Origin of the sequence: Streptomyces sp. NPDC002701, from assembly GCF_042889045.1 — a bacterium.
GTDB lineage: Bacteria > Actinomycetota > Actinomycetes > Streptomycetales > Streptomycetaceae > Streptomyces.
In genome coordinates, this window is the sequence record NZ_JBIAQL010000002.1 from 57,672 (window position 1) to 113,167 (window position 55,496).

48 protein-coding genes and 1 pseudogene are annotated in these 55,496 nt (G+C 73.0%); 17 read left to right on the forward strand and 32 right to left on the reverse strand.

Annotated features, from left to right (window positions below):
* Positions 1 to 189 precede the first annotated feature (189 nt).
* The 15 genes from ACFYXC_RS04715 to ACFYXC_RS04785 all read right to left on the reverse strand — a co-directional run bounded on the left by ACFYXC_RS04715 (position 190) and on the right by ACFYXC_RS04785 (position 18,361).
* Entirely contained in the window at positions 190 to 1,545 is a 1,356-nt protein-coding gene (locus ACFYXC_RS04715) for a sulfate adenylyltransferase subunit 1 (protein WP_388907941.1), read from the reverse strand.
* 2 nt (positions 1,546 to 1,547) lie between these two features.
* Entirely contained in the window at positions 1,548 to 2,489 is a 942-nt protein-coding gene (cysD, locus tag ACFYXC_RS04720) for a sulfate adenylyltransferase subunit CysD (RefSeq protein WP_389546920.1), read from the reverse strand.
* On the reverse strand, positions 2,486 to 3,061 hold the full coding sequence (gene cysC, locus ACFYXC_RS04725) for an adenylyl-sulfate kinase (RefSeq protein WP_389546923.1): 576 nt from the start codon (positions 3,059 to 3,061) through the stop codon (positions 2,486 to 2,488). The genes cysD and cysC overlap by 4 nt, the downstream gene beginning before the upstream one ends.
* Before the next feature lie 2 nt (positions 3,062 to 3,063).
* Positions 3,064 to 3,813 carry a phosphoadenylyl-sulfate reductase gene (locus ACFYXC_RS04730; protein ID WP_389546926.1) on the reverse strand — a complete coding sequence of 250 codons (750 nt, stop codon included), beginning with the start codon at positions 3,811 to 3,813 and terminating at the stop codon, positions 3,064 to 3,066.
* Positions 3,810 to 3,989 carry a hypothetical protein gene (locus ACFYXC_RS04735; protein ID WP_388907933.1) on the reverse strand — a complete coding sequence of 60 codons (180 nt, stop codon included), beginning with the start codon at positions 3,987 to 3,989 and terminating at the stop codon, positions 3,810 to 3,812. The genes ACFYXC_RS04730 and ACFYXC_RS04735 overlap by 4 nt, the downstream gene beginning before the upstream one ends.
* Positions 3,986 to 5,683 (reverse strand): nitrite/sulfite reductase, encoded by a 1,698-nt coding sequence (locus ACFYXC_RS04740; RefSeq protein WP_389546929.1) that lies wholly within the window; start codon positions 5,681 to 5,683, stop codon positions 3,986 to 3,988. Before ACFYXC_RS04740 ends, ACFYXC_RS04735 begins: the two co-directional genes overlap by 4 nt.
* 144 nt (positions 5,684 to 5,827) lie before the next feature.
* Positions 5,828 to 5,911: a putative leader peptide gene (locus tag ACFYXC_RS04745; protein ID WP_349817346.1), complete on the reverse strand. Its 84-nt coding sequence runs from the start codon at positions 5,909 to 5,911 to the stop codon at positions 5,828 to 5,830.
* Positions 5,912 to 6,049: 138 nt separating this feature from the next.
* Positions 6,050 to 6,619 carry a GNAT family N-acetyltransferase gene (locus ACFYXC_RS04750; protein WP_388907929.1) on the reverse strand — a complete coding sequence of 190 codons (570 nt, stop codon included), beginning with the start codon at positions 6,617 to 6,619 and terminating at the stop codon, positions 6,050 to 6,052.
* A 61-nt stretch (positions 6,620 to 6,680) separates the two neighbouring features.
* Positions 6,681 to 8,087, reverse strand: coding sequence for a hypothetical protein (locus tag ACFYXC_RS04755; RefSeq protein ID WP_389546933.1), 1,407 nt, complete (start codon positions 8,085 to 8,087; stop codon positions 6,681 to 6,683).
* A gap of 365 nt (positions 8,088 to 8,452) precedes the next feature.
* Positions 8,453 to 10,102: an acyl-CoA dehydrogenase family protein gene (locus tag ACFYXC_RS04760; RefSeq protein WP_389546936.1), complete on the reverse strand. Its 1,650-nt coding sequence runs from the start codon at positions 10,100 to 10,102 to the stop codon at positions 8,453 to 8,455.
* 81 nt (positions 10,103 to 10,183) lie between these two features.
* On the reverse strand, positions 10,184 to 11,170 hold the full coding sequence (gene sbnA, locus ACFYXC_RS04765; protein WP_389546939.1) for a 2,3-diaminopropionate biosynthesis protein SbnA: 987 nt from the start codon (positions 11,168 to 11,170) through the stop codon (positions 10,184 to 10,186).
* Positions 11,171 to 11,240: 70 nt separating this feature from the next.
* Positions 11,241 to 12,323, reverse strand: a complete 1,083-nt coding sequence (gene sbnB, locus ACFYXC_RS04770; protein ID WP_389546942.1) for a 2,3-diaminopropionate biosynthesis protein SbnB — start codon at positions 12,321 to 12,323, stop codon at positions 11,241 to 11,243.
* Positions 12,320 to 13,354 carry a TauD/TfdA family dioxygenase gene (locus tag ACFYXC_RS04775; protein WP_389546945.1) on the reverse strand — a complete coding sequence of 345 codons (1,035 nt, stop codon included), beginning with the start codon at positions 13,352 to 13,354 and terminating at the stop codon, positions 12,320 to 12,322. The genes sbnB and ACFYXC_RS04775 overlap by 4 nt, the downstream gene beginning before the upstream one ends.
* Before the next feature lie 115 nt (positions 13,355 to 13,469).
* The gene (locus tag ACFYXC_RS04780; protein WP_389546948.1) at positions 13,470 to 15,824 is read right to left on the reverse strand and encodes an amino acid adenylation domain-containing protein; all 2,355 of its coding nucleotides are present in this window, start codon (positions 15,822 to 15,824) and stop codon (positions 13,470 to 13,472) included.
* A 41-nt stretch (positions 15,825 to 15,865) separates the two neighbouring features.
* Positions 15,866 to 18,361, reverse strand: a complete 2,496-nt coding sequence (locus ACFYXC_RS04785) for a Pls/PosA family non-ribosomal peptide synthetase (RefSeq protein WP_389546951.1) — start codon at positions 18,359 to 18,361, stop codon at positions 15,866 to 15,868.
* A gap of 823 nt (positions 18,362 to 19,184) precedes the next feature.
* On the opposite strand from ACFYXC_RS04785, the gene ACFYXC_RS04790 reads away from it, so the two are divergent.
* The gene (locus ACFYXC_RS04790; protein ID WP_388907913.1) at positions 19,185 to 20,348 is read left to right on the forward strand and encodes a YihY/virulence factor BrkB family protein; all 1,164 of its coding nucleotides are present in this window, start codon (positions 19,185 to 19,187) and stop codon (positions 20,346 to 20,348) included.
* A gap of 60 nt (positions 20,349 to 20,408) precedes the next feature.
* On the opposite strand, the gene ACFYXC_RS04795 is transcribed toward ACFYXC_RS04790, so the two are convergent.
* The gene (locus tag ACFYXC_RS04795) at positions 20,409 to 21,245 is read right to left on the reverse strand and encodes an NAD(P)H-binding protein (protein WP_389546955.1); all 837 of its coding nucleotides are present in this window, start codon (positions 21,243 to 21,245) and stop codon (positions 20,409 to 20,411) included.
* 80 nt (positions 21,246 to 21,325) lie between these two features.
* Between ACFYXC_RS04795 and ACFYXC_RS04800 the strand changes: the two genes are divergently transcribed.
* Complete coding sequence (locus ACFYXC_RS04800; RefSeq protein WP_389546958.1) at positions 21,326 to 22,285, forward strand: cupin domain-containing protein; 960 nt, start codon at positions 21,326 to 21,328, stop codon at positions 22,283 to 22,285.
* A gap of 2 nt (positions 22,286 to 22,287) precedes the next feature.
* Positions 22,288 to 23,034, forward strand: a complete 747-nt coding sequence (locus ACFYXC_RS04805) for a helix-turn-helix domain-containing protein (protein WP_389546961.1) — start codon at positions 22,288 to 22,290, stop codon at positions 23,032 to 23,034.
* A 54-nt stretch (positions 23,035 to 23,088) separates the two neighbouring features.
* On the opposite strand, the gene ACFYXC_RS04810 is transcribed toward ACFYXC_RS04805, so the two are convergent.
* A complete protein-coding gene (locus ACFYXC_RS04810) occupies positions 23,089 to 23,499 on the reverse strand; it encodes a VOC family protein (RefSeq protein WP_388907905.1) in 411 nt (136 codons plus the stop codon).
* Positions 23,500 to 23,587: 88 nt separating this feature from the next.
* Between ACFYXC_RS04810 and ACFYXC_RS04815 the strand changes: the two genes are divergently transcribed.
* Positions 23,588 to 24,265, forward strand: a complete 678-nt coding sequence (locus ACFYXC_RS04815; RefSeq protein ID WP_389546964.1) for a ThuA domain-containing protein — start codon at positions 23,588 to 23,590, stop codon at positions 24,263 to 24,265.
* On the opposite strand, the gene ACFYXC_RS04820 is transcribed toward ACFYXC_RS04815, so the two are convergent.
* The 3 genes from ACFYXC_RS04820 to thrS form a co-directional block, all read right to left on the reverse strand.
* Positions 24,234 to 25,307 (reverse strand): LacI family DNA-binding transcriptional regulator, encoded by a 1,074-nt coding sequence (locus ACFYXC_RS04820; protein ID WP_388907901.1) that lies wholly within the window; start codon positions 25,305 to 25,307, stop codon positions 24,234 to 24,236. The two genes, ACFYXC_RS04815 and ACFYXC_RS04820, sit on opposite strands and share 32 nt — an antisense overlap.
* A 433-nt stretch (positions 25,308 to 25,740) precedes the next feature.
* On the reverse strand, positions 25,741 to 26,673 hold the full coding sequence (mmuM, locus tag ACFYXC_RS04825; RefSeq protein WP_389546967.1) for a homocysteine S-methyltransferase: 933 nt from the start codon (positions 26,671 to 26,673) through the stop codon (positions 25,741 to 25,743).
* A 28-nt stretch (positions 26,674 to 26,701) separates the two neighbouring features.
* On the reverse strand, positions 26,702 to 28,048 hold the full coding sequence (thrS, locus tag ACFYXC_RS04830; RefSeq protein ID WP_389546971.1) for a threonine--tRNA ligase: 1,347 nt from the start codon (positions 28,046 to 28,048) through the stop codon (positions 26,702 to 26,704).
* A gap of 420 nt (positions 28,049 to 28,468) precedes the next feature.
* Here thrS and ACFYXC_RS04835 point away from each other — a divergent pair, with 420 nt between their 5' ends.
* Together ACFYXC_RS04835 and ACFYXC_RS04840 are read left to right on the forward strand one after the other, a co-directional pair.
* Positions 28,469 to 29,881, forward strand: coding sequence for an RICIN domain-containing protein (locus ACFYXC_RS04835; RefSeq protein ID WP_389546974.1), 1,413 nt, complete (start codon positions 28,469 to 28,471; stop codon positions 29,879 to 29,881).
* A 108-nt stretch (positions 29,882 to 29,989) separates the two neighbouring features.
* Positions 29,990 to 30,406 carry an NUDIX hydrolase gene (locus ACFYXC_RS04840; protein ID WP_389548376.1) on the forward strand — a complete coding sequence of 139 codons (417 nt, stop codon included), beginning with the start codon at positions 29,990 to 29,992 and terminating at the stop codon, positions 30,404 to 30,406.
* On the opposite strand, the gene ACFYXC_RS04845 is transcribed toward ACFYXC_RS04840, so the two are convergent.
* The 4 genes from ACFYXC_RS04845 to ACFYXC_RS04860 all read right to left on the reverse strand — a co-directional run bounded on the left by ACFYXC_RS04845 (position 30,393) and on the right by ACFYXC_RS04860 (position 34,095).
* Entirely contained in the window at positions 30,393 to 31,118 is a 726-nt protein-coding gene (locus ACFYXC_RS04845; protein WP_389546977.1) for a hypothetical protein, read from the reverse strand. The two genes, ACFYXC_RS04840 and ACFYXC_RS04845, sit on opposite strands and share 14 nt — an antisense overlap.
* 16 nt (positions 31,119 to 31,134) lie before the next feature.
* Positions 31,135 to 32,508: a hypothetical protein gene (locus ACFYXC_RS04850; protein WP_389546979.1), complete on the reverse strand. Its 1,374-nt coding sequence runs from the start codon at positions 32,506 to 32,508 to the stop codon at positions 31,135 to 31,137.
* Between the two features lie 108 nt (positions 32,509 to 32,616).
* A complete protein-coding gene (locus tag ACFYXC_RS04855; RefSeq protein WP_389546982.1) occupies positions 32,617 to 33,492 on the reverse strand; it encodes a GNAT family N-acetyltransferase in 876 nt (291 codons plus the stop codon).
* 18 nt (positions 33,493 to 33,510) lie between these two features.
* The gene (locus ACFYXC_RS04860) at positions 33,511 to 34,095 is read right to left on the reverse strand and encodes a TetR-like C-terminal domain-containing protein (RefSeq protein ID WP_388907889.1); all 585 of its coding nucleotides are present in this window, start codon (positions 34,093 to 34,095) and stop codon (positions 33,511 to 33,513) included.
* 311 nt (positions 34,096 to 34,406) lie between these two features.
* On the opposite strand from ACFYXC_RS04860, the gene ACFYXC_RS04865 reads away from it, so the two are divergent.
* Positions 34,407 to 36,137: a PHP domain-containing protein gene (locus ACFYXC_RS04865; protein ID WP_389546985.1), complete on the forward strand. Its 1,731-nt coding sequence runs from the start codon at positions 34,407 to 34,409 to the stop codon at positions 36,135 to 36,137.
* Complete coding sequence (locus ACFYXC_RS04870) at positions 36,134 to 36,652, forward strand: hypothetical protein (RefSeq protein WP_389546988.1); 519 nt, start codon at positions 36,134 to 36,136, stop codon at positions 36,650 to 36,652. The genes ACFYXC_RS04865 and ACFYXC_RS04870 overlap by 4 nt, the downstream gene beginning before the upstream one ends.
* On the opposite strand, the gene ACFYXC_RS04875 is transcribed toward ACFYXC_RS04870, so the two are convergent.
* Both ACFYXC_RS04875 and ACFYXC_RS04880 read right to left on the reverse strand, forming a co-directional pair.
* Positions 36,627 to 36,887, reverse strand: coding sequence for a DUF397 domain-containing protein (locus tag ACFYXC_RS04875; protein ID WP_389546991.1), 261 nt, complete (start codon positions 36,885 to 36,887; stop codon positions 36,627 to 36,629). The two genes, ACFYXC_RS04870 and ACFYXC_RS04875, sit on opposite strands and share 26 nt — an antisense overlap.
* Positions 36,884 to 37,720, reverse strand: coding sequence for a Scr1 family TA system antitoxin-like transcriptional regulator (locus ACFYXC_RS04880; protein WP_389546995.1), 837 nt, complete (start codon positions 37,718 to 37,720; stop codon positions 36,884 to 36,886). The genes ACFYXC_RS04875 and ACFYXC_RS04880 overlap by 4 nt, the downstream gene beginning before the upstream one ends.
* 113 nt (positions 37,721 to 37,833) lie before the next feature.
* On the opposite strand from ACFYXC_RS04880, the gene ACFYXC_RS04885 reads away from it, so the two are divergent.
* Together ACFYXC_RS04885 and ACFYXC_RS04890 are read left to right on the forward strand one after the other, a co-directional pair.
* The gene (locus tag ACFYXC_RS04885) at positions 37,834 to 38,307 is read left to right on the forward strand and encodes an ATP-binding protein (protein ID WP_389546998.1); all 474 of its coding nucleotides are present in this window, start codon (positions 37,834 to 37,836) and stop codon (positions 38,305 to 38,307) included.
* Between the two features lie 10 nt (positions 38,308 to 38,317).
* A complete protein-coding gene (locus tag ACFYXC_RS04890) occupies positions 38,318 to 39,061 on the forward strand; it encodes a VOC family protein (RefSeq protein WP_389547001.1) in 744 nt (247 codons plus the stop codon).
* A 28-nt stretch (positions 39,062 to 39,089) separates the two neighbouring features.
* Here ACFYXC_RS04890 and ACFYXC_RS04895 read toward each other — a convergent pair whose 3' ends face one another.
* The 3 genes from ACFYXC_RS04895 to ACFYXC_RS04905 form a co-directional block, all read right to left on the reverse strand.
* On the reverse strand, positions 39,090 to 40,352 hold the full coding sequence (locus ACFYXC_RS04895; protein ID WP_389547004.1) for an MFS transporter: 1,263 nt from the start codon (positions 40,350 to 40,352) through the stop codon (positions 39,090 to 39,092).
* 57 nt (positions 40,353 to 40,409) lie between these two features.
* The gene (locus ACFYXC_RS04900; protein WP_389547007.1) at positions 40,410 to 43,328 is read right to left on the reverse strand and encodes a glycoside hydrolase family 2 TIM barrel-domain containing protein; all 2,919 of its coding nucleotides are present in this window, start codon (positions 43,326 to 43,328) and stop codon (positions 40,410 to 40,412) included.
* 134 nt (positions 43,329 to 43,462) lie between these two features.
* On the reverse strand, positions 43,463 to 44,704 hold the full coding sequence (locus ACFYXC_RS04905; RefSeq protein ID WP_389547010.1) for an FAD-binding protein: 1,242 nt from the start codon (positions 44,702 to 44,704) through the stop codon (positions 43,463 to 43,465).
* 152 nt (positions 44,705 to 44,856) lie between these two features.
* Between ACFYXC_RS04905 and ACFYXC_RS04910 the strand changes: the two genes are divergently transcribed.
* The 5 genes from ACFYXC_RS04910 to ACFYXC_RS04930 all read left to right on the forward strand — a co-directional run bounded on the left by ACFYXC_RS04910 (position 44,857) and on the right by ACFYXC_RS04930 (position 51,340).
* Positions 44,857 to 46,206 carry a radical SAM protein gene (locus tag ACFYXC_RS04910; RefSeq protein WP_388907869.1) on the forward strand — a complete coding sequence of 450 codons (1,350 nt, stop codon included), beginning with the start codon at positions 44,857 to 44,859 and terminating at the stop codon, positions 46,204 to 46,206.
* A 204-nt stretch (positions 46,207 to 46,410) separates the two neighbouring features.
* Entirely contained in the window at positions 46,411 to 47,925 is a 1,515-nt protein-coding gene (locus ACFYXC_RS04915; RefSeq protein WP_389547013.1) for a cellulose binding domain-containing protein, read from the forward strand.
* Positions 47,926 to 48,182: 257 nt separating this feature from the next.
* Positions 48,183 to 49,334, forward strand: coding sequence for a ribosome small subunit-dependent GTPase A (rsgA, locus tag ACFYXC_RS04920; protein WP_389547016.1), 1,152 nt, complete (start codon positions 48,183 to 48,185; stop codon positions 49,332 to 49,334).
* Between the two features lie 147 nt (positions 49,335 to 49,481).
* On the forward strand, positions 49,482 to 50,864 hold the full coding sequence (locus ACFYXC_RS04925; RefSeq protein ID WP_389548378.1) for a DNA-3-methyladenine glycosylase 2 family protein: 1,383 nt from the start codon (positions 49,482 to 49,484) through the stop codon (positions 50,862 to 50,864).
* Positions 50,861 to 51,340, forward strand: a complete 480-nt coding sequence (locus tag ACFYXC_RS04930) for a methylated-DNA--[protein]-cysteine S-methyltransferase (protein ID WP_389547019.1) — start codon at positions 50,861 to 50,863, stop codon at positions 51,338 to 51,340. Before ACFYXC_RS04925 ends, ACFYXC_RS04930 begins: the two co-directional genes overlap by 4 nt.
* Before the next feature lie 21 nt (positions 51,341 to 51,361).
* Here ACFYXC_RS04930 and ACFYXC_RS04935 read toward each other — a convergent pair whose 3' ends face one another.
* The gene (locus tag ACFYXC_RS04935) at positions 51,362 to 51,730 is read right to left on the reverse strand and encodes a PPOX class F420-dependent oxidoreductase (RefSeq protein ID WP_388907861.1); all 369 of its coding nucleotides are present in this window, start codon (positions 51,728 to 51,730) and stop codon (positions 51,362 to 51,364) included.
* Between the two features lie 100 nt (positions 51,731 to 51,830).
* Here ACFYXC_RS04935 and ACFYXC_RS04940 point away from each other — a divergent pair, with 100 nt between their 5' ends.
* On the forward strand, positions 51,831 to 53,150 hold the full coding sequence (locus ACFYXC_RS04940; protein WP_389547022.1) for an SGNH/GDSL hydrolase family protein: 1,320 nt from the start codon (positions 51,831 to 51,833) through the stop codon (positions 53,148 to 53,150).
* 21 nt (positions 53,151 to 53,171) lie between these two features.
* On the opposite strand, the gene ACFYXC_RS04945 is transcribed toward ACFYXC_RS04940, so the two are convergent.
* Both ACFYXC_RS04945 and ACFYXC_RS04950 read right to left on the reverse strand, forming a co-directional pair.
* On the reverse strand, positions 53,172 to 53,654 hold the full coding sequence (locus tag ACFYXC_RS04945) for a DUF456 domain-containing protein (protein WP_389547025.1): 483 nt from the start codon (positions 53,652 to 53,654) through the stop codon (positions 53,172 to 53,174).
* 36 nt (positions 53,655 to 53,690) lie between these two features.
* Positions 53,691 to 54,698 (reverse strand): helix-turn-helix domain-containing protein, encoded by a 1,008-nt coding sequence (locus ACFYXC_RS04950; RefSeq protein WP_388907855.1) that lies wholly within the window; start codon positions 54,696 to 54,698, stop codon positions 53,691 to 53,693.
* Between the two features lie 449 nt (positions 54,699 to 55,147).
* On the opposite strand from ACFYXC_RS04950, the pseudogene ACFYXC_RS04955 reads away from it, so the two are divergent.
* Positions 55,148 to 55,496: pseudogene (locus tag ACFYXC_RS04955) on the forward strand (hypothetical protein); the annotation flags it as partial.

A 55,496-nucleotide genomic window follows, 5' to 3' on the forward strand; every position in this document is an offset into this window, starting at 1 on the left:
GGTCGTGGCCGGGAGGTCGGCAGGTCTTCGTCGTATCCGCGACGGCGGGCGGGGGGACGGGGCGCGCAGGCGGTGCGCGTACGTCAGCACGCACATCGCGCGACTCCGCCCTGTCCCGCGCCGAGGGCGCCGCTGCCGACGCGGCCGCCCTCCTTCGCGAACGTGGAGTAGAAGTCGGTGGCCGTCATGTCAGAAGTCCCACCCGTCGTCGTCCGCCTCGGACTTCACCGGCTCCGGGGAGGCGAAGGACTCGCCGACCATGCCCGCGGTCAGCGTGGTGCCGTCGGCGGGGTCGATCAGGATGAACGAGCCGGTGCGCCGGGAGTCGGCGTACGAGTCCACCGGCAGCGGCTCGGCGGTACGGATCTTGACGCGGCCGATGTCGTTGGCGACCAGGTGCCCCGGGTGCGGGTGCAGGGACAGGTCGTCGAGGGTCAGCCGCGACGGGATGTCCTTGACGAGCGCCTTGACCGTGCGGGTGCCGTGCTTGAGCAGCACGCGGTGGCCGATGGTCAGCGGCGCGTCGGCGACGTGGCAGACCGTCGCCTCGATGTCCTGCGTGGTCGCGGGCGCGTCCTGGGTCGGCACGATCAGGTCGCCGCGCGAGATGTCGATGTCGTCCTCCAGGAGGACCGTCACCGACTGCGTCGTCCAGGCCACGTCGACCGGCTCGCCCAGCAGGTCGATCCCGGCGATCCGCGACGTACGGCCGGAGGGCAGCACGGTGACCTGCTCGCCGACCCGGAACGCGCCGGCTGCGATCTGGCCCGCGTACCCGCGGTAGTCCGGGTGCTCGGCGGTCTGCGGACGGATCACGTACTGCACGGGCAGCCGCGCGTGGCAGGTCGCGAGGTCGTGGCTGACCGGGAGGGTCTCCAGGTGCTCCAGGAAGGTGGGCCCGCCGTACCAGTCCATGTTCGCGGACGGGTCCACCACGTTGTCCCCGGCGAGCGCGGAGATGGGGATCGTGGTGATCTCCGGGACGCCCAGTTCGGAGGCGTACGCCGTGAACTCCTCGGCGATCGCGGCGAACACCGGTTCCCGGTAGTCGACCAGGTCCATCTTGTTGACGGCGAGCACGACGTGCGGGACGCGCAGCAGCGCGGCGATGGCGGCGTGGCGGCGGGTCTGCTCGACGACTCCGTTGCGGGCGTCGACCAGGACCACCGTCAGCTCGGCCGTCGAGGCGCCGGTGACCATGTTGCGGGTGTACTGCACGTGCCCCGGGGTGTCGGCGAGGATGAACCGCCGTTTCGCCGTGGCGAAGTAGCGGTAGGCCACGTCGATGGTGATGCCCTGTTCGCGTTCGGCGCGCAGGCCGTCGGTGAGCAGGGCCAGGTCGGGAGTGTCCTGGCCACGGTTGCGTGAGGCGTGCTCGACGGCTTCGAGCTGGTCGGTGAGGACCGACTTGGAGTCGTGGAGCAGGCGGCCGACGAGGGTCGACTTGCCGTCGTCGACGGAACCGGCGGTCGCGAACCGGAGCAGCGTCGTGGCGGACAGCTGCTCGACCGACAGGGGCTCGATGGGCTCGATGGTGCTGGTCATGGCTAGAAGTACCCCTCGCGCTTGCGGTCTTCCATCGCGGCCTCGGACATCTTGTCGTCGGCGCGGGTGGCGCCCCGCTCGGTGAGCCGGGAGGCGGCGATCTCGGCGATCACGGTGTCCAGGGTGGTGGCGTCGGAGTCGACGGCGCCGGTGCAGGACATGTCCCCGACGGTGCGGTAGCGCACGAGACGGGTCTCGACGCTCTCCCCGTCCTTGGGGCCGCCCCAGTCGCCCGCCGTGAGCCACATGCCGGCGCGCCGGAAGACGGCACGCTCGTGCGCGAAGTAGATCTCCGGCAGCTCGATGCCCTCGCGGGCGATGTACTGCCACACGTCCAGCTCGGTCCAGTTGGACAGCGGGAAGACGCGGACGTGTTCGCCGGCGGCGTGCCGGCCGTTGTAGAGGTTCCACAGCTCGGGGCGCTGACGGCGCGGGTCCCACTGGGAGAACTCGTCCCGCAGGGAGAAGACGCGCTCCTTGGCGCGGGCCTTCTCCTCGTCGCGCCGGCCACCGCCGAAGACCGCGTCGAACCGCTCGGCCTGGATCTTCTCCGTCAGCGGCACGGTCTGCAGCGGGTTGCGCGTCCCGTCCGGGCGCTCCTTGAGGACGCCGCGGTCGATGTAGTCCTGCACGGAGGCCACGTGCAGCCGCAGGCCGTGCTTCTCGACCGTACGGTCGCGGTACTCCAGGACCTCGGGGAAGTTGTGCCCGGTGTCCACGTGCAGCAGGGAGAAGGGCACCGCGGCGGGGGCGAACGCCTTCAGTGCGAGGTGCAGCATGACGATGGAGTCCTTGCCGCCGGAGAAGAGGATCACCGGCCGCTCGAACTCGCCCGCCACCTCGCGGAAGATGTGCACCGCCTCGGACTCCAGCGCGTCCAGGTGCGAGAGCGCGTACGGGCTGCCGGTCCCGCCCTCGGAGACGTCGGGCACGGTCGTCGTCATGCGAGACCCCTCTCGGCGAGCAGCGCGTACAGCGCCGCGGCGGACTCCTGCACGGACTGGGTGTGCGACTCGATGCGCAGGTCGGGCGACTCGGGCTCCTCGTACGGGTCGTCGACCCCGGTCAGCCCGGAGATCTCGCCCGCCGCCTGCTTGGCGTACAGGCCCTTGACGTCCCGCTCGCTGCACACCTCGACCGGCGTCGCGACATGCACCTCCACATACGCGGTGCCGCTCTTCTGGTGGTGCTCGCGCACCGCCTCGCGGCTGTCCGCGTACGGGGCGATGACCGGTACGAGCGTCTTGACGCCGTTGCGGGAGAGCAGGTCGGCGACGAAGCCGATGCGCTGGACGTTGGTGTGCCGGTCCTCGCGGCTGAAGCCGAGGCCGGCCGTCAGGAACGTACGGATCTCGTCGCCGTCGAGCACCTCGACGCGGTGGCCCTCCTCGCGCAGCCGGGTGGCCAGCTCGTACGCGATGGTGGTCTTGCCGGCGCTCGGCAGACCCGTGAGCCAGACGGTGGCTCCGGTCACTTGGTTCTCCTGGTTCATCGGGGTCGTCGAGGGCGCGGTCATGGTCAGCCGTGCAGTCCGCACTCGGTCTTCGCGCTGCCCGACCAGCGGCCGGCGCGCGCGTCCTCGCCCTCCAGCACGCGGCGGGTGCAGGGGGCGCAGCCGACGGACGGGTAGCCGTCCATGAGGAGCGGGTTGGTGAGCACGCCGTGCTCGCTGACGTACGCGTCCACGTCGTCCTGCGTCCAGCGGGCGATGGGTGAGATCTTGACCTTGCGGCGCTTCTCGTCCCAGCCGACGACCGGGGTGTTCGCGCGGGTCGGCGACTCGTCGCGGCGCAGCCCCGTGGCCCAGGCGCGGTACTCGGTCAGGCCCTGCTCCAGCGGCGCGACCTTGCGCAGCGCGCAGCACAGGTCGGGGTCGCGGTCGTGCAGCTTCGGCCCGTGCTCGGCGTCCTGCTCGGCCACGGTCTGCCGCGGGGTGAGCGTGATGACGTTGACGTCCATCACGGCCTCGACCGCGTCCCGGGTGCCGATGGTCTCGGGGAAGTGGTATCCCGTGTCGAGGAACACGACGTCCACGCCGGGGAGGGCGCGGGAGGCGAGGTGGGCGACCACCGCGTCCTCCATGGAGGAGGTCACGCAGAACCGCTTGCCGAAGGTGTCGGCGGCCCACTGGAGGATCTCCAGGGCGGAGGCGTCCTCCAGGTCCCGGCCGGCCTGCTCGGCGAGTGCCCTGAGCCGGGCGTCCCGGTCGGCCCCGGTCTGCGTACCGGTGTCGGTGTGCGTATCGGTATCGGTCCGAACGGCCGTCATATCTCGTCCCCTCCACCGTCGTTGCGCCGGACCCCCCGGGCCAGCAGCCCGAGGAACTTCAGCTGGAAGGCTCGGTTGCACGCCCCGCATTCCCAGGCGCCGTGCCCCTGCTCGCCGGGCCGCAGGTCCTCGTCGCCGCAGTAGGGGCAGTAGAAGGGCGCCGCACGCTCGCTCATGTCAGCGACTCCTCGGAGGCGCGGGTCGCCCAGGTGGCGAAGCGTTCGCCGTCCTCGCGCTGTTCCTCGAAACGCTTCAGGACGCGCTCGATGTAGTCGGGCAGTTCCTCCGAGGTGACCTTCAGGCCGCGGACCTTGCGGCCGAACCCGGCCTCGAGGCCGAGTGCGCCGCCCAGGTGCACCTGGTAGCCCTCGACCTGCTCGCCCTCGCCGTCCAGCATCAGCTGGCCCTTGAGACCGATGTCCGCGACCTGGATACGGGCGCAGGCGTTCGGGCAGCCGTTGATGTTGATGGTGAGGGGCTCGTCGAACTGCGGGATGCGACGTTCCAATTCGTCGATGAGCGCGGCGCCGCGCGCCTTGGTCTCGACGATGGCGAGCTTGCAGTACTCGATGCCGGTGCAGGCCATCGTGCCGCGCCGGAAGGTGGACGGCCTGACCTTCAGGTCGAGCGTTTCGAGACCCTCGACGAGGGAGTCGATCCGCTCCTGCTCCACGTCGAGCACGATCATCTTCTGCTCGACGGTGGTGCGGATCCGGCCCGAGCCGTGTGCCTCGGCGAGTTCGGCGATCTTCGTGAGCGTGGCACCGTCGACGCGGCCCACGCGGGGTGCGAAGCCCACGTAGTGGCGGCCGTCCTGCTGCCGGTGCACCCCGATGTGGTCGCGCCAGCGCTGCAGGGGCTGCGCCGGCGGCGGGCCGTCGACGAGCCCCCGCTTGAGGTACTCGTCCTCCAGGATTTGGCGGAACTTCTCCGGACCCCAGTCGGCGACCAGGAACTTGAGGCGGGCCCTGGTGCGCAGCCGCCGGTAGCCGTAGTCGCGGAAGATGCCGATCACGCCCGCCCAGACATCGGGCACCTCGTCGAGCGGGACCCAGGCGCCCAGCCGTACGCCGATCTTCGGGTTCGTGGACAGCCCGCCGCCGACCCACAGGTCGAAACCGGGGCCGTGCTCGGGGTGCTCGACCCCGACGAACGCGACGTCGTTGATCTCGTGCGCGACGTCGAGGAGCGGGGACCCGGAGATCGCCGTCTTGAACTTGCGGGGCAGGTTGGAGAATTCCTTGCTGCCGATGTACCGGGTGTGGATCTCGTCGATGGCCGGGGTGCCGTCGATGATCTCGTCCTCGGCGATGCCCGCGACGGGCGAGCCGATGATCACGCGGGGCGTGTCGCCGCACGCCTCGGTCGTGGACAGCCCGACGGCCTCCAGCCGGTTCCAGATCTCCGGGACGTCCTCGATGCGGATCCAGTGCAGCTGGATGTTCTGCCGGTCCGTGATGTCGGCGGTGCCGCGCGCGAACTCCTGGGAGATCTCGCCGATGACGCGGAGCTGCCGGGTGGTGAGGCGTCCGCCGTCGATCCGCACCCGCAGCATGAAGAACTTGTCGTCGAGCTCCTCCGGCTCCAGGACCGCGGTCTTGCCGCCGTCGATCCCGGGCTTGCGCTGGGTGTAGAGCCCCCACCAGCGCATCCGGCCGCGCAGGTCGTTGGGGTCGATCGAGTCGAAGCCGCGCTTGGAGTAGATCGTCTCGATGCGCGTCCGTACGTTGAGACCGTCGTCGTCCTTCTTGAACTGCTCGTTGCCGTTGAGCGGGGTGAAGTGACCCGCGGCCCACTGACCCTCGCCGCGGTGACGGCTCACCTTGCGGCGCGGCGCGGCGGCAGCGGGATTCTGTGGGGTGGCGGCCATGGTTCTACGTCCTTCGGGACCGGCGGATGCGGCTCTGACCTGCGCGTGCGGGCGCGTGCGGGCATACGTGCGCGTCGTTGTGCACGTCGGGGCAGGGGAATGTCGGCGGTGCTGGGCGCGGGGACGAGGCCCTGGCGCCGTGGGTCAGCGGACCGGACAGATGGCGCTGGACATGCGGCCGAGGTCGACGTGCCGCCGACTCACCAAGGCAATTCCAGTTCCAGACATGACGGAAGCGTGTCACGGCGATCTGGACACAGTCCAGCTTCGTCCAGGATGCGGACACCCTTGTCCCGAGGCGTGAGACAAGGGTGCTGTCGGTCACCGGCTGGGCCCCGGCCCCGTGGCGTGGCGGGTCCGGCCAGGTCAGCCGACCCGCGCCCCGGGCCAGGGCCCGGGCGCGGTCACGTCCGGCTCCTCCTCCACCCGGGTGTCGAAGAGCCTGAAGCCGCGGCGCAGGTAGTTGTCCATCGCGTGCTCCCCGTCCTTGCTGCACGTATGCAACCAGACGCGCTTCGTCGGCGTCCGCCCCGGCCAGCGGTCGGCCAGGTCCCAGGCGCGGGCGACACCGTGGGACAGGAGGTGCCCGCCGATGCGCCGGCCGCGGAAGGCCGGGATCAGCCCGAAGTAGACGATCTCCACGACGCCGTCGTCCTGCGCCTGCAGTTGTACGTACCCGGCGGGCGTCCCGCGCTCGTGGGCGACCCAGGTCTCGGTGCCGGGCCGCGCCAGGTCCTCCTGCCACTGGGCGTACGTCCAGCCGAGCCGGTCCGTCCAGCGGATGTCCCCGCCGACCGCGGCGTACAGGAAGCGGCTGAACTCGGGGGAGGGCACCTCGGCGCGGACGACCCGGACGTCGCCGTCGGGGGCGGCGGCGGGCAGCAGGTCGTCCGGGGAGGTCTGCTCGAGGGACCAGGTGGTCACAGCGATGCTCATGCGGCTCAGCGAACCACGGAGGCGGGCCCCCCTCCAAAGCGGGCCCGCCTCGCTCGAACGCCTACTGCACCGAGCCGTCGACCGCCGACAGAGGGACCGCGTACAGCACCCGCTCCGGGACCGCCGGTGGTTCCCACCCGCCGTCCTTGTTCGCCGCCCGCTCGGTGAGAGTCCACAGCTCACCGGTCTCCCGCCAGTACGACAGCGACCGGGTGTGCTGCCCCCAGCAGGCGTACGACGTGCCGCCGGACCCGCACTGCGCGGCCTTGGCGGCGCTCTCGTCCTGGCGCCAGAGCGTGCCGTGTCCGCCGCTGCCGCCCGGGGCGTGGCCGGTGTACCAGTCGGCCTCGTCCGCCCCGCCGGGCCGGTGCGAGAGGACGCCCCGGAGCCCGACGGCCTCGGTCTCGTACGCCTCGTCGGCGTCCACCCGGCCACGGGCGTCGCGGGCGAGCAGGCCCGTGCGGTCGCTCGCGGTGCTGAAGTGGTAGCGCCAGACGCGGGCCGGTTCGGTCCGGCCGGGGCTGAACCACTCGTTCGCGACCAGGCTGTCCGGGGCCGAGGTGCGGTCCAGGGAGATCGACGCGAAACAGGGGCGGGCGTTGTCGTCGCGCGTGCTGCACGCACCGCCGGCGAGGCGGTACGAGCCGATGGCCGGCAGCACGTACTGGTGGCCGCGCGCCGCGTAGCCGCCGTCGACCTTGCCGATCTCCCGGCTGTCGACGCCGGCCCGCAGGATGCGGTTCATGTCGAAGACGAACAGGGCGTCGTCGTGCGCCGCGCCGTTCTTCGCGGTGACGATCAGCTTGTCCTGGTACCAGACCATCCCGCCGATGTGGGAGCGGACGGCTCCGAAGTCCTTGCCGCCGGCGAGCGGGGCGACCAGCAGGACCCAGCGGTACCTGAGGTCGTCCGGGTCGTTCGCGTCGATGAAGGCGACCCGGGCCAGCCCCTTGTCGTCCGCCGGCTCGCCCGCCTTGCGGTCGTTGTGGGTCCAGCCGGCCAGGATCACCCGGTCGGCGCCCCACTCGCCGTCGTTGTCGGCGTCCCCCGAGGTGGTGACGGACCGCGGCAGCCACTTCTGCGTCGTGGCGTCCTCGCTGTCCCAGCAGTACGCGCGGGTGGCGGCCGGTTCGACGGGCAGGGCCGCCGACTCGCCGGCGCGGCAGCCGGCCCTGTCGCGCATCGGACGGTCGGCGCTCCTGAGGACGTCGCGGACGCCCACGGCCCCGCCCATGCCGCTCTGCAGTGTGTCCAGCGTCGACTCGGGGACCAAATTCTCGTGCAGCCGGAGCTTGGCGATCTCGGACGACGAGGTGAGCGGCTTCAGGGGGCCGGGGTTGTCGCTGCCCGCGGCCTGCGAGGTGGTGATGATCGTGGCGGCCGCGGTGAGGGCGAGGGCGGTCCCGGACAGGGCGCCCCGCAGGACACGCCCCTTCTTCCGGCGGCGGTGTCTGCCCCGATACGTCATAGGTCCTCCCGTCGGCGGCCAACTGCCTCCTGCGATCCGACGGTTGGGCCGGAGGAGACGGATGTGGGGGGCCGTGAGAGGGATGGTACGGCAGAGGGTGGCGAGCCAGGTCGAATACCCCGTAATAGGTCGGGAACACCTCCGCGCGCCGCCGTGACGCGGGCGCGGAGCACGCCCGGGGCCGTCGAACGGGGCAGCAGGTCACGGGGGTTCTCGGGAAGGACCGGCCGGACCCCGGACTGCTCGCGGAAACGATACGGCCGGTGCTCAGGAACAGCCCCGGGACACCGGTGTACCCGGGACATCCCGGCCCGTACGGCCACCGTGCGGGCCGGGTCGCCGAACAGGCCGGGGGACCGGGCGGATCAGGAGACCGGGCGGGCCCGTTCCACCACCGCGGCCAGGTCGAGGGTGGGCGGCAGGGTGCCCAGCGACGACCCCCAGTCCCCGCCCAGACGTGACGCGCAGAACGCGTCGGCGACCTCCGGCGGCGCGAACCGGACCAGCAGCGAACCCTGCAGCACCACGGCGATCCGCTCGACCAGCCGCCGGGCCCGCCCCTCGACACCGCCCAGATCGGCGAGTTCGGTCAGCAGATTCTTGATCGCGCCGTCCAGACGGTGATCGGCGCCGCGCGCGAGACCGACCTCCTGGAGATACGCGTTCAGGGCCTCCGGTTCCCGCTGGAGCGCCCGCAGCACGTCGAGGGCCTGGACATTGCCCGCGCCCTCCCAGATGGAGTTGAGCGGCGACTCGCGCAGCAGCCGCGGCATGCCGGACTCCTCCACGTACCCGTTGCCGCCCAGGCACTCCAGCGCCTCCACCACCACCGGTGTGCACCGCTTGGTCACCCAGTACTTCGCCGCCGGCACCGCGAGCCGCAGGAAGGCCCGTTCCTGCTCGCTCCCGTCGTCGTACGCGGCGGCGAGACGCAGCGCAAGGGTCGTCGCCGCCTCGGACTCCAGGGCCAGGTCCGCCAGCACGTTCCGCATCAGCGGCTTGTCGATCAGCCGGCCGCCGAACGCCTCCCGGTACGTGCAGTGGTGCACGGCCTGTGCGACGGCCTGCCGCATCAGCCCCGCCGAACCGAGCACACAGTCCAGCCGGGTCGCCGCCACCATCCCGATGATGGTGCGCACCCCGCGCCCCTCCTCACCGACCCGGCGCGCCCAGGTCCCGTCGAACTCGACCTCGGCGGAGGCGTTCGAGCGGTTGCCCAGCTTGTCCTTCAGGCGCTGGATCCGGAAGACGTTGCGGGTGCCGTCCGCCAGCACGCGCGGCACCAGGAAGCAGGTGGGACCCCCCGGCCCGTCGGCGGGGCCCGTCTGCGCCAGGACCAGGAAGCCGTCCGACATCGGCGCCGAGCAGAACCACTTGTGGCCCGTCAGCTCGTACGTCCCGTCCTCGGCGAGCGGCCGGGCGGCCGTCGTGTTCGCGCGGACGTCGCTGCCGCCCTGCTTCTCCGTCATGCCCATCCCGAAGAGCACGCCGGCCTTCTGGGCGGCCGGCCGCAGGTCCTGGTCGTAGACCGTGGAGGTGAGCCGGGGCTCCCACTCGGCGGCGAGCTCCGGGTCGGCGCGCAGCGCGGGCACCGCCGCGTGCGTCATCGACAGCGGACAGCCGTTGCCCGACTCGACCTGGCTCCAGACCAGGAAACCGGCGGCGCGCCGCACGTGCCCGCCGGGCCGCGACCAGGCCGACGTCAGCCCCGCCGAGACGCCCTTGCCGAGCAGCCGGTGCCAGGACGGATGGAACTCCACCTCGTCGAGGCGCTCGCCGTAGCGGTCGTGGGTGTGCAGTCGCGGCGGGTTCTCGTTGGCCAGTACCCCCCATTTCTGGACCTGCGCGGACCCGGAGGTGCGCCCGAGACCCGACAGTTCGTCGTGTGCCTCGTCGAGCAGTGCGGGATCGAGATGCCGTTCGACGGCCTCCACGAGAGCCCGGTCGGCGGTGAAGAGGTCGTATGCGACCAGCGGCGGAGCCTGGTTGGTCACGGTGTGGGTGCTGGCTGCCATGACTGCGAACCTACCCGCGGTGCGGCGATCGTCACCCACCTCCCGCCGCACCCCCCCGTATGCCGGACCGCCGCCGTCCCGTCAGGCCGGACGGGAGAGCGCGGCCAGGTCCCCGGAGCCGAGCGTGTCCTCACTGCGCGGGCCCGCCGACCAGGCCGGGCTGTGGACGGTGTCGAGGTAGCGCTCGCCGAGGTCGGGGGCGATCGCCACCGACGTGAGGTCCCGCCGCCCGTGCAGGTCCATCCACGCGGACGCCCCGCTGACCACCGTGCCGGTGGAACCGCCGAACAGGAATCCCCGCGCGGCCAGCCGGCGGCAGACACGGACGGTGTCCGCCTCCTCCACGTGCACCACGTCGTCCACGTACGACTCGTCGAGCAGGGGCGGACGTACGCCCATGCCGAGCCCGGGGATCAGCCGGGGGCGGGCGGGCCCGCCGAAGGTCACCGAGCCGACGCTGTCCACCGCGACGATCCGCACCCGGCGCCGCCACTGCCAGAACCAGCGCGCGCAGCCCATCAGGGTGCCGGTCGTGCCGGCCCCCACGAACAGCACGTCCAGGTCCGGGAAGCGGCGGGCGATGGCCGGCGCCGTGGTGCGGTAGTGCGCCCGCCAGTTGCTCTCGTTGGCGTACTGGTTGGGCCAGACGTACCGGTCGTCCGAGGCGCACAGCGCCCGCACGTACGCGATCCGGGCGCCCAGGAAGCCGCCGTGCAGGGCGGGTTCGTCCACGACGTGGACCACGCTGCCCAGTGCCTCCATCATCCGCCGGGTCGCCGGGTTGCAGCGCGCGTCGGTCACGCACAGGAACCCGTAGCCACGGCTCGCGGCGAGCACGCTCAGCGCCACGCCCAGGTTCCCGGACGACGACTCGACCAGGACGGACCCCGGTCGCAGAGCGCCGCTGCGCTCGGCGGCGTCCACCATCTCGGTGGCCGCCTTCATCTTGATCGACCCGGCGAAATTGAACCCCTCGCACTTCAGGAAGAGCGGCAGCCCCAGCGTCGCCCGCAGGTCGACGTAGAGCTCGTCCTCGTTGAACTCCGAAGGATCGGATATGACAGGCATGATGTCCCCCCATTCATGCGGCCTTCGTGCGGCGCCGTGCCCACGTCCCGTGCGGCACGGCGCCCGCCGGTCAGCCGTGCCGGCGCAGTTCGTGGAAGAACCCGTCCACGACGTGCGGCTCGCCCCGCCGGGCCACCTCGTCGTGGACGAACTTGCCGACCGCGAGGTCCAGGACCCCGAGGCCGAAGGGCGAGAAGACCACCGTCCGGTCGGCCGGTGCGGTCACCCGCCCGGACAGCACGTCGTCCAGCGTGCCGTCGATGAAGTCCCGCCCGCCGCTGAGGCGTTCGGCCAGGTGCGCGGAGGTCTCCGCCTTCAGGCAGTGCTCGACGTCGTCCACGAAGTTGGCCGAGGCGAGCAGGATCTCGGGGGCGAGGTCGCGCAGCGAGACGTGCAGTACCAGCGGCGCGTGGCCGAACCAGCCGGCCTCGTGGACGTGCGGCTCGCCCGCGACGGTGGCGAAGACCACCAGGTCGCTGGAGCGGATCAGTGACTCGGCGCTGTCGTGCACCGAGATCCGCCCCTTGGCGCCCGACCGCTCCAGATAGCCGCGGAAACCGGTCGCGCTGTCCGCGGACAGGTCGAACACCCCGGTCTCCTCGAACGACCAGCCGGTGGCGGTCAGATGGGTGTGGATGTAGCGGGCGATCAGTCCGGTGCCGACGAAGCCTACGCGGACCGGCCGGGGGCGGCCGCGGCTGAGCCGGTCGGCGGCGAGCGCCGCGGAGGACGCCGTCCGGGTGGCGCTGATGATGGAGCTCTCCAGGCACGCGAACGGGTAGCCGGTGTCGTGGTCGTTGAGGATCAGCACCGCCGAGGCACGCGGCAGCCCGGCCGCCGTGTTCCCGGGGAAGCTGGAGATCCACTTCAGGCCGTCCACCCGTACGTCCCCGCCGACCGACGCCGGCAGCGCGATGATCCGCGACGACGGGCGGTCCGGGAAGCGCAGGAAGTACGACGGCGGGTTCACCGAGTCGCCCGCCCCGTGCAGCCGGTACACGCTCTCGACGAGGTCCCCGATCTCGGCCTCCCGCCCCTCCAGGACCTGCTGGACCTGGGTGCCGGAGACGACGGTGAACGCGGGAGCGGTGAGCGCCCCGGGTGCGGCCCCGGGTACGGGTGCGGGCTGTGCCGTTGCGTCCGTGCCGGTCATGCGGTCCTCGTTCCGGTTGCTGTCGTCGTCGCTGTCGGTGTCGTCGGCTGCGCAGCCGGGTCGGCCGGCCGGACCGGGTCGGCCAGCGCGGCGAGCACCTCGCGGGGCCCTTCGAAGGGCTCCCGGCTGTGCGCGGTGCGGATGTTGTCGACGAGCATCAGGTCACCGGAGCGCCACGGCTCGCGGAGGGTGTGTGCCTCGTACACCGCGTTGATCTCCCGGACCACGTCCTCGCCGATCGGGTCGCCGTTGCCGTGCCGGGTGTTGAAGGGCAGTCCGTCGGGTCCGTAGACGTCCACCAGGTACTCGCGCACCTCGGGGTCCATCGTCCATTCGTTGAGGAAGGCGATCTGGTTGAACCAGCAGGGCTGCCCCGTGACGGGGTGGCGGACCACCGCGGCGCGGCGCTGGCGGGTGTGCAGGGAGCCGTCGTCCCGCCAGGCGGTCTCGATCGCGTGGGCACGGCAGTAGCGCTCCACGGCGGCGCGGTCCCCGGTCCCGAAGGACTCGGTGAGCGTCGCCCCGATCTCGTCGTTGTACGTCCGGGTGAGCAGCCAGCCCTCCCGCGCGAAGCGCTCGGTGAGGGCGGCCGGCAGGGCGGCGAGCACGGCGGACGCGTCGGCGACCGCGGTGGCGCCGCCCCCGGCCGGCGCGTCCAGGCACGCGAACAGCATGAGAGCGGGGAACTCCAGCGCGTAGCTCAGCTCGTGGTGCATGCACATCTGCTGGTTGGGCGGCCACTTGGAGGAGGAGTACACGCCGTCGGCGTACGTCCGCCGCGGCGCGAAGGACTCCCGGTCGGGCATCAGGCCGTCGGCCAGCCGCCGGAAGACGTGCGCGGTCGTGTCCGGGTCGCTCAGCCCCAGGCCGCGGACCAGGACGCTGCCGTGCGCGGCGACCACGGCGCGCAGCGCGTCACGGTGGGTGGCCGCCCAGCCCGCCGCGTCCCCGACCGCGTCGGCGCGCAGGACCGGCGGGCGCCCGGGGCGCAGGTCGAGGTCGGGCAGCAGTGCCGGAGAGGAGGACGTCATCGTGTGGTTCCTTTCGGTCGTGCGCCGATCGGCTGGTACGCGGGTGTGCGGGCGGCCCCGCGTGGTGTGTCCACGGTCCGCTCCGGTGCCGGGCCGGACCGGCCGCCGGCCCGGTTCACGAGGCTTCCCGGCGGGTGTCGTCGAGCAGTTCCGCCAGGTCCGCGAGGACGGGGCGGCGGGTGACGTCCTTGAGGGTGACCGCCCGGTCGAGGGCGACCGCCAGCTTCACCGCCGCGAGCGAGGTGCCGCCGCGCTCGAAGAAGTGGTCCCGGCGGCCGATCCGGTCCGTGGGGAGGCCCAGCACCTCGGCCCAGGCCGCCGCCAGGCGCCGCTCGCCCGGGGTGGCCGGCGCGTGGCCCTCGGCGGCACCGGCCCCGTCGGCGGCGGTGCCCGCGGAGTCGAGGTCCCCGGCGAGGGCGGTCAGCGTCCTGCGGTCGGTCTTGCCGTTGGCGGTCAGCGGCAGGCCGTCGCGCCAGTGGACGGCCGAGGGGACCATGTAGGCGGGGAGCGAGGCGGCCAGCCGTTCCAGCACGGCCGCGGCGCCGGCCGGCCGGGGGCCGGCGCAGAACGCCACCAGCCGTGTGCCGCCCACGACCACCACGGCGCCGTCGTGCACACCGGGCACCCGCAGCAGGGCGTTCTCGATCTCGCCGATCTCGATGCGGAAGCCGCGGATCTTCACCTGGCTGTCCCGGCGGCCGAGGAACTCCAGCTTCCCGCCGGGCAGCCACCGGCCGTGGTCCCCGCTGCGGTAGAGCCGCTCGCCCGGCCGGTACGGGTCGTCCCGGAACGCCGCCTCCGTGCGCTCGGGGTCGTTGACGTACCCGCGGCCGACGCAGACCCCGGAGAAGACGATCTCGCCGGGCGCCCCCAGGGGTACGGGCGACAGGTGCTCGTCGACGACGTACACGCGGACGTTGGCGACCGGCGGGCCGAGCGGGACGCGGTCCTCGTCCGGGACGCGGGACATGACCTCGTGGTTGGTGTCGTCGGAGGTCTCGGTCAGCCCGTACGCGTTGACCAGCCGGATGTCCGGCTCGGCCGCGAACCAGCGCTGGACGAGTTCCTTCTTCACGGCCTCACCGGTGACCGACACACAGCGCAGGTGCGGCAGTTCGCGCGGCCGCTGCTCCAGCTCGGACAGCACGGCCTCCAGGTACGACGGGACGATCTGGAGCACGTCGACCCGGCCCTCGGCGACCGTGTCCACGAACCGCGGGACGTCCAGGATCACGTCCTGGGGGACCAGCAGGGTCCGGCCGCCGACCAGCAGTGCGGAGACCAGCTGCCACAGCGAGATGTCGAAGCACTGGGGCGCCGTCTGCGCGACGACCTGGCCCTCGCCGATGCCCAGGTCGTCGATCTTGGCGAGGACGTGGTTGAGGAAGCCCGCGTGCTCGCACATCGCGCCCTTGGGCTCGCCGGTGGAGCCGGAGGTGAAGTAGATGTACGCGAGCTGGTCCGCGGCGACCGGGACACCGAGGTCGCCGCCCGGGTGGTCCTCCGCGTAGGCGGTCTCGACGTGCAGGACGCGGGCGCCGGTGCCGGTCAGGTCCGGGGTGCCGGTGCCGCCGTGCTCGGTCAGGACGAGTTCGCATCCCGAGCGCCGCAGCGTCGCCTCGACGCGCCCGGCGGGGAAGTGCGGCTCGACGGGCAGGTACACGCCGCCCGCCTTGAGGACGCCGAGGACGGCGGCCAGCCAGTCCAGGTCGCGTTCCATGACGACGGCGACGACCCCTTCGGGGCGCAGTCCGCGGGCGAGCAGGGCCCGGCCGAGCCGGTTGGCCCGCGCGTTGAGCTCGCCGTACGTCCACTGCCGGTCGCCCCGTACCGCGGCGACGGCGTCCGGATGCGCCGCCGCGCGCTCCTCGAAGAGCTCGTGGACCCGGCGGTCCGGCAGTGCGCGGTGCGGTCCGGCCAGCCCGTCCAGCTGGAACCGGAGTTCGTCGCCGCCCAGCAGGGTGTGCCGGTCGTGCCCGGCGTCCGGATCGGCGGTGAGCAGGGCGAGCGCGGTCAGGTGGTAGCCGGCGATCCGGGCGGCCGCGTCGGCGTCGAGGACGTCGGTGCGGTGGCGCAGGCGCAGCGTGCGGTCCTCGACGCGCACGTGCAGCACGGTGTCCGCGGGGATGTCGCCGCCGTGCGGATCGAGCACGGCCTCGAAGGAGAGCGGTTCGCGGCCCGCCGCCCGCACCGCCGGCGTCCGGGCGGCCTCCCGTACCGCCAGGTCCGCCTGAGCGAGCAGGCCACGCCACGGGCCGGGGCCGACGGTCAGCCGCCGGCGCAGCGGCGCCGCGCCCTTCGCGGGGACATAGCCGGTGACGATCTCGCGCTCGCCGGACAGTGCCGCGAGCACCTTGGCATGGGCGGCCAGGAGCACGGACGGTTCCCCCGTCAGGCCGTCCGGCAGCGGTACCGCGTACTCCGCCGTCCCCGGGACCGGGTCGGGCGCCCACCTCGGAATGGTGTCCACTTCTTGTTCCCCCCTGTGTCTGCGTGTGTGCCGTGGTGCCGTCAGGCGCGCCGTGGTGCGACCGCCGGGTTCCCGCCCCAGTGCGCCCCCGGCGGTACCTCCTCGCCCTTCATGAGGAAGGAGTCGGCGGCGAGTACGGCGGCGTCCCCCATCGACGCGCCGTAGTGGACGAGCGCGCCGACGCCGAGCGTGACGCCGTCGCCGATCACGATGTGGTCGGACTTGAAGGTGCCGTCCTCCTGCGAGTGGGACTGGATCTTGCTCTGCGCGCCGAGGGTGCAGTCGTCCCCGACGGCGGTGAGCGTGCGCTCGGTGATGTAGGCGCCGTCGTCGAAGACCCGGCGGCCGATGCGGACCCCGAGAAGCCGCCAGACCACGTTCTTGAACGGGGTGCCGTTGAAGACGGCGAGGTGCCGGTCGGGGAGCTTCCACAGCCGCTCCTGCCGCCAGAACAGCGGGTCGTAGATCGAGTGCAGCCGGGGCTCCAGTGGACGGAACCGCAGGATGATCCGCTCCACCAGCACGTAGTAGCCGGTGGTGAACAGGAGTCCGGCGATCAGGGACGCCCCGAGCAGCAGGCCGCCGGCGGTGCCGTGCTCCCCGGACAGGTCGAAGGCGGCGAAGCCGAGGACCGTGAGCGCGAACATGTCGAACCACCGGATGAACAGGAACAGGCCCATGGTGCGCAGGTTGTGACGGTTCTTCGCGGCGAGGCGGCGGTGCAGCTCGTCGCCCTCCCGCAGGTGGTCGAAGCGGGTGTCGCGCTCCACGGTCCGCGGTATCTCGAAGGGCGGCGACCCCAGCAGGCCGACCCCTTCGCGGACCTCCCCGTCGAGCGGCACCATGACCTTCGTCGCGAGCAGGACGTTCTCGCCCGTGCGGCCGCCGACCGGGTAGGCGATGTGGTTGCCCAGGAAGCTGTTCGCGCCGATCGTCGCGCGCGAGACGCGGAACGACGTGGCGGAGAACTCGGCGTTCATGATCGAGAGGCCGTCGGCGACCATCGTGCCGCTGCCGACGGAGGCCAGGAACGGCGTCTCGTGCGCGACCGCCGTACCGAAGTTGGAGCCGGTCTGCCGGACGTGCGAGAGGTCGTACCCGAGAGCGCGCAGGTAGTGGACGATGTACGAGCTGTCCCCGCACAGCCAGGTGAAGAAATGGACGTTGGTCAGCCGCGCGACGGTGCGCTGCACCGAGTAGTGGAAGCCGTAGAGCGGGTAGACCCGGTCCGGCTCCAGGAACCGGGCGAGCAGCCGCGGGACGACGGTCACGAAGGCGAGGCCGACCACGACGGAGCCCGCGAAGAGCGCGAGCGACAGACCCAGTGCCTCGGCGTAGAACCGCCCCGACGTGAGGTGCAGCGCGTCCCGGTTCAGCAGCACGTCGAGCGAGGGCGCCACCGTGAGCAGCATGTACGCGCCGCCGACGAGCAGCGGCATGGTGACCAGCAGTGTCTGGAGCACGGTGGCCAGGCCGTAGCCCACCCGGCGCGCGGTGCCGCAGTCCGCCGGGGCGACCCGTAGGTGGTCCACGTCCGTGCGCTGGGCGGGGGAGCCGTGCCGGCGCTGCCCGGCCGGCACCGCGGCGCCGCCGTACAGCGCGGACGCGTGGCCGAGCTGGCTCCCGTCGCCCATGGTGGTGCCGATGTCGAGGACGGTGTTCTCCCCGACGAACACGCCCCGGCCCAGCGTGACCCGGCCGGTACGGATGTGCCCGGCGTGCGCCTGGTAGCACAGGAAGTGCGAGTCCTTGCGGATCACCGTGTCGTCGCCGACGCTGAACAGGTCGGTGCAGACCGGTACCGAGCGGGAGAGGATCGTGACGTTCCTGCCGATCCGCGCGCCGAGCGCCCGCAGGTAGAGCACGTAGAGCGGGTTGCCGGCGAACAGGACCATCGGGTTCACGTGCAGCAGCACCTTGACGGTCCAGAAGCGCAGATAGGCCAGGGTCCAGACCGGGAACTCGGTCTCCTTCCAGCGGCCGACCAGCACCCACTTGGCCACCACCGGCACCGTGCACAGGCCGACGAGGACGGCGCCCCCGAACGCGGCCGACCGCAGGTAGACGTCCACGACGCCGTCCCCGGCCGAGACCCAGCCGTATCCCTGGGCGGTGACGAGCCCGGAGAGCAGGCAGTACAGCGCGAACGTCAGGAACTGGAGCGCCCCGCACAGCACGTACCGTGCGCTGCTGCCGCGCGGGGGAGGCCCGGCCGGTTCCGGCGGTGGCGCGGGCGCCTCGGCCGGGACGCCGGCGAGCGCCGCCGCGAGACCGCGGATCGTCGGGTGTCCGTACACGTCGCGCATCGACACGGCCGGCAGGTCGGGGTGCTTCCTGACCCGGGCGCAGAAGTGCGCCATGACCAGGGAATTGGCGCCGAGGTCGTCGAAGAAATGGCTGTCGACGGGGACCCGCTCGACGCGTACGACCCCGGCGAGCACCTCCGCGAGGACACGTTCGGTCCCGTTCACCGGGTCGCGGGTGGTCGGCGGCAGCGCCGGAGCGACAGCCGTGACCTCACCGGGATTTCCCACCACTTGATCTCCTTGCTGGTGATTACTGCTACTTGTGGACTGTTCGGAGTGTTTGGCACCTCGAAGGGGAATACGAAGGATTCGCGCCCGCAGTTTCAATGTTCACCTGAATTGGTGACGAGCGTGGCGTGGGTGAACAAAGGCGATTCCTGTGTGACTCCGGTGTGCCGGGAGAAATGGTTGTTCCGCCCGGGAGAGCCGTTCCGCAAGGAGTTGTCGTGCAGGGGAAAGGAAGTGCCCATGGAAAGAGGGGGGCAGGAGAGGGAGAGGTGTTCGGGAAGTGTCGGAAGTGGCCGCGTGAAAGGGTGCGGGGCAGCACGGCGTGATCCGCGTGGTTCCCACGCGGATCACGGGTGAAGCGGCTGTGCAGGACCCCTTTTCAGGCCCTTCTGAGTCCCCCGTGTCGTGGTGCGACCGAGCCGTCCCCACGTGCTCGGTGATATGCAGTCCGAATTGTTTCGGGGTGCTCATGAACGGGTCAAGGGCGTTTCGGTCTATGGCGCTTTATCGCCGTTCGATGCTTCAACGGACGCATCCCTGAATGATCTCGTCCGCCCGTACGGCCGGGGAACTCACCCGGGGGCGGTGCATATGTCGTCTCCCCTTCCGCTTCTGCGGGGCACATCATTCGGCCACGGGGTCATGACAAAATACAGGTTCGATTTCCTTTGGCGATTGCCGCGGAATTGCTGCCGCTTTTCCGCGGTATCACGGAACCGGATCGGAGGCGTCCCGCCGCAGGTCCGCCGGCCCCGCCCCCACCGCACCGGCCCGGGCGGTGGCACCGAAGATGAGTGCGACCGGGCACGGCGGATACCTTTAGGGCGTGCAGCCAGCAAGTGAACCCCCTCAGAGGACGTCCGGCCGTCTCCACCGGGCGCGCGCCCTCTACCGGAACGTCTCCAAGCGCAGGACCGCCTGGCTGCTCCTCAAGGACACCGTGAACTCGTGCATCGAGTACCGGATCCTCGGACTCGCGGCGGAGGCCGCGTTCTTCACGCTGCTGTCCGTGCCGCCGCTGCTGCTCAGCATGATCGGCCTGCTCGGCTACGTCGACGACTGGACCGGCGCCGACACCATCGCCAGCCTGGAGCGAAGCCTCCTGGAGGCTTCCCGCACGGTCCTGACCGACAAGGGCGTCGCACAGATCGCCCAGCCGCTCCTGCACGACGTGATGGAGGGCGGGCGGCCCGACGTCATCTCCCTGGGTTTCCTGTTCGCCCTGTGGTCCGGCTCCCGAGCGGTCAACGTCTTCATCGACACCATCACCGTCATGTACGGCCTCGACGGGGTGCGTGGCATCGTCAGGACCCGGCTGATGGCCTTCCTGCTCTTCCTCGTGGCCCTGCTGATCGGCTCGGTCGCGCTGCCGCTGATGGTCGCGGGCCCGGACGCGGTGGTGAACGTCGTGCCGTGGTCGACGACCGTCGTCCAGGTGCTGTACTGGCCCGTCGTCATCATCCTGTCCATCGTCTTCCTGACCACCCTGTACCACGTGTCAGTTCCGGTGCGCTCGCCGTGGATCGAGGACGTGCCCGGCGCCCTCGTGGCGCTCACCATGTGGGTGCTGGGCAGCTTCCTGCTGCGCATCTACCTGACGAACACCGTCGAGGGACCCACGATCTACGGCTCGCTGGCCGCGCCCGTCGCCGTCCTCCTGTGGATCGGCGTCTCCGCCTTCGCCGTGCTGGTGGGCGCCGCCGTCAACGCCGCCATCGACCGCGTCTGGCCGGCCGCCGCCACCGCCGCCGCCCGCGCCGTCAACGAACGGCTGCGCGCCGAGCAGGCCGCCGACCTCGTGGCCCGCGCGGCCGCGGCCCGCGCCGCGCGGGCCGAACTCGACCCCGACGACCCCGACGACCCGGACATGCCCTCCGAGTTCCCCGAGCGCTGGTCCCGCTTCCTGCCCCCCGAGGACGTGACCTCACGGCTGCGCGCGCACGCCAAGAGCACCCCCAAGCACGGCGAGGAGACGCCCCCGCCGCAGTGACCGCGACGGGGGCGCCGGAGGGAACGGGAGCGCCGGACGCGCTCCGGGATCCCGGGTACGTCAGACCTTCCACACCCCGGCCGCCGCGTGCTCCGCGGCGAAGTCCGCGAAGTCGCGCGGCGCCCGCCCGAGAACCTGCCGCACCACGTCGGTGGTCCGCGCGCCCCGCCCGTCCAGCAGCCCGTCGAAGACCTCTTCCATGAACGCGACCTCCTCGGCCGGCAGCCCGAACCCGGCCAGGATCGCCCCGTACTCCTTCGTCGGCACCGGCACGTACCGGATCTCCCGGCCCGCCGCCGCGGAGATCTCCGCCACGGCCTTGCCGAAGGACAGCAGCCGCGCCCCCGTGATCTCCAGCGTCCGCCCCACGTACGAGGCGTCCGTCAGCGCCCGCACCACGACCTCCGCGAGATCCCGCGTGTCGATGAACGCCACCGGCACCTCGCCCGCCGGGAAGACGAACTCGCCGCCGCGCACGCCCTCCAGCAGCAGTCCCTCGCTGAAGTTCTGGAAGAACCAGTCGGCCTGCACCACGGTCCACTCGGCCCCCGACTCCCGCAGCGCCCGCTCGGTGGGCTCCGCCTGCCGCTCCCCGCGCGCCGACAGCAGCACCAGCCGGCGGACGCCGAGCTCCTGGGCCCGCCGGGCGAAGGCGGCGACGTTCCCGGCCGCGCCCGGCGCGCCGATGTCCGGCGCGTACGCCAGATACGCCGCGTCGGCTCCCCGCAGCGCCGCGTCCCACGTCGAGGAGTCGTACCAGTCGAAGCGCACCTCACCACCGCGTGAAGCGGCCCGTACCCGGAAGCCGGCCGCCTTCGCCGCCTCCGCCACCCGACGCCCCGTCTTCCCCGAGGCCCCCGTCACCAACAGCGTCCCGTTCCGCGTGTTCTGCGTCATGCGCCCAGTCAACGGCCGCCGTCCGCACGGGAACATCGCCGAGCCTCTCGTTCCCATAAGAGCGCGTCTACTCTGGGGCCATGGACGCACTCGCCGGACTTCTGGAGGGTCCACGCGCACGCGGCGCCTTCATGATCCGGGCGTGCTTCGAACCGCCCTGGTCCATCCGGATCGAGGACCGCGCCCCCCTCACCGTGATGCTGATGATCCGCGGCGAGTCCTGGCTCACGCCCCACACCGGAGCGCCCGTGCGGCTGCGGGCCGGCGATCTCGCCATCGCGCGCGGCCCCGACCCGTACACCTGCGCCGACGACCCCGCGACACCGCCGGGCGCGGTGATCCTGCCGGGCCAGGTGTGCACGTACCCGGACGGGCGCCCGATGCGGGGCACCATGGACCTCGGGGTCCGCAGCTGGGGACAGCGGCTCGACGGTTCCATGGTGATGCTGATCGGTACGTACCCGGCGCGGGGCGAGGTCGGCGCGCGCCTCCTCGACGCCCTGCCGCCGGTGCTGACACTGACCCCCGAGGTGTGGGAGTGCCCGCTCACCCCGCTGCTCACCGAGGAGATCGTGCGCGACGAGCCCGGCCAGGAGGTCGTCCTCGACCGGCTGCTCGACCTGCTGGTCATCGCCGCGCTGCGGGCCTGGTTCGCCCGCCCGGAGGCCGCGGCCCCCGCCTGGTACCGGGCACTCGCCGACCCCGTCGTCGGCCGTGCGCTGCGGCTCCTCCAGGACGATCCGGCGCACCCCTGGACGGTCGCCTCCCTCGCCGCGAAGACCGGCGTCTCGCGGGCCGCGCTCGCCCGCCGCTTCGCCGCACTCGTCGGCGACCCCCCGATGACGTACCTGACCGGCTGGCGCCTCGCCCTCGCCGCGGACCGCCTGCGCGACACCGGGGACACCCTGGAGGCGATCGCCCGCCAGGTCGGCTACGGCAGCGCGTTCGCCCTGTCCGGCGCCTTCAAGCGGGTCTACGGGGTCAGCCCGCAGGAACACCGGACGGGAGCGGCGCGGCCGTCGGCGGGCGTAGCCTTCTGAGCGTGGCCGAGCCGTACACCGGGACGTCGCCGGCGCCGTACCGGGAACGGGCGTCGCGGCTCACCGGCGCCGTCGTGTGGACCCGCACCGCCGTGCCCGGGGAGACCGCCCCGGTGCTGCCCGACGGGTGCATGGACCTGCTGTGGTCCGAGGGCCGGCTGTTCGTCGCGGGCCCCGACACCCGCGCGTACGTGAGCGACGGCCACGGTGGCTCAGGGCCCGGCCCCGGCGGTGGCCCGGTGCGGTACGCGGGCGTCCGGTTCTTCCCCGGCACCGCCCCCTCCTACCTCGGCGTACCCGCCCAAGAACTGCGCGACCGGCGCGTCGACCTCGCCGACCTGTGGGGCGGGGCCGCGGCACGGCGGCTGACCGAGCGGGTGGACGCGGCGGACGATCCCGCCGCGGCGCTCGAAGCGGTGGCCGTACGGCGGGCCGCCGACGCCGAGCCGCCCGATCCGCGGCTCGGAGCCGTCGTCGCGGCCCTCGGAGCGGGGCGCGCCGTCACCGCCACGGCCGACGAGGTGGGGTGGAGCGCGCGGCAGTTGCACCGGCGGGCGCTGGACGCGTTCGGATACGGACCCAAGACCCTCGCGCGGATTCTCCGGCTCCAGCGGGCGCTGTCACTGGCACGGGACGGCGTGCCCGCGGCCGAGGTGGCCGCGGTGACGGGGTACGCGGACCAGGCGCACCTGGCGCGGGAGGTACGGGAGTTGGCGGGAGCGCCGCTCGGGGTGCTGCTCCACCGCTGAGGGACCCCAGGGGCCTCGGTGAACCGCGCGGGCCCCCCACGACGACCCGCAGCGTCACACGCCGTCGAGGCGGGCGAAGAGGTCGACCCCGTTCCCGTCGGGGTCATGGACCACGGCGTACCGCATGCCCCAGGGCGCGTCGAACGGCTTGAGTTCCCCCTCGTGCCCGGCGGCCAGGAGGCTCTCGTACGTGGCGTCCACCTCGGCGGGGCCGTCGCAGAGGAAGGCCAGGCCGACCCGGCCCCCGCCCGACGGCGGCTGCCAGCCGGGGTGGAACGAACGGACGGTGTCCTCCGTGTCGAGCGCGAGACGCAGTCCGCCGGGCAGTTCCGCCTCGACGTGCGGCGCGCTCTCGGCGTCCGCCGGGAACTCCAGACCGAGCCGACGGTAGAAGGCGAGCGAGGCGGCCATGTCGGAGACGACGAGACCGATGAGATCGAAGCGTGGTGTCTTTCGCGAAGTCATGGGACCACCGTAGGAACGGCGGGGGCGCGGGTCTTGAAGGAATCGGACCCGGGGCGACGGACCGGCCCGCGCACTACAGTCGGGCCCCATGGCAGCTCAGCACCCCGGACCCCGCCTCCTCGTCTACACCCGCACCACGGACTACCGCCACGACTCGATCCCCGACGGCGTCGCCGCCCTCCGGTCCCTCGGTGCCGCGCACGGCTTCACCGTCCACGCGACGGAGGACCCCGGCTGCTTCGACGCCCCCCTCGGCCCGTACGCGGCCGTCGTCTTCCTCTCCACCAGCGGTGACGTCCTCACCCCCGCGGGCCGGGAGCACCTCGCCGCGTACGTCGACGGCGGTGGCGGCTTCGTCGGGGTGCACGCGGCCGCCTGCACGGAGTACGACTGGCCCTACTACGGCGAGCTGCTCGGGGCCCGCTTCGCCCGCCACCCCGCGTACCAGCCGGGCCGGGCGGTGGTGGAGGACAGGGACCATCCGGCCACCCGGCACCTGCCCGCCGTCTGGGAGTTCACGGACGAGTGGTACGACTTCCGCACCAGCCCGCGGGGTTCGGTCCGCGTGCTCGTCTCGGCCGACGAGACCTCGTACGACGGAGGCGGGATGGGCGAGGACCACCCGCTCGTCTGGTGCCACCGACAGGGCGCGGGCCGCGCCTTCTACACCGCCCTGGGCCACGCCCCGGAAGCCTACGAGGACCCCGGCTTCCGCGCCCACCTGCTGGGCGCGATCACCTGGGCGGCCGGCGGCCGGGGGCGTTGACGTCCGGCCGGAGCCGGCACGCCGCGGTACTCGCCCGCACGACCAGCCGCGTCGACAGCTCGGTCCGCGTCCCCTCGGGCTCCTCGCCGGCCATCATCCGCACCAGCAGGCGCAGCGCGACCGCGGCCATCTCGGACAGCGGCTGGCGGACGGTCGTCAGGGCCGGTGAGGCCCAGTGGGCCTCGGGCAGATCGTCGAAGCCGACCAGGCTCACCCCGTCCGGTACGGGCACCCCCCGTTCGGCGAGCGCCCGGTACGCGCCGAGCGCCATCCGGTCCGAGCAGACGAAGACGGCGGTGGGCGGCTCCGGCAGATCGAGCAGCTCCAGCATCCTGCGATGCGCGGAGAGGTCGTCGAAACCAGCGTGGCGCAGGTACTCGGGCCGATGGCGCAGCCCGGCCGCCGCGAGCGCCGAACGGTAGCCGGCGACGCGTGCGTTGCTGCACATCGTGCGGCGGTGGCCCGCGACGACGGCGATGCGTTCGTGGCCGAGCCGGAGCAGGTGCTCGGTGGCGCTCACCCCGCCCTGCCAGTTGGCCGCGCCGACCGACACGGCCCCCGGCGGTGGTTCGAGCACCGGGTCGATCAGCACGAACGGGACGCGGTGCTGCTCCAGCCAGGCGTACTCGGACGCGGTCAGCTCGGCGAGGTGGAACAGCACCCCGGAGGAACCGCGGGTGGAGAGCTTGTCCAGCCAGCCGCGCACCGGGCGGCCGCCGCGGGTCCTGGTCGACCCCGCCGAGACCACCACCTCCAGGCCCGCGTCGTGCGCCGCCTCCGCGACCCCGCGCAGGATCGCGCCCGACCAGGGGCTCTCCAGCGAGTGCACGACGAGATCGACCAGGCCCGGCGGCTTCAGCGCGTCGAAGCGGGGTCTGCGCACGTAGCCCAGCCGGTCGAGGGCCTCCGTGACCCGGCGACGGGTCTCCGGCGCCACGTCCTCGCGGCCGTTGACCACCTTCGACGCCGTCGGCACGGACACTCCCGCCTCGCGGGCGACGACCGCGAGGGTCGGCCCCGCCGCGCTCCCGGTACGCACCATGGAGCCCACCTCTCCGGCCCCGTCCCGAGGGCCCGCGAAAGTTTCGGATAGAAAGCGCTTCCTACAGTAAGGCCGCCCGAACTCGCCGCGGTAGAGCGGGTACGGGGCTGCCGGGCAGGGGGGTTCTGTGATGCGCCGGGAGCGGCCGCTTCCGGCCGCCCGCCCCGCCGGAGCCCTGGGAACGGTGCCGGCCTGCGCTTGTCGTCTGCGGGCCGCTGGTGGCTGGCCGCGCAGTTCCCCGCGCCCCTGAGGGGGCGCACCGTGCCGCGGCGAGCAGGGGGAACGCCCCCTCGGGGGCGCGGAGAACTGCGCGCTCGGCCACGGGCGGCCCGCAGGGTTGCGACGGCGGGGCGCCCTCTCAGGGGCGCGGGGAACTGCGCGACAAGCCACCAGCGGCCCGCGCGGTGGCGACGGCGGTCACCCCCCTCCTCCCTCACCCGCGCGGCGCGCCGCCCAGGGTGGCCGCGATCCGGCTGATGGCCTGCGGCCCCACGCGGCAGCAGCCCCCGATCAGCCGTGCCCCCGCCCCCGCCCAGTCACCGACCTGCTCCGCCGCGAAGGTGGAGCGGCCGCTCCACGCGCGAGCCCCCGCGTCCCAGGTCTCCCCGCTGTTCGGGTAGACGACGACCGGCTTGCCGGTGACCCGCGCGGCGACGGCCACCGCCGCCGTCACGTCCTGCGGCGCACAGCAGTTGACGCCGACCGCGAGGACCTCCTCGGCGTCGGCGGCCACCGCGAAGGCTTCCTCCAGCGGCTGCCCGGCCCGCGTCCGCCCCCCGGCGACGCTGTACGACAGCCACGCCGGTACGCCGAGCCCGCGCACAGCCCTGAGCAGCGCCCGCGCCTCCTCGGCGTCCGGCACGGTCTCTAGGGCCAGGACGTCGGGCCGCGCCGCGGCCAGCACCTCCAGACGGGGCCGGTGGAAGCGCTCCAGCTCGTCCACGCCGAGCCCGTACCGCCCCCGGTACTCGGAGCCGTCCGCGAGCATCGCCCCGTACGGGCCCACCGACGCCGCCACCCACAGCGGCCGCCGCACACCCCCCGCCGCCCGCCGGGCCGCCTCCCGGGCGAGTCCGACGCTCAGCCCGAGGAGCCCGGCCGCACGCTCCGCGGAGAGGCCGCGCCGGCCGAAGCCCTCGAAGGTCGCCTGGTAACTGGCGGTGGTCGCCACGTCCGCCCCGGCCTCGAAGTAGGCGAGGTGCGCCTCGGTGACCGCCTCCGGCTGTTCCACGAGCAGCCGCGCCGACCACAGCTCGTCGCTCAGGTCGTGCCCGGCCGACCTGAGCTGGTTGGACAGACCACCGTCGAGAACGACCGTCCCGGCGGCGAGTGCTCCGGCGAACGAGGTGCTCCTGTCGCTCTTCATGCGACGACGCTAGTCGAAGGGGCGCGCCCTACGACGCGGTGTCCTCCCACAGCGCGGCGCTGTGCGCGTCGGTCAGGGCCGCGATCCGGCCGAGGGCGTCCTCGGCCGGCAGCGGCCCCACCCGGCGTCCGTCGCGCAGTCGCAGGGCGACCAGGTCCCCGGCGGCCTCCCGCCCGCCGATCACCGCCTGGTAGGGGACCAGGCGGGACTCCCGGACACGGGCGCCCAGGGTGCCGCGTTCGGGCCCGGCGACCTCGGCCCGGAGCCGGCGTTCGGCGCAGCGCCGGGCCAGTGCCTCGGCGTTCGGGAGTTCCGCCGCCGAGACCGGCAGGACCATCAGCTGGGTCGGCGCGAGCCAGCCCGGGAAGGCGCCGCCGTGCTGTTCCAGGAGGAGGGCGACGGCCCGCTCGACACTGCCGATGATGCTGCGGTGCACCATGACCGGCCGGTGTCTGGCGCCGTCCGCGCCGACGTAGTGCAGACCGAACCGTTCGGGCTGGTGGAAGTCGATCTGCACGGTGGACAGGGTGGACTCCCGCCCCGCGCCGTCGGCCACCTGCACGTCGATCTTGGGCCCGTAGAACGCGGCTTCGCCCTCCGCCGACTCGTACGGGAGCCCCGAGCGGTCCAGGACCTCGGTCAGGAGGGCGGTGGAGCGTTCCCACAGTTCGGGCGCGGCGACGTACTTGCCGCCCGGGCCCGGCAGCGAGAGCCGGTGGCGGGCCGGGGTGATGCCGAGCGCCTCGTACGCCCGGCGGATCATCTCCAGCGCCGCGCCCGCCTCCCGGGCCACCTGGTCCAGGGTGCAGAAGATGTGCGCGTCGTTCAGCTGGATCGCGCGCACGCGGGTGAGTCCGCCGAGCACACCCGACAGCTCGGAGCGGTACATGCCGCCCAACTCGGCCATCCGCAACGGCAGTTCGCGGTAGCTGCGCGACCGGGAGCGGTAGATCACGGCATGGTGCGGACACAGGCTGGGCCGCAGCACGACCTGTTCCGCGCCGAGGTCCATCGGCGGGAACATGTCCTCGCTGTAGTGCGACCAGTGGCCCGAGATCTCGTAGAGCTCCCGCTTGCCCAGCACGGGCGAGTACACGTGCCGGTAGCCCGCGCGCCGTTCCTCGGCGCGGATGTACTCCTCCAGGGTGTGCCGCACGGTCGCGCCGTCGGGCAGCCAGTACGGCAGCCCCGCACCGATCAGGGGATCGGTGTCGAACAGGCCCAGCTCACGGCCCAGCCTGCGGTGGTCGTGACGGTGACCGGGACCCTCGGCGTGGTCGGCGTGGTCGGCGTGGTCGGCGTGGTCGGCGGTGCGGATGGCGCGTTCGCTGTGACTGTGGCTGTCGTTGTTGCTGTCGATGTCGCTGTTCGGCACGGCGGTCTCCTCGCGGACGGGAAGGGCCGGGCGAGTGACCGCGTACGCCGAAGCCCCGGGACACTCACCCCGGGGCTTCGGACTGGCTCATCGGTCAGCGCGCCGGGACACTCTCCGGCGTCGTCGTCGCATGCGGCTCGGCGCGCTTCATGACGGGGACCGTAGCAACGGGGCCGGAGAGCCCGCACGGGGTTTTCCCGCCCGGCCCGCCCGGCCCGCCCGGCCCGCCCGGCCCGCCCGGCCCGCCCGGCCCGTCCTCGCCGTCCCCGCCGTTCGCACCGGTTCGTTCCCGACCCGTTGACCTGTCCGTGACACGCCCTTACCTTTTCGGCGTTCGGGGTGACAGATGTTGTGCGATATGCCGAACGCTTCTGTTGGCTTTTGTTCCCCCACCCGCGACCCCCAAGGAGCGTGTCCGAGATGAGACGCCTGTACGCGGTGATCCTCGCCCTCTGCCTGGCCCTGGCCGGCGCACTCGCCACCGCGGGTCCGGCCCAGGCCGCGCCCCAGACCGTCACCAACGGCACCCAGTTCACGGCGACCGGCGGCGGCCCGGTGCACGCCCACGGCGGCGGGATCGTCAAGTCCGGCGCGTACTACTACTGGTTCGGCGAGAACCGGAACCCCGACAACACCTTCCGGTCCGTGGACGCCTACCGTTCCACGGACCTGAAGAACTGGGAGTTCCGCAACCACGTCCTGACCGAGGCGAGCCACCCCGAACTGGGCACCGCGAACATCGAGCGGCCCAAGGTCATGTACAACGCGTCCACCGGCACGTTCGTGATGTGGATGCACAAGGAGAACGGCGTCGACTACGGCGAGGCCCGCGCCGCGGTCGCCGTGTCCGACACCGTGGACGGCGACTACACCTGGCAGGGCAGCTTCCGGCCGCTGGGCACGCACATGTCCCGCGACATCACGGTGTTCGTCGACACGGACGGCGCCGGGTACATGGTCTCGGCCGCCCGCGAGAACTACGACCTGCACATCTACCGCCTGACGGCCGACTACACCGGTGTCGCCGGCCTGGTCGCCGACCCCTGGCACGGCGGTCACCGCGAGGCACCGGCGCTCTTCAAGCGGGGCGGTGTCTACTTCATGCTGACGTCGGGCGCGACCGGCTGGAACCCCAACCAGCAGCAGTACGCCACGGCGACGTCCGTCGCGGGCCCCTGGACGGCGATGAAGAACGTCGGCGACGCGACGGCGTACGGCTCGCAGACCGCCTACGTCCTGCCCGTGCAGGGGAGTTCGGGCACCTCCTACCTCTACCTGGGCGACCGCTGGGGCAACTCCTTCGGCGGCACGGTCAACGACTCCCGTTACGTCTGGCTGCCGCTGACCTTCCCGACCTCGACCACGCTGTCCATGACCTGGTCACCGGAGGCCACCGTCGACACGGCCGCCGGGACCGTCTCCGGGACGAGCGCCACCTACAACTCGCTGATCGCCCGCCACTCCTCCAAGTGCGCCGACGTGACCGGTCAGTCGCTGTGGGCCGGTGCCCAGATCAAGCAGTACACCTGCAACGGTGGTGCCAACCAGAAGTACTGGTTCAAGCCGCTCGGCGGCGGCTACCACCAACTGGCGGTCCGCGGCAGCTCCCTGTGCCTGCGGGAGAACGCCGACACCGTCACCCAGGAGAACTGCGACGCCTCGGCGACCGCCCAGCAGTGGTCGCTCACCACGACCGGCTCCTACGTGACCCTGAAGTCCCGCGCGAGCGGCGAATGCCTGGACGTGAACGGCGCGTCCACCGCCGACTCGGCCGCGGTCATCACGTACGCCTGCAACGGCGCGGCCAACCAGCAGTGGACGAGATCCGCCTGAGCCGCACGACGCCACCCGCTCCCCCCACGGGGGGCGGGCTGGTAGCGTTGATGCTTTCGTGGGTATGAGGCTCCGTGTACTCTCCGACCGGTGAGGGACCCAGGAATCATGGACATCCCCGGCAGCAAGCGACTGGCCGCGGCCGTCGTGCTCAGCAAGGGCCGCGTCCTGCTGGTGCGCCGCAGTGAGACGGAGCGGTTCCTGCCCCGGGTGTGGGGCGTGCCCTGCGGGAAGCTGGAGCCCGGCGAACAGCCCGAGGACGGCGTGCTGCGGGAGCTCAAGGAGGAGACCGGGCTTCTCGGCGAGGTCGTCCGCAAGGTCGGCGAATCGTCGTTCATGAGTGAGTACCACGGACGCGAGATCACGAACTGGCAGGAGAACTTCCTGGTCAGGCCGCTCTCCCGGCACATCACCCTTCCCGAGCCGGACCAGGCCCACCGCTGGCTGCGTCCGGCCGAACTGCACACCGTCGACATCGACGAGTACAACCTGGACATCGTGCGCCAGGCCCTCACGAACGTCTGAGCAGCTCCGCCAGCGCGTCGAGTTCGCTCAAGTAGTCCTCCACCCCGAGCGGCACCTTCGGTACGGCCCCCGGGTGGGGCCCCGCCCCCGTGAACACGTCGGTGTGCCGCCGCCGTCCGTTCCCCGTCTCCAGGAAGAGCGTCACCGTCGGCTCCGCCGTGTCGCACCACGCCCGGTGCAGGGTGCGCGCGGGCAGGGCGTAGGTGCTGCCCGCCGCGTACTCCGCGACCTGGGTGAGATGCAGCCGGGCGGGTCCCGTCGGTTCGAGCAGCCAGTCGGCCGAACCGTCCGCCAGGGACTCCTGGTACCGGTCCGCCTCGATACCGCCGTCACCGCGGGGCGCGTACAGCTCCATCGCCAGCCGCCCCCGTACCACGCAGGACGCGAGGGGGGAGCGGTGGTTGTGGATGTCCTCCTTGCCGGCCGCGCCCCGCCCCGGATGCCACAGGTGGGCGCGCAGCATGTGGTGCGGGCCGCCGTCGACGAGGAGGAGCTTGTCGAAGCCGAGGACATGCCGGTACGAGAGCCGGGCGCAGCCCTCCGGATCCCCCTCACCGGAGGCGAGTTCGGCTATCAGCTCCAACAGGCGCTCGGGGGCGCCCAGTTCGGCCACGACCGAGCGGGCCGCCGACAGCTGTTCGTGCTCGGGCCGTACGCCGTCCAGTGTCTCGGCCAGTAACCGCCGTGCCGCCGGCACCTGTCGGCCACCCATGCGTGTTCCTCCCGGCTCAGCCACTCGGTTGCCGCAACGACGGCTGGTACATCCATACGGCATGCGCCCGCAGCGCCGAAAGACCCTGATAGGTCATCCACATGGGGCGGCGCAGCTCACTGGTGTCGTCCCGCATCCAGGTCCATATGCCGTCCGTCTGCCCGGCCCACACGGCGCTCGCCGCGCCGTCCAGCAGTTCGTGCCAGGTCTCCTCCACGCCGTCCTCGCGTGCGAGGTCGCGGGCGCCGGGGGTGAGGAGGGCGCGGACGATCCAGGACGCCGTGAAGTGCCGGACGTTCAGCACCTCGTGGCGGGACGGGTCGTCGGTGCGCGGCCTGCGGACCTCCTCGCGGAGGTTGGCCAGGTCGAGACAGGTGTCGTGCGGGGCGTCCGGGCAGGCCAGCAGCCAGCGCACACCGTCCTCGCGGGCCGCACGCGCGTTGCCGCTCTCGCCGCCCAGGACACGGGCCGCGCGGTCGAGCGCGACCACCGCCTGGGCGGTGTGCAGGGGCGACGGCGGGCCGTGGAACGGCGCGAGCCGGTATCCCCAGCAGCGGCGGTGCTCACGGCGCGGGTCGGTGACCGCGCCCCCGACGAGATGGTCGCGCAGCAGGGGCAGCGCGGCCGAGTCGGGAGCGGCGCGCAGCAGACCGCGCAGCACGGTCGTCACGACATGCGTCAACTCCCGTCCTGTCCGGTCCAGTTCCTGGGTGAAGCCGGCCTCGCAGAGCGCCACCTCCGCGGCGAGCCGCTCCCGTGACGCCCCTGCCCGGGCCAGCGCGCCCAGTACGTGGGCGGTCACCTCCGGGCGGGCCTGGGAGCCCTGCGAGCGCGCCGACCAGCCGCCGTCCGGCAGACGCAGCCGCCACAGGGTGTCCACCAGGTCGCCCGCGCCGATCCGTCCTTCCGGCATCCCCAGGTCGAGCATGATGTGCAGGCCGTACGCGGTGCCGACGGAGGTGGGCCGGCCGGGGCCGCTCTCACCGAGGGAGTGCGACCAGCCGGTGAGCCGCCCGCGTACGGGGTCGTCGACCACGCAGATCTGCTCGGCGAGGGTGCGGTACGCGGCCGAGAAGAGATCGGGGAGCGGCCCGGGACCCGAGGGGTCCGCGCCCGCGGCCGGTGACCGCCCTGTGCCGGCCGGAGGGACGGCGGCGTGCCGGGCCCGGAGCAGCGCCGCCGAGAGCCAGGCCGCGAGGGCCGTCCCGAGCCCGCTCACCACGGCGATGGTGTAGCGCGCGGACTGGCCGCCGATGGTGTCCGGCAGGACGCCCACCAGGGACTGGAACACCGCGTAGCCCGCGGCGGCGGAACCGAATCCGCCCAGCCACCGCACGAGGCGTGCGGGACGTGGCCCGTGCGGGACGTGCGGCTCGGGATCAGGTCTCAACGGACTCCGCCTAAGCTGCTGTTGGGACATGGCCCGCTCCCTCCCCCCAAGGGCGGCACGTGGCACCGGCGAAGCTTCCAGTCTAAGTGGTACGCGGGACGTGTGGGGTTACGGGGCCTGCGGAAAGTCGTACACGGCGACGTCGGTGATCCGGACGTACCCGAGGCGCCGGTAGAGGGCGTTGCTGGTGGGGTTGGCCGGGTCCGTGTACAGGACGACGTCGGTCGCGCCCGCCGCCAGCGCCGCCCGGCTCACCTCCACCGTCACGGCGGCGGCGTACCCGCGCCCTCTCAGGTGGGAGGGGGTGTAGACGGGGTCGACCCGGACCATGCCGCCGACCATCGAGGTCGAGCCGGCCAGGGAGACCGGTGTGCCGTCCGGGGTCTCCCAGAACGTGAAGTGCTTGTCGGCGAAGCGGGTGTCCGCCCAGGACCCCGCGTCGATGGCGGCTGTGGAGACGTCCTCCCCGACCGCGACGCAGAACTCCCGGCACCAGCGGATGGTCTGCTCGTCGTCGTACGCCTCCACCACGCGGCCCCGTCCCTCCGGGAAGGGCTCCGGAGGGGTGAGCGTGCCCAGGCGGTAGAGATGCAGCCCCTGCCGGAACACCGGCACCGCGCCCGTGTGCCGCTGCCAGGCTTCAGCGAAGGCGGTGGCGGTGTCGTGGTCAGCGGTGACGCCGGTGAGGGGGCGGCCGGCGTCGGCCAGGAGGGCGGCGAGGGTGTCCGCCTGCTCGGGAGTCAGGGCGGTCGGGCCCAGCCGGCGGGTCTGCAGACAGGAGAAGACGGCCTGCACCTCGCCCCCGGACTCCAGCCGGCCGAAGAGCGCGGCCTCGCCGCCGTCCCCGTCGGCCGCGCGGGTCCGGAGCTTCTCGAACGTGGTCAGCGACGTGGTGTGCAGGGCGGGACGCGAGCGCAGGAACTCCCCGGCGCGGTCGAGGACGTCGTGCGGGTCTTCGGTGAGGTGCCAGCCGTCGGATCGCATGGGGCATCGTCCTCCATCTCAGTGGGGCGGTCGCTTCTCGTGCGGCCAGTGGGTCAGGGTGATGTGGAGGGCGGCGATCGCCTGGTCCCACGAGGTGCGTACGTCCCTCGACGCGGCGAAGGCGCCCGCGGCCTCCAGGGCGCAGTAGCCGTGGAACGTGCTGCGCAGCAGGCGGACCGCGTCGGTCAGGTCGGGCTCCGCCAGACCGTACGCGCGCAGCATCCCGTACGTGACCTCGGCCGTCCGCGCGAAGGCCGGGGACGTGGCCGCGAGGTCCTGGTCGATACGGAGCTGGGTGGACGCGTACCGGCCGGGGTGCTCCAGGGCGTACGCACGGTAGGCGTCGGCGAAGGCGGCCAGCGCGTCCTGGCCGGCGCGTCCGGCCACGGCCTCGGCGATCCGGTCGATCATCTCGCCGCCCGCGAGGAACGCGATCCGGGTCCGCAGGTCGTGCAGGTTCCTGACGTGCGAGTACAGGCTCGCGTCCTTCACCCCGAACCGCCGGGCCAGCGCGGACAGCGACACGTTCTCGAAGCCCACCTCGTCCGCGAGGTCGGCGGCGGCCGCGACGACCCGGTCGGTCGTGAGCCCGGCACGGGCCATGATCCGCGATCCCTTCCCTGCGCGTCCCCAGGGCGCCTGGGCGACACCTCGGAGAGGGTAACGAGCCCGCGGGGCGAGGGTGTCGCTGGGGGTGCCTCCGGCACCGGAGCGAACACGGCGAGCGGGAAGGCGCGGCGGGCGGAAGTCAACTAGGGTGCTGTACAACGTAGTTGAGGCGGCGTTGTCGGCAGGGGCGAGCCGCCGTGCCGGAGTCGCCCGATGATCACCCCCGTGTCGTCCACCGTTCATGTTTCGCATCGAGTCTCCATAGCGCGCGACCGCACCGGCGGCGCCGGACACAGGAGGCCGACATGGGGCACGGACACAGTCACGGGCACGGGCATCACCACCACGGTCACGACCACGACCACCAGCACGAGAGCGCCCCGCTCCCCGCTGCCTTCGACACCTCCGTACCCGACGAGGCGCTGACCCCCGAGCAGCAGTCGCGCCGCTCCATGCTGCGCCGCGCGGGCCTGCTCGGCGCGGGTCTGGCCACGGTGGGCGCGTTCGGCCAGGCGGCGAGTGGAACGGCCGCCGCGCAGACCGCGGCCGGTGCGCGGACCTCCTCCCACGGCCGCAAGGGCAAGGGCTTCCTCTGGCTGGCCGGCGACCACCACATCCACACGCAGTACAGCAGCGACGGCAAGTACCGCGTCGTCGACCAGGTCCGCCAGGGCGCCAAGCACGGCATGGACTGGCTGGTCATCACGGACCACGGCAGCGTGGCGCACGCCAAGATCGGCGTCGACAAGGTCAACCCGGACATCAAGGCGGCCCGCGACGCCTACGAGGACACCCTCGTCTTCCAGGGCCTGGAGTGGAACATCCCGGGCGCCGAGCACGGCACGGTCTTCGTGCACCCCGGCAAGAACGAGGTCTCCGTCCTCAAGCAGTTCGAGACGGACTACGACGGCAGCGTGAAGAACGCCTCCGACTCGACGCCCGCCAACGAGGCGCTCGCCGTCGCGGGCCTGGCGTTCCTCGGCGAGCAGGTCCAGCGCCGCAAGGTCAAGGACGCGCTGATGCTCGCCAACCACCCGGCGCGGCGCGGTGTCGACTCCCCGCACGAGATCCGCGCCTGGCGTGACGCGACCCCCGCGAGCCACCAGATAGCCGTCGGCTTCGAGGGCGCCCCCGGCCACCAGGCCGCCGGCCTCCCCGCGCCGCTCGGCCCCGGCCGGGCCCGCGGCATCTACGACAACAACCCGAGCGCCAACTCCTTCGCCGGCTACCCGCCGGAGAGCTACCGCACCTGGGGCGGCTTCGACTGGATGACCGCCACGGTCGGCGGCCTCTGGGACAGCCTGCTCGCCGAGGGCAAGGCGTGGTGGATCAGCGCCAACTCCGACTCGCACCAGGTCTACGCGGACACCGCCGCGCGCGGCGGCGGCGACTTCAACACCGACGGCCGCTACCAGGACCCCGTCTACAACGGCCGGATCGACGTCACCCAGGGCGACTACTGGCCCGGCCAGTACAGCAGGACGCACGTCGGCGCCGAGGACTTCTCGTACGCCGCCGTGATGGACGGCATCCGCGCCGGCCGGGTGTGGGTCGACCACGGCCAGCTCATCAGCGGCCTCGACGTGCGGGTCTCCGGCGGCAGCCGCTGGGCCACGCTCGGCGGCGCGCTGCACGTCAGGAAGGGCACGAACGTCACCCTGACCGTGGACATCGCGCTCGCGCAGGACGCCAACTGGGCCGGGTTCGTCCCCAAGCTGGCCCGCGTCGACGTCATCCAGGGCGACGTCACCGGCCCGGCCGCCGACAAGGACACTCTCGTCGCGCCGACCACCAAGGTCGTCAAGTCGTACGAGGTGAACAAGTCCACCGGCACGGTCCGCATCACGTACTCCCTCGGCCGCGTCGACCGCCCGGTCTACCTGCGCCTGCGCGGCTCCGACGGCAACCGGTCCGCCGTCGGATCACGCGGTGCGGGGGTCGATCCCGCCGGTCCCGCGATCGACGTCGTGGGCGACGCCGACCCGTGGAAGGACCTGTGGTTCTACTCCAACCCGGTCTGGGTCCTGCCCGCGTGACCCAGCCGCCCTGCGTCGGCACGGTCGACGCCGACGTGCGTGAGCTGCGCGCGGCCGACCACCTGCTGCTGGAGCTGGCAGCCGAACTCGGCCTTCCCGAGGACGCGTTCGGCTGCACGCACCTGGTGCGCGGGGAGCGGCCGCGGGTCGTGCTGTCCTTCGCGACGACGACACGGACGGCGTTCGAGGAGACCGCCCGGCGCCTCGCCGCCAAGGGGTACGAGGTGACGGCCGGCGCACCCGACGGGGTGGGCCGGGCCGTCGTCTACCCGGGCGCGTCCGGGCTGACCGGCACGGTGACGATCGCGGAGCTCTTGGCTCGCTCCGCGATCGGCAGGGTGGTGGTGCTCGGTGCCCCCGGCGAACCCCCGCCGGACCAGCTCGTGGTGACCCGGGACCACGTACGGCCGCAGTGGCAGGACGGCGAACTGGTCCTGACCCTGATGCCGGCGGTGGGAGGGGTACTGGTGCCGTTCGAGGTCCCGGACCCTACGCCGTGCTGCGCGGACCACTGACCAGCGCGACGAAGTCGCCCCAGGCGGTGGGGGAGAGGGCGAGTTCGGGACCGCGGGTGTTCTTGGAGTCACGGACGTGCACGGTGGCGGGGCAGGCGGCGACTTCGACGCAGTCGCCCTGGCTGCCACTGCTGTACGTCGACTTGCGCCACACGAGGGCTACCTCTACGCAGTCGTCGCCCTGCGAGCCGCTGTAACTGCTCTTGAACCAGGCGCGTTTCGTGGTGGTGCTCATAGCGCTCCTCGCATCTCCCGGAGCAGGCTCACGGAGTCGTCGGGCGTGAGAGCCTGTGAGCGCATCTTGGCATACCGCTGCTGGATGAAACTGATCTCTTTCCGGTCGGAGATCAACACGCCGGTCTGCTGCCCTTCCGAGTACGCGAACCACTCGTTCTCCTGGGACTCCAACAGTTGCACCGGGCCATCGAGACCTGAGTGTGTGGTCTGCCGGAGGGGCATCAGCTGCAACTCGATGTTCCAGTGCCGGTCGTTCACCTCCAGCAGATGGTCGATCAGCTCTCGCGTGACGTCCTCGCCGCCGGTGCGCCGCTCCAGCACCGCCTGCTCGATGATGAAACTGAACGCCGCCGGAGGCTCTCGCCGAGTGCTGAGCAACTCCTGACGAGCGAGACGTGCGACCACACGCTGCTCGACCTGTTCCTCCGTGGGCAGCGGCGGCACGCTCCAGATCACCGCCCGTGCGTACGCGTCCGTCTGCAGGAGGCCCGGCACGACCCGGCACTCGTACGTATGCAGAGTGACGGCCCGCTCCTCCAGGTCCGCCCATCCACGGAACCAGGACGCCAACCCGGGTTGCCGCGTGGCGTACTTCGCCGCCGCCCGCAGGACCCCGAACGCGTCAAGCACCTCCTCCGCCCGCTCGACATACACCCGCGGCGGCAGGCGGCGGCCCTGCTCGATGGACGCCACCGTCGCCGGCTGGTACCGCACCAGCGGTGCGAACTCCTCCTGCGTCAGGCCCGCCCGTTTGCGGAACGCCTTGTGGACCAGTCCGAACGTCTTCAGACTGTCCGACGGTTCGGGCTCGTTCGCCGTGCTGTTGGTCATGCGCCCATCGTCACGGAAGGTAACTCCTACTGTCCACAGAGTGAACTCGTACGCGGGGTGCCGTACGAGTGTCGGACCTGGTCGACCGCCCGGCCGACCGGGACCGTTGACCCATGCGAGGAGAAACCGGGGTCCAAGTCCCCGTCACCGTACGTACGTTCACCCAGCTCTTCAGCTGCACCCCGCGCGGGGCCCGGCTGGCGAGGCGGCTGGTCGCGAACCGGATGGACATGTGGGGGTTCCCGTACGACGGAGGGGCGAGCGAGTCCGTGACCCTGGTCGTCGCGGAACTGGCGGCCAACGCGGTACGGCACGGGCGGGTCAGGGGACGCGACTTCCGCGTACGGCTGCTGCTGCGGTCCGGCGAGGACACCGTGCGGGTGGAGGTGGCCGACGCCCTGCCCGAGCGGCTGCCCGTCCTGCGGGAGGCGCCGGGCGAGGACGACGAGGGCGGCCGGGGCCTGCTGCTGGTCGCCGCGCTGGCCGACCGGTGGGGAACGGCGCTGTGTCCGGGAGGCACGTACAAGAGCGTGTGGGCGGAGGTGCGGGTGCCGGGAGCGGACGTGCGTCGCGGAGCGGGTGCATAGGATCGCCGGCATGGCACTGCGACCTGTTCTGGTGAACGTGAAGGCTGTCGACGACGTGGCGGTCGGCCGGTTCTGGGCCGAGGCGCTCGGGTGGGAGCTCTCCGGCGGCGGATCCGGTGCGACCGCCGTGAAACCGCCGGGCTTCGACTGGCTGGACCCGGTGGGCGTCTGCGTCGACGTCATAGCCGTACCAAAACCCAGGACGGCGACGAAGAACCGGGTGCACCTCGATCTCGCCACCGCCTCCGCGGCCCATCAGGCGGAGCTGGTCGCCCGGCTGCGGGCCCTCGGCGCGACGCCCGTCCACGTGGGGCAGGGTGACGTGCCGTGGACGGTGCTCGCCGACCCGGAGGGCAACGAGTTCTGTGTGCTGGAGCCCCGGGAGGTCCACCGCGACACCGGGCCGATCGCCGTGGTGGTGGTGGACTGCGTGGACCCGCGGGCCATGGCCAGGTTCTGGGACGAGGCGGTGGACTGGACCCTGTGCGAGGTGACCGACGACCACGCGGTGCTGCGCTCCGCCCAGGGTGTCGGCCCCTACCTTGAGTTCCTCCGCACGCCCGGCGGTGTGAAGACCGTGCCGGACCGCGTCCATCTCGACCTGGTGCCCGGGCCGGACGACGACAAGGAGGCGGAGGTGGCCCGGCTGCGGGCCCTCGGCGCCACCGACCTCGACGTCGGCCAGGGGGACGTCCCCTGGACGTGCCTGACCGACCCGGAGGGGCACGAGTTCTGCGTCCTCGCCCGGTCCTGACGGGCACCGAGACCGGGAGCGCGGGAGTTCAGGCCGCCTCCCGGTCCGCCGCACGGCTCGCCGCGGGTGGCCCGGCGCCGAGCGTGAGCCTTCGGACCTGCGGTGACAGCAGGGCCGCGGCGGCGGCCAGGGCGACCAGGGCCGCGCAGCCGGCCAGCGCCTGCCGGATACCCACCGCGCCGGCGACGGGCCCCGCCACGAGCAGCCCCAGCGGGGCGAAGCCCAGCGCGCCGAACCAGGTGTACGAGCTGACGCGGGACAGGGCCGCCTCCGGTATCTCCCGCTGCAGCGTGGTGGACCACAGCACCGCGCCGACCGCCGTGGTGACGCCCGAGCAGCACATCGCGGCGGCCGTCGCCCACGGCGGCGCCGACGCGGCGAGCAGGGCGATCGGCAGCGCGGCCGGGAACGTGGCGAGGACCGCCACCAGCACCGGCCTGGCCACCCGTACCCGGACCGCGAGACCCGCGCCGGCGACGGTGCCGAGCGCCTGGGCCGCCACGACGACCGACCAGGCCCGCGCGCCGCCCGCCTCCTGCTCCGCGACCAGGGGGCCGAGGACACCGACGGTGGCGTTGAGTCCGGCGACCACCAGCGCGGAGTGGGCGACGACGACCCACAGCCACTGCCGGGAGGCGAACTCCCGCCAGCCCTCCTTCAGGTCCTCCCAGCCCGACGACCCCTTCGCCCGCGGCGGCGCGAGGACGCGCAGGCGGGCGGTGAGGACGGCGCTCACGACGAAGGACGCGGCGTTGAGGGCCAGCGCCCAGCCGGCCCCCAGCCACGCGACGGCGACACCGGACAGGGCCAGGCCGAGGAGGAGGGAGGTGTTCGTGCCGACCCGCAGCAGCCCGTTGGCCTGCTGGAGCCGGTCCGCCGGCACGACCAGCGGCACCAGCCCGTCCATCGCCGGCGAGAACAGCGCCGTCGCCGTCCCGGCCACCACCGCCAGCACACACATCGCGGCCAGCGGCGCGTGCCCGGACAGCACCAGCCCCGCCAGCCCGGCGTAGGCCGCCGCCCCGACGGTGTCGGCGACCACCATCAGCCGGGCCCGGGACATCCGGTCCGCGATCACCCCGCCCGCCAGGACGAACACCAGCTGGGGCAGCGCCTGGCAGGCGAGCACGAGGGACAGCCGCCCCGGGGTCGCCCCGGGCAGGGCCAGCACGGCGAACCCGAGGGCCACCCGGGCGAAGCCGTTGCCCAGGACGGAGATGGTCCGGGCGGAGGCGAGCAGCAGGAACTGCGGGTCGTTCCACAGGGCGCGGTGGGGCGGGGCGACAGACACGGCGCCGCACTCTACGCGGCCCGCGGCGGACCCGTTCCAGGACCCGCCCCCCCCGGCCTACGGCGTGGAGAACACGAACGAGAACTCGGCGGGCCGTACCCGCAACCGGTAGCGGGGCAGCACGCCCGGCCCGCACGACTGCGAGCCGATGCCCTGCTGACCGTGGTCGAGGTTGACCCACACGGTGTCGCCCGGCGTCAGGTCCGTCAGGTGCTCCGCCGCGTCCAGCTGCTCGCTCGTCCAGCGGCGGGCGGTGAACCAGAACTCCGGCTCGCCCTCCACCCGCAGGGCCGGGCGGCCCGCCCCCTGACCGATCTCCGCCCAGCGGACATCGGCGCGGGCGCCGTTCTCCTGCGGCCGCACGTACGGTGTCTGCAGTTCGTCCACCGTGGCCTCCCACCGGCCCAGCATCGACGCGGCGGCGGTGTCGGGGTACGCCTCGCCGGGGCCGCCGCCGTGCCACCGCACCCGGTCACCGGCCGGCAGTCCGAAGCGGATGCCGAGCCGGGGCAGCGGCACCTGCCAGTCGCCCTCGGGCGCCACGGATACGGTCAGCCGCAGCCGGGTCCCGTCGGACGTCCACCGGTAGACCGTGCGCAGGCCCACCTCCGCCGCGGCCGGCGCCACCCGGGTCCGTACCGTCAGGGCGTCCTCGCCCGGCTCGACCGCTTCCAGGCGGTGTCGCATCCGGTGCAGGCCGAGTGTGCGCCAGAGCGGGCCGTGGCGGGCGTCGGGCTGCCAGGACGCGCCGTCGTCGTTGTCGGTGGGGGCCCGCCACACGTCCAGCTTCAGGCCGACGACGTCGATCCCGTCCACCGCCGTCAGCTCGCCCGTCCTGGCGCTGAAGACGCCGGGTCCCAGGGTGATGCCGCCCCGGCCGTCGGGAGCGGGCCGCGCACTCGCGGGAACGCTCACCAACGGCCTTTCGGAGACCGGGAGTTGTGCCCACGCCACGAGATGCCCGCGGGGAGCCCAGGCCGAGTCGCCCGCGAGCGCCGCCCGGACCGTCCACCGGGTCTCCGCTCCCCGGCCGTCCACCGGCGGCTCCGGCAGCTTCACGTCGGCGGTCTCGCCCGGCGCGAGCGCGGGCACGTCCAGGGCGCCCGTCTCCACCGCCTCACCGTCGACCTCGTACGACCACGCGAACGCCAGCGCCGACAGGTCCGCGAAGTCGAATGTGTTGGTCACCCGGACCGTTCCACCGGCGCCGTCGCCCTCGATCCGGACCGGCTCGACGACCTTCTTGTACTCGACGAGCCCCGGCGACGGCGTGCGGTCGGGGAACAGCAGCCCGTCGCAGACGAAGTTCCCGTCGTGCAGCTCCTCCCCGAAGTCACCGCCGTACGCGAAGCCGTACCGCTCGTCCCTGATGCCGTGGTCGATCCACTCCCAGACGAAGCCGCCCTGGATCCGGTCGTGCTCCTCGAAGATCCGCTGGTAGTCGGCGAGCCCGCCCGGTCCGTTGCCCATGGCGTGCCCGTACTCGCACAGGATGAACGGGAGGCGGCGCCGGCCGAGCGGGCCGCCGTCCAGGCCCCGGCCGATCCGGTCGACCTCGGCGTGGTCCGCGTACATCCGTGAATAGACGTCCGTGTCACGGCAGTTCGCGTCACCCTCGTAGTGGATGAGCCGTGATCCGTCCCGGCCGCGGATCCACTCGGCCATGGCGGTGAGCCCGCGCCCGGTGCCGGCCTCGTTGCCCAGCGACCAGACGACGACCGAGGGGTGGTTCTTGTCGCGCTCCACCATGCGGGCCGCCCGGTCCAGGAGCGCCGGCGTCCAGCGGTCGTCGTCCACCGGGTTGTCGCGCCAGCCCTGCCCGGTGAAACCGTGGGTCTCCAGGTCGCACTCGTCGATGACCCACAGCCCGTACTCGTCGCACAGGTCGAGGAAGGCGGGGTGCGGCGGGTAGTGGGAGGTGCGGACCGCGTTCACGTTGTGCCGCTTCATCAGCAGCACGTCCTCGCGCATGGTCGCGAGGTCCAGGGCGCGGCCGTGCTCGGGATGCCACTCGTGCCGGTTGACCCCCTTGAAGAGGACCGGCCGTCCGTTGACCTTGATCAGGCCGTCCTCCAGGACGACCGTACGGAAACCGATCCGCAGGGGCACCCGCTCCCCGCCGGTCACCAGCGTGGCGTCGTACAGGTGGGGTGTCTCGGCGGTCCACGGCCGCACGGGCACGGTGATGACCTGCCCGGTCTCGACATCGATGTCCAGGCCCGGCACGAGGACCCGGCCGTCGACGTCGGAGTCGACGCGCAGGGTCCCGGTGCCCTCGCGGTGGTCGTAGGAGGCGTGGACGAAGAAGTCGAGCGCGCTGCCCGCCGGCCGGTGCAGCAGCGTGACGTCCCGGAAGACACCGGGCAGCCACCACTGGTCCTGGTCCTCCAGATAGGAGCCCGCCGACCACTGGTGGACCCGCACGGCCAGCACGTTCCCGGACGGTTCCAGCAGGTGCCCGACCGCGAACTCGTGCGGCAGCCGGGACCCCTTGAACTCGCCGAGGTCCGTCCCGTTCAGCCACACCCGCGCACAGGACTCGACCCCGTCGAAACGCAGGACCGCGCCGCCCTCCCCGCCCGCGTCCGGGGCGGCGGGCGCGGGCCAGTCGGCCGGCAGGTCGAAGAACCGCAGGTGGTCACCGGTCGGGTTCTCCGTCGGCACCCTCGGCGGATCCACCGGCAAGGGATAGCGGTGATTCGTGTAGACCGGGGCGCCGAAGGCCCCGTCGCCCTGGAGCACCCAGTGCCCCGGTACCGCCACCTCCGCCCAGTCCCCGCAGTCGTAGCCCGGAGCGGCGAACGAGTCGTCCTCGGCGTCGGCCGTCGGCGACAGCCGGAACCGCCATCTGCCGTTCAGGGACAGGGAGGCGGCGTCCGAGGACGCGTACCACGCCCGGGGCGGCAGCGCGCCGCTCCCCGGCGAGACGTCCTCGACGTAGGCGGCGTCGGCGGGATCGGTGTTGCGGAAAGACATCGTTCTCCTAGGTCGGCCCTCGATGCCGGTCCGCACGGACACGACGGTGACCGCGCGGACCCGGGGAACGCTGACGGGAACCCCAGGAAGTACTGCCGGAACGGGGAGCGGGTGAAACCACCGAAGAGCCCCGACTACCCCAGCACCTCGTCCACGAACGCGTTACGGAACGTCCCCGCCGGGTCCAGCGCCGACGCGAGCGCCGCGAACTCCCCCAGCCGGGGGTAGCGCGCACGCAACACCCCCGCCGGCACCGCGAACACCTTCCCCCAGTGCGGCCGCGCGCCGAACGGCGCCAGCGCCTCCTCGATCCGCCGCACCACGGGCAGCACGGCCCCCGCGTCGTCCACCCACGTGAAGTGGAACGCCACGGTGTCCCGCCCGTACGCCGGACTCAGCCACTGTCCGTCGGCGGCGACCGTGCGCACCTCGCAGATCTGCAGCACCGGCGCGATCGTCCCGCGTATCGCGTCGAGGGCCGCCAGCGCCGCCACGGCGTCCGTGCGCGGGAGCAGGTACTCCGACTGGATCTCGGAGCCGCTGCTCGGCGTGAACTCGGGCCGGAAGTGCGGCAGCCGCTCGTGCCAGGGCCCCGGCACCCCGAACTGCTGGGTGCAGTTCACGGCCGGCATCCCCGGCACCGGATGCACCGCCTCGGTGGCGGGCTCCGCCCACGGGAACCCGTCCCACGGCACGTCGGTACGCCGCTTGACCCAGGTGTGCACGAACCCGGACTGCCGCCAGTCGGTGAACAGGCTCACGCTGTACGCCGACGCCGACACCGCCTCGAAGTCCAGCTCCGCGAACGGCAGCGGCCCGAACACCTGCTGGGCGACCTCGAAGTCCGGCTCCAGATCGAGGGTGAGCGCGGTGACGACACCGAGCGCGCCCAGCGAGGTCACGGCCCCGCCGAAGCGGGCGTCGTCGCGGCCGACGGTCAGCTCCGACCCGTCGGCGAGGACCAGCTCGACCTCCCGCACGGGGGACGCCAGCGAACCGTTCGTGTTCCCCGAGCCGTGCGTGCCGGTCGCCACCGAACCCGCCACCGAGATGTGCGGCAGGGAGGCCATGTTCGGCAGTGCGAGCCCCCGCCCGTGCACCGCCCGCGCCAGCTCCGCGTACCGCACCCCGCCCGCCACCCGGACCGTACGGGCCGCCGCGTCGACCTCGACCGACGGCGGCAGCGCGGTCAGCGAGAGCAGTACGCCCTCGCTGCCGGGGTCGGCGATCAGGTTGAACGAGTGCCCGCTGCCGAGCACCCGCACGCGCTCACCGCGCGCGACGAGGGACCGCAGCGCGCCGAGCGACTCCGGCCGCCGCAGCTCCTTGGCGGAGTAGGTGACGTTCCCCGCCCAGTTCCTCAGAGTCTCGCCCATCCCGCGTCCCTCCCGAAAAGTGCCGTACCCGCGGAAGACGGGCACGTCAGGAACCTACCCCGGACCTCATCGGGGGCCCCGGCCCCGGGTCCGGCGGAGGCGGGGCATACCGTGAGGAGTCGAACACGGTCGCCGGGAGCGAGGAGGACGGGATGGGCAGCCGAACCGCGCTGGTCGAGGATCTGATGGAAAGGTTCCCGCACGTACCGCGGGAGGCCGTCTTCAAGGAGGACCTCCTCCGGGGAGGCGTGGCCTTCGACGACTCCGCGCTCAGCGACAACGAGAACGGCGACGTCAAGCCGAAGTCGTACTTCATCTTCTCCTTCGACCACGGCACCCTGCCCGAGCTGGGCGAGGCCGCCCTGCGCCGGCCGCCCGAGGAGATCATCCTCACCGGCGGCCCGTACGACCTGCGGCGCACCGTGGTGTCCGTCCGCGTCAACCCGTCCTCGCCGTACCGGGTCGCCGCGGGCCCGGACGGCCTGCTCGGGCTGTACCTCGACGGGAAGCGGATCTCGGACGTCGGCGTGCCGCCGATGCCGGAGTACTACCGGCACAAGCTCTCCAGCGGGAAGTCCGTCATGGAGGTGGCCCCGACGATCCAGTGGGGCTACCTGATCTACCTGACGGTCTTCCGCGTCTGCCAGTACTTCGGCGCCAAGGAGGAGTGCCAGTACTGCGACATCAACCACAACTGGCGCCAGCACAAGGCGGCCGGCCGCCCGTACACCGGGGTGAAGGACGTCGACGAGGTCCTGGAGGCCCTGGAGATCATCGACCGGTACGACACGGCCAAGGCATCCACCGCGTACACGCTGACCGGTGGCGCGATCACCTCCAAGCTGCAGGGCCGCGACGAGGCCGACTTCTACGGGATGTACGCCAAGGCCATCGAGGAACGCTTCCCCGGCCGGTGGATCGGCAAGGTCGTCGCCCAGGCACTGCCCCGCGACGACGTGCAGCGCTTCAAGGACCACGGCGTGCAGATCTACCACCCGAACTACGAGGTGTGGGACGAGTACCTGTTCAAGATGTACTGCCCGGGCAAGGAGCGCTACGTCGGCCGCGACGAGTGGCACAGGCGCATCCTCGACTCGGCCGAGATCTTCGGCGCGCGCAACGTCATCCCCAACTTCGTCGCGGGCGTGGAGATGGCCGAGCCCTTCGGCTTCAAGACGGTCGACGAGGCCATCGCGTCCACCACCGAGGGCCTGCGGTTCTTCATGTCGCAGGGCATCACGCCCCGCTTCACCACCTGGTGCCCCGAGCCGACGACGCCGCTGGGCAGGACCAACCCGGACGGCGCGCCGCTGGAGTACCACATCCGGCTGCTCCAGGCGTACCGGCAGACGATGGAGGACTTCGGGCTCTCCTCGCCGCCCGGATACGGCCCGCCCGGACCGGGCAACGCGGTGTTCTCGGTGAGCTCGTTCATGGACAGCCTCCCGGCGCACGAGACCCCGGCGGAGGAAGAGGGCACGGGAAAGGTGTCCGTGGGCTGAGGGGCCGACGGGGACGTACGGACGTACGTGTGAGGCCGCTGGGCCTCAGGGGGCGCGCGACAGGCGGCATCCGGACGTGGGGGTGCCGCTTGTCAGTTGTGCGGGAACCGTGGAAAACTCGCCCCGTCGCGAGACGTCCCCTTCAACTCCCGTAACGAACAGCGGAGTTGATCCCCCTTGTGGATGCAGGTGAAGCCCCCACCCATGCCAGACCTGCCGACCCCTCAGGACGCCGCCGAGGCCACACTGTTCTCGGAGTGCTGGGACGCGGTCCTCTCCTACGCCGACCTGTGCACCGGCGGCTCCGCCGACGCCCGCCCGCTGGCCTCCGAGGCGTTCTCCCGCGGCATACGCGAAGCGCGGGCCGCGGAGGCCGGGACCGGCGGCAGGAGCTTCGGACGCCGGGCGCGCGCGCCAAGGCTGCCGCGCATACCGCTCCTGCTGACCGCCGTACGCCGGACGACCGCCGCCTGGGAGGCCCAGGGCCAGGGCGACCGCCTCGACCCGGACCTGCGTCTGTGGCTCAACTCCGAGAAGGCCCGGCGCTTCACGGGACCTCCCCTGCACCGGCCGCTGGCCCTGCGCGGACTGCGCGACATGCAGGAACCGGACGCCGCGCTGCTCTGGCTGGCCGAGGTCGAGGCCATGCCGACGGCCGCGGTGGCCCGGCGGCTCGGTCTCGACCCGGCGGGCGTCGTCGACGAACTGCAACAGGTGCGCGGGGTGTTCCGGGACCGCTGCCACCGCAACCACCTCGACACCCCGCTCGCCGAGGAGTGCCGCAGCTACGCGCGACTGCTCGACGCGGTCACCCGGTCGCCCGCCGCCGACGTGCCGGACGACCTCTCCCGCCATCTGGCGCGCTGTGTCGAGTGCGCGGAGGCCGCCGCCTGCCTGAAGCACTCCGGCGGCGGACTGCCGGCCGCGCTCGCGGGCGGAGTCATCGGCTGGGGCGGGCTCGCCTACCTGGAACGGCGGCGCAGGGCCGTCGAGTCGGGGCTCAGCCGCAGCGCCGCAGCCGACCCGGACGACCAGCCGCCCGGCGGGGCGGCGGACAGCGGCGGCAGGGCGCGTATCGGGCGCGCCGGACTGCTGGCCGTGGCGGCCGGGGTCTCGCTGCTCGCGCTCGCCGTCACGCTGGTGCCCTTCGGCTCGGACGACGGCCCGGACACCTCCGCCGAACCGGCGGGACAGCAGCCCGTGGGGGAGCAGGGGCCGTCGTTCGGGGCGCCGCCCACGGGCTCCGGGTCCGGATCGGTCGGCGAGGCCACCTCGTCCACCTCGACCCCGCGGACACCGAAGTCGGACGCGGGGACGGCTCCCGGGTCGAAGAAGGAGGCCCAGGGGAACTCCTCCTCCTCGGCCGAGCAGGACGGCGCCGCGCCCGACCCCAGCGAGCCGGCCGTCTGCCACGCCAGGTACGACGTGGTCAGCGAGTGGCCGGACGGGTTCCAGGCGACCGTCACCGTCAGGTCCGTCCACGCCCTCGACACCTGGCGCGTCGGCTGGACCTTCCGCGACGGGCAGAAGGTGACCCAGATGTGGGACGGCGACGTCGTCCAGGACGGTTCGCGTGTGACCGCGAGCGCCGCCGACTACAACAAGTCCGTCGCCGCGGGCGGCTCGCTCGCCCTGGGCTTCCTCGCCTCGTGGCGCGACGGGAACGCGACGCCGGTCGACTTCACGCTCAACGGACGCAGCTGTACGCACTCCGGCTGAGCGGGGTCCGGAAAACCGGTTGGCCCGGTGGCGGCGGAGGGCTATGGTCGGGTTGTCCGAGCGGTGGACCGACCTCACCGCTGACGTCGGCCGATGTGATCTGTTGTGATCAGGGAGGTGTGAACGATGGCTGTCTCTGTGCTGGGCGCTGCCCGCATCCGGAAGTTCATCACATCCACCTCCGTGGTCTCCGGCTGACCTCTCTCCTCCCGCGCCAGTGAGCGCGGTGCCGGGGCCACCCTTCGAAGGGTCACCCCTTGTCTTTCCCAGCTTCTCCAGCCTCTACGGCTTCTGCTTCTGCTGCTTCTTCCGCGTCCTCCGCGGCTTCGGCCCATCCGCTCGCGCCCTACGGCTGGGACGACGCGTGGGCCGCCGAGTTCGCCCCGCACGCGGAGCGCGGACTCGTGCCGGGGCGGGTCGTACGGGTCGACCGCGGGCAGTGCGACGTGGTCACCGCCGACGGACCCGTCCGGGTCGACACCGAGTTCGTCACCCCGAACGACCCGCTGCGGGTCATCTGCACCGGCGACTGGGCCGTCGTCGACGCCGGCGGCGACCCCCGCTACGCGCTGGCGTACCTGCCACGCCGTACCGCCTTCGTGCGGTCGACCTCGTCCAAGAGGTCGGAAGGGCAGATCCTCGCCGCCAACGTGGACTTCGCGATCATCGCGGTGTCCCTGGCCGTGGAACTCGACCTCGGCCGGATCGAGCGGTTCCTGGCCCTGGCCTGGGAGTCCGGGGCGCAGCCCCTGGTCGTGCTGACCAAGGCCGACCTCGTACCGGACGCCACGGGCCTCGGATACCTCGTGCAGGACGTGGAGACCGCGGCACCGGGCGTCCAGGTGCTGCCGGTCAGCTCCACGGACGGAGCCGGTCTCGACGTGCTCGGCGCCATCGTGTCGGGCGGGACGTCCGTGCTGCTCGGGCAGTCGGGAGCGGGCAAGTCGACGCTCGCGAACGCGCTGCTCGGACAGGACGTGATGGCCGTCCGGGCGGCACGCGAGGTCGACGGCAAGGGCCGGCACACCACGACGACCCGGAACCTCCTCGTGCTGCCCGGCGGCGGCGTGCTCATCGACACACCCGGGCTGCGCGGCGTCGGGCTCTTCGACGCCGGCAGCGGCGTCGGGCAGGTGTTCTCCGAGATCGAGGAACTCGCCCAGGGGTGCCGGTTCCAGGACTGCGCGCACGTGGCCGAACCGGGGTGCGCGGTACTGGCCGCGCTGGACTCGGGAGTGCTTCCCGAGCGGCGTCTTGAGAGCTACCGCAAGCTCCTGCGGGAGAACCAGCGGATCGTGGCCAAGACCGACGCGCGCGCCCGCGCCGAACTGCGCAAGGAGTGGAAGCGCCGGGGAGCCGAGGGGCGGGCCGCGATGGACGCCAAGCGCGGGGGCCGGACCCGGCGCTGAGTCCCTCGGCCGCCGGTGCCGATGCGTGTGCGGGTGCGGGTGCGGGGCCTTGCGGTCCTGCCCCGCACCCGCGGGACGCGGCGCGAACGTCGCGTCCGAAATCCGCCAGCCCGTCCGCCGGCGACGACGCAGACTGGAGGGGTGCTGATCGACGAAGAGACCGGATACGGAGCCGTACGCAGCCGGGACGCCCGGTTCGACGGGGCGTTCTTCTTCGCCGTGGAGACGACGGGGATCTACTGCCGCCCGAGCTGTCCCGCGGTGACCCCCAAACGGGAGAACGTGCGCTACTACGCCACCGCGGCGGCCGCGCAGGGCTCGGGGTTCCGGGCCTGCCGCAGGTGCCGCCCGGACGCCGCGCCCGGGTCCGCCGAGTGGAACGTACGCGCCGACGTCGTCGGGCGCGCGGTGCGGATGATCGGTGACGGGGTCGTGGACCGCGAGGGCGTCACCGGGCTCGCCGGCCGCCTCGGCTACAGCGCCCGGCAGGTGCAGCGGCAGCTCACCGCCGAGCTGGGCGCGGGACCGGTCGCCCTGGCCCGGGCCCAGCGCGCCCACACCGCACGCGTACTGCTGCAGACCACCCACCTGCCCGTCACGGAGATCGCGTTCGCCGCCGGGTTCGCGAGCGTGCGGCAGTTCAACGACACGGTCCGGACGGTGTACGCGACCACGCCCACCGGACTGCGCGCCGCAGCGCGCCGCAGCGGGGCGCGCCCCGCTGCCACCCCGACGGCGGGCATCCCGCTGCGCCTCGCCCACCGGGGCCCGTACCAGGCCGCCGCCGTCTTCGCCCTGCTGGCCGCCGAGGCCGTCGCCGGCGTCGAGGAGGTGACGGGCGTCCCCGGCTCGCGCACCTACCGCCGTACCCTGCGGCTGCCGTACGGGACGGGGATCGTCGCCGTGCGGGAGCGGCTGTCGGACGCGTCCGCCCACCGCAGCGGCTGGCTCGACGCCCGGCTGCACCTCACCGACCTGCGGGACCTCACCACCGCCGTGCAGCGGCTGCGCCGCCTCTTCGACCTCGACGCCGACCCGTACGCGGTGGACGAGCGGCTCGGCGCGGACCCGCGGCTGGCCCCGCTGGTGGCCGCCAGACCGGGACTGCGGTCGCCCGGCGCCGCCGACCCGGAGGAACTGGCCGTCCGAGCGCTCGTCGGACGGCACGAGGCCGGGCGGCTCGTGCGGGCGTACGGGAAGGCGCTGGACTCGCCCTGCGGGACGCTCACGCACGTCTTTCCCGAGCCGGCCGCCCTCGCGCGGTCCGGCGGCACCCTGGGCACCCTCGCCACCGCCCTCGCGGACGGGAGCCTGCGGCTCGACCCGGGAGCGGACCGGGAGGCGGCGCGGACCGCGCTGCTCGCCCTGCCGGGCCTGGACGCCCAGGTGGTGGCCGTCATCCGTACCCGCGCGCTCGGCGACCCCGACGTGGGCCCGCCCGGCGCGCCCGTCCCCGACACCTGGCGTCCCTGGCGCTCCTACGCCCTGCGGCACCTCGAAGCGGCTCAGCCGGAAAGCGAAGACACGTGACCACGTACTACACCACCCTCGACAGCCCCGTCGGCGAACTCCTGCTCACCGCGGACGAGTCCGGGGTGCTGACCTCCCTCTCCGTGCCGGGCCAGAAGGGCGGACGCACGGTCGGGCCCGGCTGGCGGCGCACACCGGAGCCGTTCGCGGAGGCCGGGCGGCAGCTCGCCGCGTACTTCGCCCACGAACTGCAGGAGTTCGACCTTCCCATGCGGGCGAGCGGCACCGAGTTCCGGGAACGGGTCTGGCAGGCCCTCGACTCCGTTCCCTACGGGACGACCACCACCTACGGCGAGATCGCCGCGCGCATCAGTGCCTCGCGCGTGGCCGTGCGGGCCGTCGGCGGCGCGATCGGCGCCAACCCGCTGCTGATCGTCCGCCCGTGCCACCGGGTGATCGGCGCCGACGGATCCCTCACCGGGTACGCGGGCGGACTGGAACGCAAGGTGCGGCTCCTCGCCCTCGAAGGCCGCTGACGCCGCCCGGCGGGCCGCCGGTCACTCCTCAAGACCCCAGCTGTGGATCCGCCGGGGATGGACACGGATCAGCTCCTCGCTGAAGTGCGGGCCCAACTCGTGCGGTCCGGTCAGGAGTTCGGCCTCCCCACGGATGTCCACCCCGCGCACCTTCCAGGGACGGAGGCTGACGATGTCGTCGATCACGAGACCGACCTTCGGATTCTTCTGGAGGTTGCGCCACTTCTTGGTGCTCCCCATGGCATAGCCGCCGATCAGGATGGTTCCGTCGTCCTGCGGGTGGAAGCCGACGGGGTTCGCCTGCGGCTGGCCGTGCTGGTCGACGGTGGCGAGGCGGCCCAGCCGCTGGGACTTCAGGTACATCCGTTCGGCTTCACTGAATGCGGTCATGTCAGCAGCCAAACACGGTTCCCGCGCGCCGCGCACCGGATCCTGACCCCGGGTCATCTGACCCGCACCCTCGGGATCCGTCGGCGGAAGGCAGGAACGCATGGTCGAGGCCGGACGAAGAGACGCCGGCCGGGCCCTGGCCGCCCTGGCCGGCGCACTGGCACTCACGCTGGCGGGCACGGCCGCGACCCACGCGGGACCCCGGACCGCCCCGGACCGCGCGGCCCCGCCCGCCGTCCCCGACGGTGCGGCCCCGCGGGCGGCGAAGCCGGCGGCGACGCGGCTGGCTCCCGCGTACTGGACCGGCACCTGGGAGGGCGCCGCCTCCGGTACCGCCGCCCCGCTCCCCGGCGCGTCGATCCGCAACGTCGTCCACACGAGTGCCGGCGGTACGGCCGTCCGCGTCCGGGTCTCCAACCGGCTCGGCACCCTGCCGCTCGTGCTCGGCGCGGCCACCGTCGCCCGCCAGGAGCCGAACGCGCCCACGAGCCCGAGGGCCCTCCCCGGCACGATGCGCACGCTCACCTTCGGCGGCCGGAAGAAGCACACGGTGCCGGCCGGCGAGGACGCCGTCAGCGACGCCGTCACCCTGGACGTCCCGGCCGCCGCGAACCTCCTCGTCACCCTCCACACCCCCGGCGAACCGGGCCCCGCCACCTACCACCGCGACGCGCTGCAGACCAACTTCCTCGCCCCGGACGGCGATCGCGTCGCGGAGGCGGACGGCACCTCGTACACGGCCACCACCGGCTCCTGGTACTACGTCACCGGTGTCGACGTACGCCGTCCGGCGGCCGAGGGGAACCCCGGGAGCGTCGTCGCGCTCGGCGACTCCCTCACCGACGGCTCCGGCTCGACACCGAGCACCGACCGCCGGTGGCCCGACCGGCTCGCCGAACGGCTGCGCGCCCGGCCCGCGGGCCACCGGCCGGGCGTGCTGAACGCGGGCGTCGCCGGCAACCGGCTGCTGCTCGAAGGCCGCGGGCCCAGCGCACTGGCCCGGCTCGACGCCGACGTGCTCTCCCGCACGGGAGTGCGCACGCTGATCGTGATGGAGGGCGTCAACGACATCAAGAGCGCCCCGAACCAGACCGACCCGGCCGCCCTCGCGGCGGCGTACCGCGAGATCGTCCGGCGGGCCCACGCCCGCGGGATCCGGGTCGTCGGCGCCACCCTCACCCCGTTCGGCGGCCACGGGAGCCACACGGCGGCCCGGGAGCGGGTACGCCGGTCGGTCAACCGGCTCATCCGTACCGGCGGGCTGTTCGACGCGGTCGCCGACTTCGACGCCGTCGTCCGCGACCCCTCCCGGCCGGAGCGCATGCGGCCCGCCTACGATCCCGGCGACCACCTCCACTTCAACGACGCCGGCATGCGGGCACTGGCCGACAGCGTCGACCTCGCCGCCCTGATCCCGTGAGGGCACGCCGCCGGTGTCCGGTCAGCCCCAGAGCACGGCGCCGAGCCAGGCCCCCGCGATCAGCAGGCACGCGAACAGCTCCACCAGCACACTCGTCCCGCCCCGGCGCATCACCGCACGCACCGAGGCCATCGCCTCCCCGTGCCCGCCGAGCCGCAGCCGCTCGGCGAGATAGGCGCCGCCGAGGTAGCCGGGGATCGCGCCCAGCACCGGGACGACGAAGAAGCCGAGCAGCGCGCCGAGGCCCGCGTACACCGCCATCCGGGGGGTGGCGCCGCTCGAACGCAGCCTGCGGGGCGGCAGCCGCCAGCGGATCACCTGGGCGAGGAGGAGCGTGCCGGTGGCGCCCACCAGGACACCCCAGGAGAGCGCGCCGGGGTCCTCGAACGACCACCACAGGACCGCGGCCCACACGAGCCACGGCCCGGGTGCGCCGGGCACCAGCACTCCGCCGAGGCCGAGCAGCAGCACCACACCGACCAGCAGGAGTTCCCACGCTCCCATCTGTCCAGAGTGCCCGAGAAGAGGCGAAGACGCAGGTCAGTCCTGCGGACCCCGGGCCACCCAGCCCCTCTCGTACGTGTGCCAGCCGAGCTGGAGCCGGGTCGTCACACCCGTCAGCTCCATCAGCCGTTTCACCCGCCGCTGTACGGTCCGCAGCCCCAGGTCGAGCTGTTTGGCGACGCTCGCGTCGGTCAGCCCGGCGAGGAGCAGGGACAGGATCTCCAGGTCGGTGCCGTCGGGTCCGTCCCGCTCCTCCTCCGTGACGGTTCCCGGCGCGCCGAGGCGCAGTGGCAGGGCGTCCCGCCACACCGACTCGAACAGGCCCGACAGCGACTCGAGCAGCCCGCTCGCGTGCACGACGAGCGCGGCGGGCTCCAGGGTCTGGGAGGTCAGCGGCACCATGGCGAGGGCACGGTCGGCGATCACCAGCTTCGTCGGCACGGTGTCCACGACCCGTACGCGTTCGTCGCGGCCGAGAGCGGCGGACAGCTCGGCGATGCCGTTCGGGAGGTGCAGGACCGAGCGCTCGACCACCACGCGGTAGCGGACGCCGCGGTCCGCGGCCTGCTCCTCCGCGTCGTTGTCCGTCCCGGAGACGACCACCGGGTTGCCGGTGACCAGGGCGCACACCTCGTCGCTCGCGCCCAGCTGGAGCTGCAGGAACCGCTGCGCGACCGCGGCGGCGCCGGTCACCACCTCCACCAGGTCGAGCGCGGCGGGCTCGGTGGCCTGCGCGCGGTACTCCTCGGCGAGCAGCGCGGCCGTCAGCTCCGCCTGGTCCAGTTCGTGGCGCCGCTGGGTGAGGAGCGCGCCCAGCGCGACGCCGGGCGGTGCCGCGACCCAGCGGCCGGGCCGCGCCGACGACTGGGCCGCGAGCCCGTGCCGCTCCAGTCTGCGCAGCGCGCGCTCGGTGTCGTACTCGCCGAGCGTGAGCCGACGCGCGAGATCGGGCACGTCGGCGGCGCCCACGGACACCAGGGCGCGGTACGCCGACTCGTGTGTGTCGTCCAGCCCCAGCGCTGCCAGACCTGTCGTTCCCCGCATACGGCGACGCCCCTCCCCGGTGACCTGCCGTGGCGGAAAACGGCCACGGCGTAAAACCGCCTCGGCACATCATCGCGGTACGGTCCGGGTGTCTGCCAAGGTGGCGCCGGGGCGGGGCCGGTGCCCGGACCGTCGAGGACCGGCCAATCCCCGAAAGGGCGTGACCGGTGCGGATGAACGGGGCAACGGGTGGAACCCGCACCGGGGTCACGGCCCGGCCCCGGGCGGACAGCTCACCCCCGGGCCGGACGGACCGGTTCCGCGCGTGGACCGGCCGACCAGAACGTGTCGTGGGCACCGGGCGTTCACCGGATCCCGCGGCACACCGGTGCCGCCGGGTGGTTCTCCCGTGGGGGGTGGGATCATCCGGCGGTCCCGTACCGCGTCCCGCCGACCGGTTTTTCCCGATGCCCCGTTTCCTTCCGCCGTCCACGGTGACAATTAGGGGCATGAGCCAGCAGGGGGAGAGGCCGACCGGTCATCAGGACGACTGGTGGGGGCAGCTGTACGACGACTCCACGGGAGACACCGGACCGGCACCCGCGTCCGACTCCGTGGACGACCGCTACACCTCAGCGACAAACACACTGAACCCGAACCGACCGACGAACCCCGCCGACGTTCCCGGCCCCCGCCAGGGGCGCGGGGAACTGCGCGCCCAGCCCCCACGAGGGCCGGCGGCCGACGACCGCACGCCCCCCGAGGGGCCCGCCCCGGGCCGGCCGGCGAACCCCGCCGACGTCCCCGGCCCCCGCCAGGGGCGCGGGGAACTGCGCGCTCAGCCCCCACGAGGGCCGG

Excerpts from the sequence above, each read along its gene's own strand:
- ACFYXC_RS04715 (WP_388907941.1), bottom strand. The coding sequence starts at position 1,545 with ATGACCAGCACCATCGAGCCCATCGAGCCCCTGTCGGTCGAGCAGCTG.
- cysD (WP_389546920.1), bottom strand. The coding sequence starts at position 2,489 with ATGACGACGACCGTGCCCGACGTCTCCGAGGGCGGGACCGGCAGCCCG.
- cysC (WP_389546923.1), bottom strand. The coding sequence starts at position 3,061 with ATGACCGCGCCCTCGACGACCCCGATGAACCAGGAGAACCAAGTGACC.
- ACFYXC_RS04730 (WP_389546926.1), bottom strand. The coding sequence starts at position 3,813 with ATGACGGCCGTTCGGACCGATACCGATACGCACACCGACACCGGTACG.
- ACFYXC_RS04735 (WP_388907933.1), bottom strand. The coding sequence starts at position 3,989 with ATGAGCGAGCGTGCGGCGCCCTTCTACTGCCCCTACTGCGGCGACGAG.
- ACFYXC_RS04740 (WP_389546929.1), bottom strand. The coding sequence starts at position 5,683 with ATGGCCGCCACCCCACAGAATCCCGCTGCCGCCGCGCCGCGCCGCAAG.
- ACFYXC_RS04745 (WP_349817346.1), bottom strand. The coding sequence starts at position 5,911 with ATGTCTGGAACTGGAATTGCCTTGGTGAGTCGGCGGCACGTCGACCTC.
- ACFYXC_RS04750 (WP_388907929.1), bottom strand. The coding sequence starts at position 6,619 with ATGAGCATCGCTGTGACCACCTGGTCCCTCGAGCAGACCTCCCCGGAC.
- ACFYXC_RS04755 (WP_389546933.1), bottom strand. The coding sequence starts at position 8,087 with ATGACGTATCGGGGCAGACACCGCCGCCGGAAGAAGGGGCGTGTCCTG.
- ACFYXC_RS04760 (WP_389546936.1), bottom strand. The coding sequence starts at position 10,102 with ATGGCAGCCAGCACCCACACCGTGACCAACCAGGCTCCGCCGCTGGTC.
- sbnA (WP_389546939.1), bottom strand. The coding sequence starts at position 11,170 with ATGCCTGTCATATCCGATCCTTCGGAGTTCAACGAGGACGAGCTCTAC.
- sbnB (WP_389546942.1), bottom strand. The coding sequence starts at position 12,323 with ATGACCGGCACGGACGCAACGGCACAGCCCGCACCCGTACCCGGGGCC.
- ACFYXC_RS04775 (WP_389546945.1), bottom strand. The coding sequence starts at position 13,354 with ATGACGTCCTCCTCTCCGGCACTGCTGCCCGACCTCGACCTGCGCCCC.
- ACFYXC_RS04795 (WP_389546955.1), bottom strand. The coding sequence starts at position 21,245 with ATGACGCAGAACACGCGGAACGGGACGCTGTTGGTGACGGGGGCCTCG.
- ACFYXC_RS04800 (WP_389546958.1), top strand. The coding sequence starts at position 21,326 with ATGGACGCACTCGCCGGACTTCTGGAGGGTCCACGCGCACGCGGCGCC.
- ACFYXC_RS04810 (WP_388907905.1), bottom strand. The coding sequence starts at position 23,499 with ATGACTTCGCGAAAGACACCACGCTTCGATCTCATCGGTCTCGTCGTC.
- ACFYXC_RS04815 (WP_389546964.1), top strand. The coding sequence starts at position 23,588 with ATGGCAGCTCAGCACCCCGGACCCCGCCTCCTCGTCTACACCCGCACC.
- ACFYXC_RS04820 (WP_388907901.1), bottom strand. The coding sequence starts at position 25,307 with ATGGTGCGTACCGGGAGCGCGGCGGGGCCGACCCTCGCGGTCGTCGCC.
- mmuM (WP_389546967.1), bottom strand. The coding sequence starts at position 26,673 with ATGAAGAGCGACAGGAGCACCTCGTTCGCCGGAGCACTCGCCGCCGGG.
- ACFYXC_RS04835 (WP_389546974.1), top strand. The coding sequence starts at position 28,469 with ATGAGACGCCTGTACGCGGTGATCCTCGCCCTCTGCCTGGCCCTGGCC.
- ACFYXC_RS04840 (WP_389548376.1), top strand. The coding sequence starts at position 29,990 with ATGGACATCCCCGGCAGCAAGCGACTGGCCGCGGCCGTCGTGCTCAGC.
- ACFYXC_RS04845 (WP_389546977.1), bottom strand. The coding sequence starts at position 31,118 with ATGGGTGGCCGACAGGTGCCGGCGGCACGGCGGTTACTGGCCGAGACA.
- ACFYXC_RS04855 (WP_389546982.1), bottom strand. The coding sequence starts at position 33,492 with ATGCGATCCGACGGCTGGCACCTCACCGAAGACCCGCACGACGTCCTC.
- ACFYXC_RS04860 (WP_388907889.1), bottom strand. The coding sequence starts at position 34,095 with ATGGCCCGTGCCGGGCTCACGACCGACCGGGTCGTCGCGGCCGCCGCC.
- ACFYXC_RS04865 (WP_389546985.1), top strand. The coding sequence starts at position 34,407 with ATGGGGCACGGACACAGTCACGGGCACGGGCATCACCACCACGGTCAC.
- ACFYXC_RS04875 (WP_389546991.1), bottom strand. The coding sequence starts at position 36,887 with ATGAGCACCACCACGAAACGCGCCTGGTTCAAGAGCAGTTACAGCGGC.
- ACFYXC_RS04880 (WP_389546995.1), bottom strand. The coding sequence starts at position 37,720 with ATGACCAACAGCACGGCGAACGAGCCCGAACCGTCGGACAGTCTGAAG.
- ACFYXC_RS04885 (WP_389546998.1), top strand. The coding sequence starts at position 37,834 with ATGCGAGGAGAAACCGGGGTCCAAGTCCCCGTCACCGTACGTACGTTC.
- ACFYXC_RS04890 (WP_389547001.1), top strand. The coding sequence starts at position 38,318 with ATGGCACTGCGACCTGTTCTGGTGAACGTGAAGGCTGTCGACGACGTG.
- ACFYXC_RS04900 (WP_389547007.1), bottom strand. The coding sequence starts at position 43,328 with ATGTCTTTCCGCAACACCGATCCCGCCGACGCCGCCTACGTCGAGGAC.
- ACFYXC_RS04905 (WP_389547010.1), bottom strand. The coding sequence starts at position 44,704 with ATGGGCGAGACTCTGAGGAACTGGGCGGGGAACGTCACCTACTCCGCC.
- ACFYXC_RS04910 (WP_388907869.1), top strand. The coding sequence starts at position 44,857 with ATGGGCAGCCGAACCGCGCTGGTCGAGGATCTGATGGAAAGGTTCCCG.
- ACFYXC_RS04915 (WP_389547013.1), top strand. The coding sequence starts at position 46,411 with ATGCCAGACCTGCCGACCCCTCAGGACGCCGCCGAGGCCACACTGTTC.
- ACFYXC_RS04935 (WP_388907861.1), bottom strand. The coding sequence starts at position 51,730 with ATGACCGCATTCAGTGAAGCCGAACGGATGTACCTGAAGTCCCAGCGG.
- ACFYXC_RS04940 (WP_389547022.1), top strand. The coding sequence starts at position 51,831 with ATGGTCGAGGCCGGACGAAGAGACGCCGGCCGGGCCCTGGCCGCCCTG.
- ACFYXC_RS04945 (WP_389547025.1), bottom strand. The coding sequence starts at position 53,654 with ATGGGAGCGTGGGAACTCCTGCTGGTCGGTGTGGTGCTGCTGCTCGGC.
- ACFYXC_RS04950 (WP_388907855.1), bottom strand. The coding sequence starts at position 54,698 with ATGCGGGGAACGACAGGTCTGGCAGCGCTGGGGCTGGACGACACACAC.